This is a genomic window from Paenibacillus sp. NRS-1782 (genome assembly GCF_050467685.1).
Classification (GTDB): domain Bacteria; phylum Bacillota; class Bacilli; order Paenibacillales; family Paenibacillaceae; genus Paenibacillus; species Paenibacillus terrae_A.
The window spans coordinates 1-41,349 of record NZ_JBITPH010000062.1; the positions used below are offsets into that span (position 1 = coordinate 1).

41 protein-coding genes and 1 other RNA gene are annotated in these 41,349 nt (G+C 45.8%); 36 read left to right on the forward strand and 6 right to left on the reverse strand.

What is annotated here, in order from left to right:
• Positions 1-1,496, forward strand: a 1,496-nt coding sequence (locus tag ACIFQM_RS22575; protein WP_430066160.1) for an SbcC/MukB-like Walker B domain-containing protein, incomplete at its 5' end; no start/stop codon positions are given.
• Positions 1,497-1,760: 264 nt separating this feature from the next.
• Positions 1,761-2,153 (forward strand): hypothetical protein, encoded by a 393-nt coding sequence (locus tag ACIFQM_RS22580; RefSeq protein WP_342414922.1) that lies wholly within the window; start codon positions 1,761-1,763, stop codon positions 2,151-2,153.
• A 152-nt stretch (positions 2,154-2,305) separates the two neighbouring features.
• Here ACIFQM_RS22580 and ACIFQM_RS22585 read toward each other — a convergent pair whose 3' ends face one another.
• The gene (locus ACIFQM_RS22585) at positions 2,306-3,253 is read right to left on the reverse strand and encodes a DMT family transporter (protein ID WP_430041237.1); all 948 of its coding nucleotides are present in this window, start codon (positions 3,251-3,253) and stop codon (positions 2,306-2,308) included.
• A 217-nt stretch (positions 3,254-3,470) separates the two neighbouring features.
• On the opposite strand from ACIFQM_RS22585, the gene ACIFQM_RS22590 reads away from it, so the two are divergent.
• From ACIFQM_RS22590 to rnpB, 25 genes are all read left to right on the forward strand, one after another.
• Positions 3,471-4,826, forward strand: a complete 1,356-nt coding sequence (locus ACIFQM_RS22590) for a PLP-dependent aminotransferase family protein (RefSeq protein WP_430066162.1) — start codon at positions 3,471-3,473, stop codon at positions 4,824-4,826.
• A gap of 161 nt (positions 4,827-4,987) precedes the next feature.
• Entirely contained in the window at positions 4,988-5,347 is a 360-nt protein-coding gene (locus ACIFQM_RS22595; RefSeq protein WP_014282498.1) for a histidine triad nucleotide-binding protein, read from the forward strand.
• A gap of 169 nt (positions 5,348-5,516) precedes the next feature.
• Positions 5,517-5,690 (forward strand): 30S ribosomal protein S21, encoded by a 174-nt coding sequence (rpsU, locus tag ACIFQM_RS22600; RefSeq protein WP_005547957.1) that lies wholly within the window; start codon positions 5,517-5,519, stop codon positions 5,688-5,690.
• A 16-nt stretch (positions 5,691-5,706) separates the two neighbouring features.
• Positions 5,707-6,150: a GatB/YqeY domain-containing protein gene (locus ACIFQM_RS22605; protein ID WP_013311146.1), complete on the forward strand. Its 444-nt coding sequence runs from the start codon at positions 5,707-5,709 to the stop codon at positions 6,148-6,150.
• Positions 6,151-6,417: 267 nt separating this feature from the next.
• Positions 6,418-7,785, forward strand: coding sequence for an NfeD family protein (locus tag ACIFQM_RS22610; RefSeq protein WP_430041239.1), 1,368 nt, complete (start codon positions 6,418-6,420; stop codon positions 7,783-7,785).
• Between the two features lie 45 nt (positions 7,786-7,830).
• Positions 7,831-8,832 (forward strand): flotillin-like protein FloA, encoded by a 1,002-nt coding sequence (floA, locus tag ACIFQM_RS22615; RefSeq protein WP_430041240.1) that lies wholly within the window; start codon positions 7,831-7,833, stop codon positions 8,830-8,832.
• Positions 8,833-8,876: 44 nt separating this feature from the next.
• Positions 8,877-9,467, forward strand: a complete 591-nt coding sequence (locus ACIFQM_RS22620) for a hypothetical protein (RefSeq protein ID WP_430041241.1) — start codon at positions 8,877-8,879, stop codon at positions 9,465-9,467.
• 613 nt (positions 9,468-10,080) lie between these two features.
• Positions 10,081-10,374 (forward strand): sporulation protein YqfC, encoded by a 294-nt coding sequence (yqfC, locus tag ACIFQM_RS22625; protein WP_430047611.1) that lies wholly within the window; start codon positions 10,081-10,083, stop codon positions 10,372-10,374.
• Positions 10,371-11,564: a sporulation protein YqfD gene (gene yqfD, locus ACIFQM_RS22630; RefSeq protein WP_430041243.1), complete on the forward strand. Its 1,194-nt coding sequence runs from the start codon at positions 10,371-10,373 to the stop codon at positions 11,562-11,564. The genes yqfC and yqfD overlap by 4 nt, the downstream gene beginning before the upstream one ends.
• Positions 11,565-11,570: 6 nt before the next feature.
• Complete coding sequence (locus tag ACIFQM_RS22635; protein ID WP_014282491.1) at positions 11,571-12,542, forward strand: PhoH family protein; 972 nt, start codon at positions 11,571-11,573, stop codon at positions 12,540-12,542.
• A 90-nt stretch (positions 12,543-12,632) separates the two neighbouring features.
• Complete coding sequence (locus ACIFQM_RS22640) at positions 12,633-14,879, forward strand: HD family phosphohydrolase (protein ID WP_430041244.1); 2,247 nt, start codon at positions 12,633-12,635, stop codon at positions 14,877-14,879.
• 58 nt (positions 14,880-14,937) lie between these two features.
• Positions 14,938-15,435, forward strand: coding sequence for an rRNA maturation RNase YbeY (gene ybeY, locus ACIFQM_RS22645; protein ID WP_430041245.1), 498 nt, complete (start codon positions 14,938-14,940; stop codon positions 15,433-15,435).
• The gene (locus ACIFQM_RS22650; RefSeq protein ID WP_430041246.1) at positions 15,435-15,809 is read left to right on the forward strand and encodes a diacylglycerol kinase family protein; all 375 of its coding nucleotides are present in this window, start codon (positions 15,435-15,437) and stop codon (positions 15,807-15,809) included. The genes ybeY and ACIFQM_RS22650 overlap by 1 nt, the downstream gene beginning before the upstream one ends.
• A gap of 60 nt (positions 15,810-15,869) precedes the next feature.
• Positions 15,870-16,772, forward strand: a complete 903-nt coding sequence (gene era / locus ACIFQM_RS22655) for a GTPase Era (protein ID WP_430041247.1) — start codon at positions 15,870-15,872, stop codon at positions 16,770-16,772.
• 352 nt (positions 16,773-17,124) lie between these two features.
• Entirely contained in the window at positions 17,125-17,262 is a 138-nt protein-coding gene (locus ACIFQM_RS22660; protein ID WP_430041249.1) for a YqzL family protein, read from the forward strand.
• 42 nt (positions 17,263-17,304) lie between these two features.
• Entirely contained in the window at positions 17,305-18,057 is a 753-nt protein-coding gene (gene recO, locus ACIFQM_RS22665; protein WP_430041250.1) for a DNA repair protein RecO, read from the forward strand.
• Positions 18,058-18,460: 403 nt separating this feature from the next.
• A complete protein-coding gene (gene glyQ, locus ACIFQM_RS22670) occupies positions 18,461-19,348 on the forward strand; it encodes a glycine--tRNA ligase subunit alpha (protein WP_430041251.1) in 888 nt (295 codons plus the stop codon).
• Complete coding sequence (gene glyS / locus ACIFQM_RS22675; protein ID WP_430066164.1) at positions 19,341-21,416, forward strand: glycine--tRNA ligase subunit beta; 2,076 nt, start codon at positions 19,341-19,343, stop codon at positions 21,414-21,416. The genes glyQ and glyS overlap by 8 nt, the downstream gene beginning before the upstream one ends.
• 114 nt (positions 21,417-21,530) lie before the next feature.
• Positions 21,531-22,013 carry a YaiI/YqxD family protein gene (locus tag ACIFQM_RS22680; protein WP_430041274.1) on the forward strand — a complete coding sequence of 161 codons (483 nt, stop codon included), beginning with the start codon at positions 21,531-21,533 and terminating at the stop codon, positions 22,011-22,013.
• Positions 22,006-23,880, forward strand: coding sequence for a DNA primase (dnaG, locus tag ACIFQM_RS22685; RefSeq protein ID WP_430041253.1), 1,875 nt, complete (start codon positions 22,006-22,008; stop codon positions 23,878-23,880). The genes ACIFQM_RS22680 and dnaG overlap by 8 nt, the downstream gene beginning before the upstream one ends.
• A gap of 43 nt (positions 23,881-23,923) precedes the next feature.
• Positions 23,924-25,057, forward strand: coding sequence for an RNA polymerase sigma factor RpoD (gene rpoD, locus ACIFQM_RS22690; protein WP_430041254.1), 1,134 nt, complete (start codon positions 23,924-23,926; stop codon positions 25,055-25,057).
• Between the two features lie 86 nt (positions 25,058-25,143).
• Positions 25,144-25,983 (forward strand): hypothetical protein, encoded by an 840-nt coding sequence (locus ACIFQM_RS22695; RefSeq protein ID WP_430047608.1) that lies wholly within the window; start codon positions 25,144-25,146, stop codon positions 25,981-25,983.
• Entirely contained in the window at positions 25,980-26,741 is a 762-nt protein-coding gene (locus tag ACIFQM_RS22700; protein ID WP_430041257.1) for a tRNA (adenine(22)-N(1))-methyltransferase, read from the forward strand. The genes ACIFQM_RS22695 and ACIFQM_RS22700 overlap by 4 nt, the downstream gene beginning before the upstream one ends.
• A complete protein-coding gene (locus ACIFQM_RS22705; RefSeq protein WP_430041258.1) occupies positions 26,717-27,832 on the forward strand; it encodes a Nif3-like dinuclear metal center hexameric protein in 1,116 nt (371 codons plus the stop codon). Before ACIFQM_RS22700 ends, ACIFQM_RS22705 begins: the two co-directional genes overlap by 25 nt.
• Before the next feature lie 246 nt (positions 27,833-28,078).
• An RNA gene (gene rnpB / locus ACIFQM_RS22710) (RNase P RNA component class A) lies at positions 28,079-28,477 on the forward strand.
• 261 nt (positions 28,478-28,738) lie between these two features.
• On the opposite strand, the gene ACIFQM_RS22715 is transcribed toward rnpB, so the two are convergent.
• The 4 genes from ACIFQM_RS22715 to ACIFQM_RS22730 form a co-directional block, all read right to left on the reverse strand.
• Complete coding sequence (locus tag ACIFQM_RS22715) at positions 28,739-29,959, reverse strand: PLP-dependent aminotransferase family protein (RefSeq protein ID WP_430041259.1); 1,221 nt, start codon at positions 29,957-29,959, stop codon at positions 28,739-28,741.
• Between the two features lie 332 nt (positions 29,960-30,291).
• Positions 30,292-32,142: an ABC transporter ATP-binding protein gene (locus ACIFQM_RS22720; protein ID WP_430041260.1), complete on the reverse strand. Its 1,851-nt coding sequence runs from the start codon at positions 32,140-32,142 to the stop codon at positions 30,292-30,294.
• Positions 32,135-33,898, reverse strand: coding sequence for an ABC transporter ATP-binding protein (locus ACIFQM_RS22725; RefSeq protein WP_430041261.1), 1,764 nt, complete (start codon positions 33,896-33,898; stop codon positions 32,135-32,137). The genes ACIFQM_RS22720 and ACIFQM_RS22725 overlap by 8 nt, the downstream gene beginning before the upstream one ends.
• Positions 33,899-33,956: 58 nt before the next feature.
• Entirely contained in the window at positions 33,957-34,367 is a 411-nt protein-coding gene (locus ACIFQM_RS22730) for a MarR family winged helix-turn-helix transcriptional regulator (protein ID WP_430041262.1), read from the reverse strand.
• 145 nt (positions 34,368-34,512) lie between these two features.
• Between ACIFQM_RS22730 and ACIFQM_RS22735 the strand changes: the two genes are divergently transcribed.
• Positions 34,513-34,650 (forward strand): hypothetical protein, encoded by a 138-nt coding sequence (locus ACIFQM_RS22735; RefSeq protein WP_430041263.1) that lies wholly within the window; start codon positions 34,513-34,515, stop codon positions 34,648-34,650.
• 87 nt (positions 34,651-34,737) lie between these two features.
• Complete coding sequence (locus ACIFQM_RS22740) at positions 34,738-34,980, forward strand: hypothetical protein (protein ID WP_430041264.1); 243 nt, start codon at positions 34,738-34,740, stop codon at positions 34,978-34,980.
• Between the two features lie 98 nt (positions 34,981-35,078).
• Here ACIFQM_RS22740 and ACIFQM_RS22745 read toward each other — a convergent pair whose 3' ends face one another.
• Positions 35,079-36,293: a tyrosine-type recombinase/integrase gene (locus ACIFQM_RS22745; RefSeq protein WP_430041265.1), complete on the reverse strand. Its 1,215-nt coding sequence runs from the start codon at positions 36,291-36,293 to the stop codon at positions 35,079-35,081.
• Positions 36,294-36,712: 419 nt separating this feature from the next.
• On the opposite strand from ACIFQM_RS22745, the gene ACIFQM_RS22750 reads away from it, so the two are divergent.
• The 7 genes from ACIFQM_RS22750 (at position 36,713) to ACIFQM_RS22780 (ending at position 40,946) form a co-directional block, all read left to right on the forward strand.
• On the forward strand, positions 36,713-36,970 hold the full coding sequence (locus tag ACIFQM_RS22750; RefSeq protein WP_430041267.1) for a hypothetical protein: 258 nt from the start codon (positions 36,713-36,715) through the stop codon (positions 36,968-36,970).
• Between the two features lie 633 nt (positions 36,971-37,603).
• The gene (locus ACIFQM_RS22755) at positions 37,604-37,828 is read left to right on the forward strand and encodes a hypothetical protein (RefSeq protein ID WP_430041268.1); all 225 of its coding nucleotides are present in this window, start codon (positions 37,604-37,606) and stop codon (positions 37,826-37,828) included.
• A gap of 494 nt (positions 37,829-38,322) precedes the next feature.
• Positions 38,323-38,793: a hypothetical protein gene (locus ACIFQM_RS22760; protein WP_430041269.1), complete on the forward strand. Its 471-nt coding sequence runs from the start codon at positions 38,323-38,325 to the stop codon at positions 38,791-38,793.
• Positions 38,794-39,010: 217 nt separating this feature from the next.
• Positions 39,011-39,586: a hypothetical protein gene (locus ACIFQM_RS22765; RefSeq protein WP_430041270.1), complete on the forward strand. Its 576-nt coding sequence runs from the start codon at positions 39,011-39,013 to the stop codon at positions 39,584-39,586.
• 69 nt (positions 39,587-39,655) lie between these two features.
• Entirely contained in the window at positions 39,656-40,081 is a 426-nt protein-coding gene (locus ACIFQM_RS22770) for a YrpD family protein (protein ID WP_430041272.1), read from the forward strand.
• Positions 40,082-40,100: 19 nt separating this feature from the next.
• The gene (locus ACIFQM_RS22775; RefSeq protein ID WP_430041273.1) at positions 40,101-40,553 is read left to right on the forward strand and encodes a copper amine oxidase N-terminal domain-containing protein; all 453 of its coding nucleotides are present in this window, start codon (positions 40,101-40,103) and stop codon (positions 40,551-40,553) included.
• Positions 40,554-40,643: 90 nt separating this feature from the next.
• A complete protein-coding gene (locus ACIFQM_RS22780) occupies positions 40,644-40,946 on the forward strand; it encodes a DUF3102 domain-containing protein (protein WP_430047605.1) in 303 nt (100 codons plus the stop codon).
• The last annotated feature ends 403 nt before the right edge of the window (positions 40,947-41,349 follow it).

Sequence of the window (41,349 nt, forward strand, 5' to 3'; positions counted from 1 at the left end):
CCGCCGAGCTGGCCGCCCGTGCGCGTGCGCTGCCTGCGGAGGCGCACGCGTTACGCGAGGCGGACGCCGCCGGACAGCAGCGGCGTATTCGCGCAGCCGCCGAGCAAGAGGCGGCTGTCGCAGCGCTGACGCAGGCGCGGAGCAAGCGCGAGGCATGCACCACGCGCAGCGGGGCATTGCGTGCCGAATGGGCGGCGCAGCTGCCGAACGTGGCGCCGGGCGAAGCCGCGGAGCTTTATCGCGCCATGCAGGAGCGCGATACGCGTGCGGAAGAGCTGCGGTCCCGGCTGGAGACGAGCGTGACCTTCCTCGAAGAGAAGGCGGCCCGTGTTCAGCAGATCCAGCAGAGCATCATCGAGGAAGACAAAATCATTATTGCCCGTCGTACCGGACTCCAGAATAAAGATGACTTGCTGCGCGAAAAAATGGTCCAGCTTCGCAAGTGGGTTGGAGAAGACCCTGCGGCTTCCTTGCTGGAAGAAGCGAACTCGCGCCTTCGAGGGCTGAGAAACGGAGCCGAAGCCGCCGCACGCCGCCGCGCTGAAGCGGAGGAACGCAAGCAGCAAGCCGTTCATGCTTCGCTGATTGCCCGGCAGGCATCCGATTCGGCAGAAGAAAGACGGCAGATATCGGAGTCCCGCTGGAGCAGTCGTCTGGAGGCCTCTCCTTTTGCTACCGAAGCAGAGGTCGTGGAATGCTGTCTCGGGCCGGAGGAAGCTGCACGTTATGAACGTGAAGTGAGCCTGCACCGGGAACGTGAAAAGGAGCTGTCCTCCCGTTTAAAGCATGTGGAAGAACAGCTGGATGGAGCAACAGTGACCGAGGAACAGTGGGAAACGGCCGCAGCCCAGCTGCGTGATTGCCGTACACGTGATGAAGAGTCGCTTCAGAATCGTGCCAAGGCTGAGCGTGATTTGGAGGATTTGCAGCATCGGCATGTCCGCTGGATGGAGCTGGAATCCAATCGAACACATTTGCGCAGCGAGGCAGAAAAGATGTCCAAGCTCCAGTCCGTTTTCCGGGGCAACGCTTTCGTGGAATACATTGCCGAGGAGCAGTTAATGCAGGTCAGTCAGTCGGCTTCACGCCGTTTACGTTTTCTGACCAAGCAACGCTACGCGCTAGAGGTAGACTCCAGCGGTGGCTTTGTCATTAGTGACGATGCCAACGGCGGGGTCAAGCGTCCAGTATCCACCTTGTCCGGCGGTGAAACGTTCCTGACCTCCTTGTCGCTCGCACTCGCGCTGTCGGCCCAGATTCAATTGCGCGGCCAATACCCGCTGCAATTTTTCTTTCTGGATGAAGGCTTTGGAACGCTGGACCCTGAACTGCTGGACACGGTGATCACCTCGCTGGAAAAGCTGCATCACGATCAACTGTCGGTCGGCGTGATCAGCCATGTGCCCGAGCTGCGGGCCCGTCTGCCGCGCAAGCTGGTCGTTCTTCCCGCAGAGCAGGCTGGAGGCGGCTCCCGTGTGGTTATGGAAACATTTTGAAGCAACGTGACACAGATCACAGATACAGTTTCAAAGTGTTGTTATAATACAGCTAAGCCGACAAGTTAATCATACAGTACCCCGGCGGACGTATGCTGCGGAAGGAAACTTCCCGTCATACGTCCGTTCAGAGGGGCTCTACCAAGAGCCTCCGGGGTGCTTCTTTTTTTGTTTGCAAGCCGGAATTCGCCCAATTTGATGTAGCACATAGCCCATTTTTGAATAACATACGGTATACATGCAAGAGCCTAGGAGGAAACAACCATGGAAAAAAGTATGACCAACGAAAAAGGGACTGCACCAGAAAAAATGGATGCTAAAATGCTATGTCAACAGCATATGCACCGCTACGTATGCGTATGGGTGAAGGATGGAACGATGTATGATGGAATTGTGGAGCATGTGGATGATGAGAAATTATATTTGGCAGTTCCCGTGGGTGAAGCAGAGAACGTAAATCTCCCTTATCCGCCTAACAATTGCGGCTGCGGTTCCCGTGCTTATGGTGGCTTTGCTTCCTACCCTCCATATCCGTACCCAGCCCCGGTACCCGGCATAGGCTACGGATATGGTTTCCCATATGGACGTCGGCGCTTTAACCGTCTGATCCTGCCGCTTGCTGCGCTGACCGCAATCAGCCTGCTCCCTTATTATTAAACCCCTGTTTTTTAATCGCCATAGTAGGGTCATCATGACACACTTAAGGCTGCTTCTTCCGCTAAGAAGAAACAGCCTCTTTTTTTCTACCTATAACATGCCCTCAGCTATCTCAACAATCTTTCTTTTCCAGCTCACTTCTCTATAAGCGACTATGTTTTAGTAGAGTCTGCACGAAGCGATACTGTCTTTTTCCGGCCCAAATAATTGGTTCCGATCACCCCGGCTATGATCAGTAACGAGCCAATCAGATGGTACACTGTTATTTCTTCGCCAATAAACAAAGCCCCGGCTGCGATAGACACGATGGTCGACAGATTGGTAAATACGCTCATTTTCGACGCTTCTATTTTGGACAAGGCATAATTTGCGGTCAGTGAAGTGATAAGCGAGGCCACCACGCCAAGATATATAATGGACAGTACGAAAGTGCCGTTGCCGGACAATGCGACAAACTGGCTCAGCGTTCCACCTTGAATATGTTTCGTGAGCGATACGACCAGAAATGTAATAAATCCGATGCTCATCATAAAATAACTGATTTCCGCCGGACTAAAATGCTTCGACAGAGAGCGTGCCAAAACGCTGTATCCGGCAAAAGCTACACACGTCAGGAAGAGCATGGAGAGCCCGCCCAAATTGGACAAGTTAAAGCTGCTCCCTTTCATGATAAAGATGAACACAACGCCGAACACAGATAAAAAGATCGACAGCTTCTGTAAAAGGGTCGTTGTTTCTTTTAAAAATAGGGAAGCGATGATCATCGTAACAACGGGTGTGAAGGCATACATAATACCTCCCTCAGCGGAGGTTGCGTGTTGTAATCCAAATGCTTGTAGCGTGAAAAATCCCAACGGGTACATCAAAGCCAGCAGCAGCGCTTTAAATATGGGTTTGCCCCGATAAGATAACTTGATCCACCCCAAGGCCACCGGAATCGACAGAACTATAAAAGAAGCCGCAAACCGATAAGTCAGCGTATCGATGGGATGGGCATGCACCAGGGCCATTTTAGTAAATAAAAACGAAAATCCAATAATTGCAGCATTCAGCACCGCAAAGAAATAAGCCAGTTTTAATCCTTTTGTTTGGGTGTCCATAAGTTGCCTACCTTTCTTTCATGCTTTGGGACCATGTTCGCTAACGTCCTCTCCGATGAACTAAAGGTACAACAATGGACGAGCCTGTGGGATATCAAATTATCATAACTGTATCGGTACAATTTTATAAAATGGGGCATCCTTGTTATTCATAAAGCATGTTAATATCAACCGTATAAAGAAGTAGGAAGTGAAATAAACAGGCAGGAGGATCATTGTGAAAAAATATATTTCAATTCTATCGGATATAGAGCTTAAAATCCGCGAGGGGCAATACAGCTCGGGTCAGAAGCTGTCTTCGATCCGAGATGCTTCAGAGTTGTACGGGTGCAGCAAAAGCACGATTTTGCGGGCATACGCCGAACTTGAAAAAAAACACGCCATCTATTCCATTCCGCAAAGCGGATATTATGTGGTGGAGAACTCCGGCGATTTGCGTCATAGCCGTAGCCAAGGTCATATTCAGGAAACGATTGATTTTGCTTCGGCCTCCCCGGATTTAAACGTATTTCCGTATCTGGACTTTCAGCACTGTCTGAATCAGGCCATTGATACGTACAAATATCATTTGTTCACCTATGGAGATTCGCAAGGACTGGAGACATTGCGTCATACGCTTGTTTCTCACTTGGCCGATAATCAGGTATTTGCAAAAATGGAGCGGATTATCGTCACTTCTGGTGTTCAGCAGGCACTGGAAATCCTTGCTAAAATGCCGTTTCCGAACGGCAAAAAGACGGTTTTGGTAGAACAGCCGAGCTACGATATTTATTTGCGTTTTTTGGAGGGAGAGAGCATACCCGTCAGCACCATCGCCCGAACAGCGGTAGGTATGGATTTGCAGGAATTGGAGCATCAATTTAAGAACGGTAGCATCAAGTTTTTTTACACCATGTCAAGATATCATAATCCCCTTGGAACCTCCTACAACACAGAGGAACGCAAGGCTATAGCCGCATTAGCTGCCAAATACGATGTGTACATCGTAGAGGATGATTACATGGCTGATTTGGGGATCGATCACCTGTTTGATCCTATATATGCGTACGATCAGACAGACCGTGTTATTTATTTAAAAAGCTTCTCGAAAATCATTTTCCCCGGCTTGCGCTTAGGCGTGGCGGTTTTGCCGGAAACCCTGTTAAAGACGTTCAGCGCATACAAAAGATACGTCGACACCTCCATTTTATCTCAAGCCGCACTTGATATTTATATTAAAAATGGAATGTATGAACGCCACAAGCACACGATATGCAGCCTGTATGCGGAACGCATTCGCATTTTAAATCAGGCGGTGGAGCGATACAATCAGGATCGGGTGATTGAAGTGTCGGCTGTTAGCTCGGGAGTGTATATGCAGTTGAAGCTGCCCCGGACAGTGAACATGGAGCGTTTGGTGCAGCGTCTTGCCGTGAGAAAGATAGAGGTGGTATCTGGTAAAGGATTTTACTTATCCGATTACAAGGAACACGAAAAGTTTTTACGCATCAGTATTTCGCGTGCTCAGCCAGATCAAATTGATGAAGGGGTGAAAGCTATTATAGAAGAAGCGGGAAGAGGGAACTGGTATTAAGCCCCTTTTTCCGTTATGATACATATAGAAACATAGGTATAACAAACCATAACTGTATATGTTTAATTCGGTTGTGGGAAATACATAACTTTGAATGCCGATAGCAAAGGTTCTGTACTTTCGAATCTGATGATCGGCTCACTGCCAAAGGAGGGTTTTGAATGGACGATTTGTTTTTGAAAATTGTGGATGGAACCATCCCCAGCAAAAAAGTGCTGGAAACCGACAATGTGCTTGCATTTCATGACATCCAGCCTGCGGCGCCAGTACATGTGCTCATTATTCCGAAGAAATATATTCCTTCAATGAATGCTGTGACGGAAGAGGATCTTCCTCTGATTGCGGAGATTCATCGTGTTGCGGTTGAGGTGGCGAAAAAACTGGGTATCGCTGAATCGGGTTACCGGTTGATTAACAACTGCGGTCCGGATAGCGGGCAAGCGGTTGGACATCTGCATTATCATCTGTTGGGCGGTGCCCCATTGGGTGCCTTGACGGGTATTTCGGACTCACATTCTTAAAAATGACAGTGCTTGTCTTTCAGTAATACGGACGTAATGGAGAAATATGTATCCTTTATTTATTCATTTTTTCTTATAGGTTGACACCCGGTTTCCGTTTCACCTATAATAAAATTTGATGAACCGTGTTATTGCTCTTGGACGGTCTGGTCGGAGGGAGGGAAAACTGGTGTCTGAAACTAAAGTTCGCAAAAACGAGACAATTGATGCTGCACTTCGTCGCTTTAAACGTTCCATTGCTAAGGATGGCGTATTGGCTGAGGTGAAGAAACGCAAGCATTATGAAAAGCCAAGCGTAAAGCGCAAGAAAAAGTCCGAGGCTGCTCGTAAGAGAAAGTTCTAGGAGGATCTAAGCAATCATGAATTTGAGCGAACGATTGAACGAAGATATGAAGCAAGCAATGAAGAGTAAGGACAAGTTCAAACTCTCCACCATTCGAATGGTTCGTTCTACGATTAAAAATCTTGAAATAGATTTGAAACGGGATTTGGACGACAACGAAGTGCTTGATATTCTGAGTCGTGAGATCAAACAGCGAAAAGATGCCCTCCATGAATTCGAAAAAGCCGGTCGTGATGAACTTGCGACAAGCACTAAAGCAGAAATAGAGATCATCGCTCAGTACCTTCCCGAACAACTTTCTGAAGAAGAAATTAAAGTTATTGTACAGCAGACCATCCAGGAAACCGGTGCTTCTTCGAAAGCCGAGATGGGGAAAGTAATGACGGCCTTGATGCCTAAGGTAAAAGGCCGCGCTGACGGTAAGCTCGTGAACCAAGCGGTTCAGCAATTTCTGCAATAAACCTGCGACAAACAGGAAAGCGCAGCACCCTCTGTTTACAGAGGGTGCTGCGCTGGTTTTAGGCTGCTGTTATTATAAATAGTTCTTTTTTTGTAAGCGTTATCTATAATCATTTGAAACGTGATGTCCATCGGGTGCGTAAAGTACATGACAGCCATCAGGATAGCAGCATACTCAAGAATTTCACAATAAATCCTGAAAATTGTATGGTTTACCTGACAAAATTTGATATGCTATAACATAGAAAGATCGAAAGGGGGGAGAGTAATGCATAGAGAACATCACCACTCCAGCCGCAAAATGATCTTTTGGAGCATGTGGATCATGATATCTGTTTTGCTGTTGCCATTATTTCATTCGGGATCAGCGGCGGCCGCTGTGAAAGGCGGTGCTGTGTTTGTTATACCGGTGGATCAGGAAATTGAACAGGGACTGGGCAGCTTTATGGAACGCGGCTTTGCAGAAGCGGCGGAGTCCAAAGCGGGCCTCATTGTGCTGGATGTTAATACGCCAGGCGGACGTGTAGATACGGCGGAAAAGCTGGGCAAGCTGATTAAGGACAGTACGATTCCGACGGTTGCCTATGTAAGAGGCGAAGCGGCCTCTGCGGGGAGCTATATTGCGTTAAGCGCAAACAAAATTGTTATGAAGCCGGGCAGCATCATTGGAGCAGCAGCACTGGTGGACGGCAAAGGGCAAGCTATCACTGACCCAAAAACGGTGGCTTGGTGGAAGAGCAGCATGGCATCTGCTGCAGAATCCGGCGGACGTAACCCGGATATTGCGAGAGGTATGGTAGACTCCAAAATTACTGTAGCTATACCGGAGCTGAACTTTAATAAAGAAAAAGGACAGATCATTTCTTTAACCAGCGAGGAAGCGCTTAAACTGGGCTATGCGGATCACATCGCATCTTCAGAACAAGAAGTTATCCAGTGGATGGGCTATAGCACGGATGATGTATTTCACGTGGAGCGAACATGGGCTGAAAAAGCAGCCGAGATATTGACCAACCCGATTGTACAGACATTGCTTTTATTTATCGGTATCGCAGGTGTTGTCATTGAACTACTCGTACCGGGCTTTGGAGTGCCGGGAATTTTAGGTGTGCTCGGATTTGGTTTGTACTTTTTCGGCAATTATATTGCTGGCTTTGCAGGCTCCGAGACGTGGCTGTTGTTTATCATCGGTCTGGCTTTGCTTATACTTGAAATGTTCATTCCAAGCTTTGGCATTCTGGGTATTTTGGGTTCCATCAGTCTTGTGGCCGGAGTTGTTCGCGCGGCCTACAACATGCAGCATGCTTTTATATCATTGGGTATAGCCTTTGCTGCTGCCGTTGCTGTGGTGGCGATCATAGGGATTGCTTTCAAGGATCGGGGAATATGGAACCGTTTTATACTTAAAGAAAGTTTGACGGCTGACCAAGGCTTTTCTTCAGTAGTGAATCGGGAATTGCTATTGGGACAAAGAGGTGTGAGTCTGACACCGCTTCGTCCAGCAGGAACCGTGCTTATCGCTGACGAACGTGTGGACGTCGTGACGAACGGCGAGTTTATCGCTACGGATATGCCCATTATCGTATCCAAAGTAGAAGGTGGACGCATTGTGGTCAAGACGGACACCAGCGTCTAAAACGCGAAAACAAACGAAGAATTAGATTAATGGAGGATGATGCGAGTGTTCGAATCGGGTATTGTCAGCGTTTTGCTGATTGCCGTTGTAGTGATTATTGTGTTAAGTGTATTTTTCAGTTTTTTCCCGGTGATGCTGTGGATTTCAGCGTTGGCGTCAGGGGTGCGGATTAGCATCATTACACTGGTAGCTATGCGGTTACGTCGTGTAACGCCAAGCCGGATTGTGAATCCGCTGATTAAGGCAACCAAGGCTGGTCTGGGCTTAAATATCAACCAACTGGAAAGTCATTTTCTGGCGGGTGGTAATGTAGACCGAGTGATCAATGCGCTGATTGCTGCGCAGCGGGCCAACATTCCGCTCGAATTTGAACGCGCAGCTGCGATTGACCTTGCGGGTCGGGATGTTCTGCAAGCGGTCCAGATGAGCGTTAATCCGCGTGTCATCGAGACACCTACTGTCGCTGCGGTAGCCAAGGATGGTATCGAAGTGAAGGTTAAGGCTCGTGTTACAGTGCGTGCCAACATTGATCGACTCGTCGGGGGTGCCGGAGAAGAAACGATTATTGCGCGGGTCGGTGAAGGGATCGTTACGACTGTCGGCTCCAGTAATTCGCATAAGGACGTGCTGGAGAACCCGGATTCCATTTCGAGAACGGTACTATCCAAAGGTTTGGATGCTGGGACGGCGTTTGAAATCTTGTCTATTGATATTGCAGACATTGATGTAGGTAAAAACATTGGCGCCTTCCTGCAGACCGAGCAGGCGGAAGCTGATAAACGGATTGCGCAGGCGAAAGCGGAAGAACGGCGTGCAATGGCGGTGGCGCAGGAGCAGGAAATGAAGGCGCGCGTCGTAGAGATGAGAGCGCGTGTGGTTCAATCCGAATCCGAAGTTCCGCTGGCAATGGCTGAGGCGCTGCGTGGCGGAAAGCTTGGCGTTATGGACTATATGAATTTGAAAAACATTGAGGCAGATACGCAAATGCGTGGCTCTTTGGGGAAACCGAATGAAAACTCGGGAAATGACAACAAAAACCGGGACTAACCATAGGATATAGCCGTTAAATTGCGGCAGCAAGGCGGTGAGTTATGAACTTTATCAGCTGGATTTTTGAGCATTTGTATATCCTGATTGTGATCGGCTTTGCGTTGGTGTCTTTTTTGGGCAAAAGCATGAAAAGCACAGAGAGAAAAGCGCCGCCGGGAAAGGGTATGCCTACGTTTGGTGGCGACCACGGCTCTCGCGGACCTTCGTCACCCTCGGGACCTTTCTCTACGGAACACAGGCAGGAGCAGCGCCAGCCGCAAAGACAGGATACTGTCGGAGAATTGCAGCGTCAGTTTCCTGATGAACGGCGTGTAGTTGTGGAAGCTCGGCATATGGATGAACCAATGAATAATTGGACGGAAACAGAGCGGCAGACGGATCGGGATTCCCTCGATAACGGTCCGACTCTGGAGGATCGAATCCGGGTCATGGAAGAAGAGCGTAGATCGGTTTTAGCCCGTCTCGACCGCATATCCAATGCAAGGGAGTCAGGAGAGATTACAGATGCCTCAGAGGGGGCTTCGCAGGAGCGTAGTACAGTAACTGCGGCTGACCTGCGGAGAGGCGTGATCTGGGCAGAAATATTGGGTCCACCGCGTTCCAAGCGTTATATGGGTGGAGGAAGACGTTAAAAAGACATGAGTTGGTATCGTTTTATTTAAGCAGTTTGCATGAATGGTTTAGTCTGCCCCGGCTCTAGCTGGTGCGGACTATTTTTTGTGCTAATACATAGGCTAGTTCAGAATAAAAATCAGTTTAGCGATAGATCCTCTTTTAACCTGATATAAGATGTGATGAACCCTGTAATAGCAAGGGTTTATCACATTTTTTTGTAAGCTGAAATCCTGTCATTATGTCTACCTTAATGATGAATTTTGCTTGTTCAGAAAAAAGAGCATTGATCAGCTGCTTGCTGCAACGCGGGGTGAAAAAGCACTTAAGCATCCAGACTCTTGCTATGCAAAATCAGGGCTACGATGAATTGTTAGTTTCGTTTCATAAATATGGCGGCTGGATCATAAAGTGTACAGTACAGATATCTGTGGCGCTGCTGTAACGACGCCCATATCTAAGCGGCATCGGCAATTTATAAAAAAGCATCGTAGTTGCCATGAAAACGACTAAGATTATGATCTACTGGATGAACATAACAGAAAATGAAAATCAGCAGCGTAGCTGCCATAAAAGCAATGATTAGCCGTTGGGTAACAATTGTTTTTATGACAGGAAAGGAGATTCCCTCGTATGAGCCGGATGAGCCGCAAACTGCGAAAGTGGGCCAGTGAGACGCTGGAACTTCCGCAGGACATTCTATTTGACCTGCCGAGGTTAACTCTCATTGGCAGCCGCCAGCTTTATGTGGAGAATCACCGGGGCGTCGTGGACTTCACGCCAGATCGGCTTGTACTTGCGCTTGCGCAGGGCAGGCTGCGGGTGATGGGGCATGGGCTTGTTATTACGTCTATTGTGCCTGAGCAGGTAAGTGTGGAAGGACACATTACGGATATCCAATTGGTAGGAACGGAGGAGGGCTCATGAAACATCCCGCTTTAACAAAGTTGCGTGGCACGGTTACCCTTGCTGTCAAGGGCGAGAGCGTGGAAGCTTTCATTAATCTGCTCACTGAGCATCAAATACCTGTTTGGAACGTGCGGCCGATGGGTACAAAACATGCAGAAATGAACCTTCTGCTCCCGCACGTCTTCCTGCTTCGTCCGCTTTTGAGAAGGACAGGCTGCAAGATGCATATTTTGAAGCGACAGGGAATTCCCTTTACCGTTGCGCGACTTGCCAAACGCAAATTTTTTCTGGTTGGACTGGCTGTATTCTGGGTAGGTCTGTTCCTGATGTCTTCGCTCATCTGGGACGTTGAAGTAAAGGGAAATGATAAGCTCTCAACAGAAGCTGTACTCAAGGCTGCCCGTCAGGAGGGGCTGTATCCTTTCCAATGGAGCTTCCGTGTTTCCAGTCAGGACAAGCTTTCGCGTGCGCTCATGCAGAAGCTCCCTGAGGCGTCCTGGATCGGTGTGGAGAAACAGGGCACCTCGGTGACGATTCAGGTCGTTGAGGCCTCACAGCCAACTCCTGAGCCGCTCTACAATCCACGTCATCTCATCAGCAAGGCAGATGCGGTAGTCACTGAAATTTTTGCCGAGCAGGGTCGTCCTGTCGTGCATAAAAATACACGTGTCAAAAAAGGAGCCATTCTTATCTCGGGAACGCTCGGAGATGAGGAGAATCAGCAGCAGGTTGTAGCCAAGGGGGAGATTAAGGGCCTCGTGTGGCATGAGTACGAAATCAGCAGTCCGACGGTGCGACGCAGCAGCACATATACTGGAAACCATCACGAACGCCTGTATCTGGTGCTGGGCAACCGCGCGGTGCAGCTATGGGGATATGGAAAAATCCCTTTTTCCACGCATAAAACCACAGTTGAGCATGACCCGCTGATGTGGCGCTCCTTCCGTCTTCCAGTCGGTTGGATGACCGAAAACGTGAGGGAGACAAAGATACATGAGGATAAGCTTACAGAAACGGAAGCCCAAAATAGGGGAATAGAAGGGGCGCGAGCCGATATTTTAGCCAAATACGGTAGAGGAACGAAAATAATGAGCCAAAAAATTTTGCATGAGAAGAGAGAGAATGGTAAAGTTTATATGAAAGTGCTTTTTGAAGTGGAACAGAATATTGCGGAAGAACTTCCGCTAGTTCATAACCAAGGAGAATGAGGCTATTTGGCAGAACAACAACGCAGCATACAAATTGCATTGAACAATGCGGGAGAAGGACAGGCGCTGTTCGGCCCGCAGGATTCCTTTTTAAAATTGATTGAAGCGGCTGTTCCTGCAAAAATGGATTCCCGTGAGGCGGAAATCAATATTTTTGGCAACGCCCATGAGGTGGAAGTACTCGAACAATTATTCGATGTACTACTTCAGTTAATTCGTAATGGATATATCCTGACCGAAAGAGACGTCCATTATGCGATTGAGTTGGCAAAAGATTTACGCGCCGATCAATTGCTTGATCTGTTCAAGGGAGAAATCACGACCACCTTCCGAGGCAAGCCGATCCGTGTCAAAACAATTGGACAAAAGCACTATGTAACCACGATAAAAAAACGTGATATCGTATTTGGAATTGGCCCGGCGGGTACGGGAAAAACGTATTTGGCCGTGGTACTGGCCGTAGCAGCCCTGAAGGAAGGTTCGGTCAAGCGTATTGTATTAACCCGTCCTGCGGTAGAAGCAGGCGAGAATCTAGGCTTTTTGCCAGGGGATTTGCAGGAAAAGGTTGATCCGTATCTGCGCCCGTTGTATGATGCGTTGTACGATGTTATGGGACCGGAGCAGACAGCAAAGGCACTGGAGCGCGGGTTGATTGAAATCGCGCCGCTGGCCTATATGCGGGGACGTACGCTGGATGATTCGTTCATTATTTTGGATGAAGCGCAAAACACCACGCCGGAGCAAATGAAAATGTTTTTGACCCGACTTGGCTTTGGCTCCAAAATGGTCATCACTGGTGATGTTACGCAAATTGATTTGCCTCGTGGCAAAAAATCCGGTCTGATTGAAGCAAATGCGATTTTACAGGGAATTGAGGAAATAGGCTTCGTACATTTTGCACAAGAGGATGTTGTCCGTCACTCCCTGGTTCAGAAAATCATCGTGGCTTACGACCAGGTTGCCGAAAATCAGGGATAAGCCTTCATATCACGGATGTGAAGCTATCAGAAGTATGAAAATAAGCAGCGTAGCTGTCTTGAAAAAGATGATGGAGAGGGATTGTTTCAGATGACCTCGAAGGAATTGTCTAAGGGCAAAACGTTCCAGCATAGAATGAGCGGATGGAAGTATAGCGTGGCAACACGCTATCTTCTGTTTTTATTTTTAGTGGTTCTTTTTTACATCGGTTTAGCCTCAAAGCTGCTTCCCGAGCGCTATGACATTCGGGTAAACCAGCCAAGTGAAAAGGAAATTGTTGCTCCGATGCAACTTCCCAACAGCAAAGCGACGTTAAAGGCTCAGGAAGAGTCTGCCGAACGGGTACAGCCCATGTATACGATTGTACCGATTCGCAACGATAACCTGATTACTGGTATTTTGGACCGAATTGAACGACTCAATCAGGATGACCAGGTTTCCAGATCTGATAAAATTTCCATTTACAAAGACGAGATTCCTCAGCGTGCGCGGGAATTTGTGCAAAATTTTGTGAACAATAGCCGTAATGCCGATGCCTATCCGGAAAAGCTATTGGACGAAGTGCTGAAAAAAACAAAAGAGCAAACTTACCGCATTCCGGAGGAAACCTTTATCAAAATTCCGCGTCTCACGTCTGAGGATATTGCAGAGATGCGGCCGGTTGCTCGTGAAATCGTGACCGGATTGATGAACGATCAGATTACAGATGCACAAACAGCCCGGGCCAAGGTGGCCGAGCGGGTCAGTACGAGTACGCTTACCAAGCGCACCTCTCGTGAAGTCGTTCAGGAGCTTGCAAGGCTTGTGATTACGGCCAACAAGTTTTATGATGATACAGCTACGAAGGACGCTAGGGTACAGGCCCGTGAAGATACACCGACAGTCTACATCAAACAGGGTGAAGTGCTCGTCAAGAAAGGCGAGATTATTACCCAGGAAATCTACACTTTACTGGATGAAAACGAGCTTCTAAAGGATAAGATCAACTATTGGCCGCAATTTGGCCTGTTGATGCTGTCTGCGATGCTGGCCTTGGGACTGTTTATGTATATTCGCCAGTTCCAATCACGAACACGCCGTTTCAAGTATAACAATGCACAGTTGCTCATGCTGGTGTTGATTTTTGTGATCACGGTAGGCGCAATGATGTTAACCGCCATATTGCAGGACAGTGAACGGTCTTATCTCGGCTATCTGGCGCCGATCGCGCTTGGAGCCATGCTCGTAACGTTGTTACTCGATATGTCGCTGGCCTTCGTTTGTGCCGTTATATTCAGTATATTGGCAAGTGTCATTTTGAATGTCCGACAAGGACAAATTTTTGATTTTAACTTCGGATTTTTTGCCCTTGTGGTTTGTCTTGCGTCGATTTTCTCGACGCATCGAGCCAGTCAGCGTTCAACGCTGTTCAAAGGAGCGATTATGGTATGCTTGTTCGGCGCCGTGTCGGTCTTCACTCTGGCTCTGATCGACCAAAGCAACTGGACTCAAACGACGACGCTCTATGCGGTAGCTTTTGCTTTTGCGGGCGGTTTGATTACAGCAGTACTTGTTATTGGTCTAATGCCATTTTTTGAGTCTACCTTTGGCATTTTGTCAGCGTTGAAGCTGGTTGAGCTGTCTAACCCGAATCATCCGCTTCTGCGCAAGCTGCTTACAGAGACGCCGGGTACGTATCACCACAGCGTAATGGTAGGTAATCTGTCAGAGGCAGCAGCGGAGGCTATAGGTGCTAACGGCTTGTTGTGCCGTGTCGGTTCGTATTATCATGACATCGGTAAAACAAAGCGGCCTTCATACTTCATTGAAAATCAGAACGGTATGGATAATCCGCATGATACGATAGAGCCGAAGCTAAGTAAGTCCATCATTATTGCCCATGCCCGTGATGGTGTGGAAATGCAATTGGATTACAAGCTACCCAAGCCGATTCGCGATATTGCCGAGCAGCATCACGGAACGACATTTCTGCACTATTTTTATCATAAGGCGCTGCGTGAGGCGGAAGAACAGGGCGTAGAGCCGGACTTTACCGAGGATGATTTTCGCTATCCTGGGCCAAAAGCCCAGTCTAAGGAGGCTGCTGTAATCGGGATTGCTGATAGTGTGGAAGCAGCCGTCCGTTCCCTGCGGAAACCAACAGTGGATCAGGTGGAGTCGATGATTGAAAAAATTATTAAAAGTCGTCTTGATGATCACCAATTCAACGATTGTGAGCTAACGATGCGGGAGCTTGATATTGTTGCTCGAACTCTTAAAGAAACCGTGATGGGAACTTTCCATTCCCGTATTGAGTATCCCGAAGAAAGACCAAAGCCTGAGAACGGGAAAGCGTAACATCATAGGCTTGTGCATGAAGTGTGGCGGAGCATTAGAATTAAAAGGAGCGGTTGGCATGAGCCTTCAATTAGCTTGGAATAATGAACAAAACGATATGGTAATCCATGAATCCTTGATTGCTTTGCTGAACACTCTATTGGAGGAAGCGGGCAAGGTGGAAGGGGTGACGGAAGGTGAGGTGGCCCTCACCTTCGTGAATGATGAGCAAATTCATGAATTAAACAGGGATTATCGGGGAATCGACCGTCCAACCGATGTGCTGTCATTTGCCATGAAGGAAACACTGGATGAAGAGCTTGAAATCATCTATGAGCCGGACGACGAAGGACCGCTGGAGGATGTGCCGGATGTGCTGGGGGATATTATTATTTCCGTGCAGACAGCTCAGGCTCAAAGTGAGGAGTACGGTCATTCCATTGAGCGTGAAATCGGATTTTTGTTTGTTCACGGCTTCTTGCATTTGTTGGGCTATGATCATCAGGATGAAGCCAGTGAGGCTGAAATGATGGGCAAGCAAGAGGCGGTACTGGCTCAAGTGGGGTTGACACGGTAATGAGACGGCAGTCTTGGAGAAAGACCTTTCGTTATGCCGCAGAAGGCGTGATGTATGCTCTGCGCACGCAATTAAATATGCGGATACATGTGGTCATGGCGTTTCTCGTCATCGCAGTAGGCTCAAGCCTGCGCATCTCCCGGCTCGACTGGTTATTTGTCTCTATGGCGATTGCCATGGTAATCGTAGCCGAGCTGATCAATACCGCTGTTGAAGCAGCGATCGATTTAATCTCGCCTGATATCCATCCGCTGGCCAAAGCGGCTAAAGACACCGCCGCCGGAGCTGTGCTCCTGGCAGCGGTTTTTGCTGTAATTATTGGTATATTTGTGTTTTACATGCCGTTGTTGTCCCTGATTAGTCAGCTTTTTTAATGGAAAAGACCTAACCCAAAAACCAAAAAATAGGCGCTTAATAGTGCTGGAGGAAACGAAATGGCTAAGAAACACTTTAAATCAGGCTTTGTTGCGATTGTCGGCAGACCCAATGTAGGAAAATCAACTCTGATGAACCATGTCATCGGCCAGAAAATCGCCATTATGTCGGACAAGCCCCAAACCACGCGTAACAAAATACACGGGGTATTTACTACAGAGGACACACAAATTGTATTTTTGGATACACCGGGCATTCATAAGCGTCAGTCTAAACTGGGTGACTACATGAATCAGACGGCCTTTAATACGTTGGGCGAGGTTGAGGCTGTACTTTTTCTTATTGATGCCGCTGAAGGATTAGGCGGAGGCGACCGTTTTATTGCCGAGCAGCTGAAACAGGTAAAAACGCCAGTTATTCTTGTTTTAAATAAAATTGACCGTATTGAGCCGGAAGCACTGCTGCCCCTGATTGAGCAATATCGCAAGCTGTACGACTTCGCAGAAATTGTGCCGATCTCGGCTAAAATGGGCAACAATGTGAACCGTTTGCTGGAGCAGGTACAAAAATACTTGCCTGAAGGCCCTCAGTATTACCCGGATGACCAAATTACCGACCATCCAGAGCAATTTGTTATTGCCGAGCTGGTACGGGAGAAGATTTTGCATATGACTCGTGAGGAAGTACCACATTCAATTGCAGTCATGATTGAAGACATGAAGGTACAGGACAACGGCGTAGTGCATATTATGGCTGTTATTTTTGTGGAACGGGATTCCCAGAAGGGTATTATTATCGGTAAGCAGGGAGCCCTGCTCAAGGAAGTGGGCAAACAGGCACGCATAGATATCCAAAACCTATTGGGTTCCAAAATTTTCCTGGAACTGTGGGTAAAGGTCAAAAAAGACTGGCGTAACCAGGATCGTGTACTGCGTGACCTCGGCTTCCACCGCGACGCTTAAAAACAAATAAGTTGAAACTAAATATGTTTGGTCTTTTAAGCACCAAAAAAGCCGTCCCGACTAACCTTACCTGATACATGAGAAGTGTAGTGTCTTCGGTATTCAAAAGCGCCGCGAATGTGCGGCGCTTAACTCTTGGTACTTCCCATACCCTCATTTCCAGCACTGAAAAAATGAATGCTTTTAAAAAAGGTTGTGTAACTGTATGTACGCTGTAGCGGAGCGTCTCAGCAGCGCCTCAGTAGCAGCCTTTTTAACAGCAACCCATTTATTTCATCGCATACTTCACCTCTCTTCGCATCATTCTAATTTTGAGATGCAAACGTCATTTCCGAAGAAAGGATGAATACGATTGCGAGATTTTTCGTGGAAGTATTTTGCGATGACTGGGGATGTCGGTGCGTATCTGTTATACAGGGAGAGCGCCGTGACATGGGAGCAAGACACGGATGAAGGAGAGTCGGACGAGCATGAAGAAGCCCGTGAATAGCGCGAGTCACTGGCTTCTTCGCGAATGTTTGGGGGAAGAGGCATGCTTTACAGGGTGGAAGGAATCGTCATCCGCAGCATGGATTACGGTGAGGGGAACAAAATTATTACGCTTTGCACCGAGAGCGGTGGTAAGACAGGCGTGCTGGTCAGAGGGGCCAAGAAGCCCAAAAGCCGTCATGCCGCTTTAACGCAGCCGTTTACGTATGGTGAATTTGTTTTTTTTCGAAATACCGGCTTAGGCACGTTGAATGCTGGTGAAATTATCCAATCCCACCATACACTGCGCGAGGATATTACCAAGGCCGCTTACGCCTCATATGCCTGTGAATTGCTCGACCGGGTACTACATGATGAAGAAACGGGCACCTTCTGGTTTAAGCATCTTAAAGCATGTCTGGAAGCGTTGGAGAGCGGCAAAGATCCGCTGATCGTCATGAGCATTTATGAATTTAAAATATTGCAGGCGGCCGGATATGCTCCCCAGCTTGATGCCTGTATTTCCAGCGGACAAGAGTGTGCTGATGAAGATATGTTTATTAGTCCAAGGCTGGGTGGAGTTTTGTGTCGAGGCTATAAGCATTTTGATCCGGCTGCATTGAGTGTCACACCGCGTACATTGAAGCTGTTACGTTTGTTTGCGAGAATGGATTTAAACCGGCTCGGCAACATTGATGTGAAGGACTCGACCAAGCTGGAAATCAAACATGTCATGCGACAGTTCATGGATATGCAGCTGGAGGTCAAGCTAAAATCCCGTCATTTTCTGGATCAGCTCGACAAGTATGATATGTGAAACCTCTTGCTCCCTTGACTATGCTGCTGAAAACGTGTAATATTCTACTATATATCTCCTTTGGGAGCAGAGGCATTGAACGAGAAAGTAGCGGAGTTTATTCTCTAGAGTAAGCGAGTCGGGGATGGTGCAAGCCTGGCGGGAAATCTTCGTGAATAAGGCACTCGGGAGCATCTGATTGGACACGGAAAAGAGGATTACGGTCTGGTTGGTGATGAAGGACTGCAATCAAGTAGGGTGGAACCGCGGGAGCCAGCTCTCGTCCCTACGTCTGTACAGGCGTAGAGGCGGGGCTTTTTGCTGTCTCTGGCGATGCTTGTTGGAAATTGGCGGCCCTGTACATAGAAGCTTTACGAAGAATGATCACCACCATTTGAGGTAATTTGGAAGGGAAGTGTGTACCATGAATTTTCAGCAGATGATTTTGACACTGCAACAATTTTGGGCTGAGCACAACTGTATTATTGTACAGCCGTATGACACGGAAAAAGGGGCAGGAACAATGAACCCGATGACGTATTTGCGTTCGATTGGACCTGAGCCGTGGAATGTAGCTTATGTCGAGCCGTCCCGCCGCCCCGCAGATGGACGTTATGGAGAGAACCCTAATCGTCTGTATCAGCATCACCAGTTTCAGGTTGTTTTGAAGCCATCCCCTGATAACATTCAGGAGTTGTATCTGGAGAGCTTGAGCCGCCTTGGTATTAATCCGCTGGAGCATGATATTCGCTTCGTTGAAGATAACTGGGAAGCGCCAACGCTGGGAGCATGGGGATTAGGCTGGGAAGTATGGCTGGATGGTATGGAAATTACCCAGTTCACGTATTTTCAGCAAGTGGGCGGTATTGATGCCAGTCCGGTTGCGGTTGAAATTACGTATGGTATGGAGCGTCTTGCTTCCTACATTCAGGACAAGGAGAACGTGTTCGATCTGGAGTGGGTGAACGGCATCACGTATGGTGATGTTTTTCACCAGCCTGAATTTGAGCATTCTAAATATACGTTTGAAGTATCTGATGTCAAAATGCTATTCACCCTTTTTAATATGTTTGAAGAAGAAGCGAATAAAGCCATGGCGCAGCACCTTGTATTTCCAGCCTATGATTATGTGCTGAAATGCTCTCATGCGTTTAACTTGCTGGATGCCCGCGGGGCAATCAGTGTAACGGAACGGACCGGATTTATTATGCGTGTGCGGAATTTGGCCCGTCAGGTGGCTGCAACTTATCTGGAGGAACGTGAGAAGCTGGGCTTCCCGTTGTTGAAGAAAGGAGGTGCGGCACATGTCTAAGGATTTGCTGTTTGAAATCGGTTTGGAAGAAGTGCCCGCCCGTTTTATCCCTGCTGCGATTCAGCAGTTGAAGGAGCGTATGACTGCATGGCTGGACAGCTCACGTATTGCTCATGGTGATGTAGAAGCTTATGCTACCCCTCGTCGTCTGACGGTGCTGGTTAAGGCGGTAGCCGACAAGCAGGAGGATATTAACGAAGAAGTGAAGGGTCCTTCCCGCAAAATCGCACTTGATGAAGCCGGCAATTGGAGCAAGGCAGCTCTCGGCTTTGCCCGTAGCCAAGGTGTTGATCCTGAACAGTTTACATTCAAGGAGCTTGGAGGCGTGGAGTATATTTACGCGACCAAGAGCAGTATAGGTGTACCGACAGCGGAAGTGCTGTCCGAAGGCTTATTGCATATTTTGCATGCCATGACCTTCCCTAAATTTATGCGTTGGGCCAGCTATGACTTTAAGTTTGTTCGCCCAATCCGCTGGTTGATCGCCTTGTTTGGTAACGATATTGTTAACTTGGAAATTGCCGGGGTACAATCCGGGAATGTGACAAGAGGACATCGTTTTCTCGGGCAGAATACCGTTGTGAAAAGTCCGGCAGACTATGTTGAGGCGCTTCGTAAACAGCATGTCATTGTGGATATTGCGGAACGCCAGTCCATTATTGTAAAGCAGATTGAAGCATTGGCAGCCGAAAAAGACTGGACGATCGCGGTTAAGGATGATCTGCTGGAAGAAGTGCTGTATCTGGTCGAAACGCCGACGGTACTGTTTGGAGGTTTTGATCCATCGTTCCTCAACATTCCGAAGGATGTGCTGATTACTTCCATGCGTGAGCATCAACGCTATTTCCCGGTGCTGGATCGTGCGGGAGAACTGCTGCCATACTTTGTTACTGTACGTAACGGTGGAAGTCAATCGCTGGATGTTATTTCCAAAGGGAACGAAAAAGTATTGCGCGCACGGCTATCTGATGCCAAATTCTTTTATGAAGAAGATCAGAGACTGGAAATCAAGGATGCGCTCTCCAAGCTGGAAAGCATCGTTTTCCACGAGGAATTGGGATCGGTTGGAGACAAGGTACGTCGGATTCGTCGTATTGCCGATGCTTTAGCTGAGAAGCTGCGGGTTTCCCCGGATACACTGGAGTCGGTTAGTCGGGCAGCAGATATTTGTAAGTTTGATCTGGTAACGCAAATGGTATATGAATTCCCGGAACTGCAAGGAGTTATGGGTGAGGATTATGCTCGTAAGGCTGGAGAGAAGGAAGAAGTGGCGAGAGCGGTATTTGAGCATTATCAGCCGCGTTTTGCCGGAGAAACGGTTCCTTCTACGAACGCTGGAGCTATTGTGAGTATTGCTGACAAAATAGATACGATCACCGGCTGTTTCTCCATCGGTATTATTCCGACAGGCTCACAGGACCCTTATGCGCTTCGTCGCCAGGCCGCAGGTATTGTGCAAATTTTGCTGGACCGTAATCTTTCAGCAACTTTGTCTGATGTGTTCAATATTGCACTTGACGTACACGACAACCTTGGAAATATGAAACGTTCTGCCGATGAAATTCGTAAAGAGTTACATGAATTCTTTGGTTTGCGGGTGAAAAAACTGTTGTCCGAGACGCTTCGTTATGACGTCGTAGACGCTGTGCTTGCTGCCGGATTTGATGATGTTGCTTCTGTCGTTGATCGCGGAGCAGCCCTGATGAATGCGGTACAAACGGGAGATACCTTTAAAGCAACGGTAGAGTCGTTTAACCGTGTAGGCAATTTGGCTGCAAAAGCTGTTCATGCATCAGTTAATACGGGTGAATTTACGGAACAGGGCGAAAAAACGCTCTATGAAACATGGTACGGCGTTTATGAATCTTATTATACAGCCTTGCAGGAAGGCGATGCTACGCGAGCTTTAGCACTTGCTTCGTCCATTACTCCTGCGGTGACGGCGTTCTTTGATTCCGTAATGGTTATGGCTGAGGATGATGCGATCCGTAATAACCGTTTGGCTTTGCTGGCCGCCATTGATAGAGAACTGAAGCGTTTTGCCGATTTTTCCAAACTTGTGGGTTAATCGCAGCTGTAATAGTATGAATAACTTGAAAAAATGGGTATAAATATACGGAACGGTGTAAGAGCGATCTTGCAGCCGTTCCGTATTTTACTCGAATCCGGATGGAGATGGGGGATGCTTGTGGGAATATCCGGAGGTTTATCGGATGTGCGGATCGTTGTTGACGGAGACGCTTGTCCTGTCAAAAGCGAAATTGCGGATACAGCTTCCCGTTTTCAGGTTCAGGTTATTATGGTATCTTCATATGATCATCTTATTCAGGGCAGCGGAGGCGTGACCATCGTAAAAGTGGACCGGAGCGACCAAAGCGCTGATCTCTATATTGCTAATCATATCCGTCGAGGGGATATTGTAACCACCAACGATTACGGTCTTGCGGCACTTGCTTTGGCCAAAGGCTGTGAGGTTATGTCCTTTCGCGGAACGATGTATCGAAACGATTCGATTGATTTTATGCTTGACCGCCGTCATACTTCTGCCAAGGAAAGGAAAAAAGGACGTTATGGAAAAGGTCCTAAACCGTTTACATCAGAGGATCGTGAAGTTTTTCAACATAAACTGACAAAACTTTTACTCTTCTTGCAGGAGAATGAATAACGGTATCGAATTATATTTACGTGCTAAAGAGATGAAGGTGGTTAACATGAGTGCTGGACAAGGCAACATACCGGACGATATCATTGAATCGGTTTTACAGCATCATGATATCGTAGATACGGTAAGCAAGTATGTGCATTTGACCAAGCAGGGGAAGTATATGAAAGGCCTCTGTCCTTTTCATTCTGAAAAAACCCCTTCATTCACCGTGACACCGGATCGTCAGATTTTTTACTGCTACGGCTGCGGCGCGGGAGGCAATGCCATCAAATTTATGATGGAAATCGAAGGACTATCCTTTCCCGAAGCTGTCAGAACAATGGCGGAAGAAAGTCATATCCCTCTCGGCGAATGGCAGGGACGTGAGTCAACGCATCAGCATCCTGAGTTGGACAGGTTGTTGCAAGCGTATGAGCTAACATCTAAGATGTACCATTTTCTCCTTAAGAATACGGAGCATGGCAAACCGGCGATGGAGTATTTGCGGTCACGGGGATTTACTGACAAGATCATTGATCAATTTCAAATTGGCTATGCACCTAACCGATGGGATACGATTGTCCAGTTTCTGGAAAAGCGTTCTTTCGATCCTGTTGAGATGGAAAAGGGCGGGCTTATCTCTCCCCGACATGAGGATGATGGGTATGTGGATCGGTTCAGGGATCGCATTATGTTTCCTATTTGGAACCGAAATGGCAAAGTAATTGCCTTTGCGGGCCGCATTCTTGGTGAAGGACAGCCCAAGTATTTGAATTCACCGGAAACCAAACTGTTCAACAAGAGCCGGACACTGTACAATCTCAACCATGCCAAGACTTCGATTCGCAAGCTTCGTCAGAGTGTCCTTTTTGAAGGATACGGCGATGTTATCTCAGCTTGGGAAGCAGGTGTGCAGAACGGGGTGGCCGCTATGGGCACAGCTTTGACGGAGCATCATGCTACGATGTTAAAGGGACTGTGCGACGAGGTCATTATTTGCTATGATGGTGACCGGGCAGGACAAGCTGCTGCGCTTAAGAATTTTCCGTTGTTGGAAAATGCGGGACTTCACGTTAAAGTAGCGCTGGTCAGCGACGGTATGGACCCGGATGATTTTATCCGGCAATACGGCGGGGAAAGGTTTCAGCGCCAAATTATCGAAAGTGCCGTTTCAACGGTGAAATTTAAGCTTATATATCTGAGAAAAAACCATATACTGCAAGAGGAAGAAGGAAGAATCGCGTATTCCCGCGAAGCATTAAATGTCATTGCACCTCTGTCATCCCCGACCGAGCGGGAAGTGTATTTGCGCGAAGTGTCAGCCGAAGTCAAGGTGGATTTTGAAACCTTAAAGCAAGAATGCAATTTACTCCGACAGTCCCTGCAAAAAAAACAGGACTTTGGGGATAATAACGAAAATCGGTGGAATAATGGTAGGCATAAAAAAGGGCAGGTCGTTACACCGAATTTGCTGCCGGCTTACCATGTGGCGGAACGCAGATTGCTTCACTGGATGATGCAGGATTTAGAAGCTGCACAGTATGTAGAACAGCATCTGGGGGACGCCTTTAATATTGAGGATCATGCAGCAATTGCTGCTTATCTATACGCCTATTACGCACAAGGAAAGTTACCAGATACAAGCCGATTTATTTCATCCTTGCAAGATGATCGGCTGGAGAAAAACGTAAGCTCGATCATGATGATGGATGCTCCAGGCGTATGGGCACCGCACATTTTGGACGATTATATTCATCAGGTGCGCAAATTTCCATTGCAGGAGCAACTGGATTTGAAGAGGGAAGAGATGAGAGCCGCTGAGCGCTTAGGTGAATTTTTGCGTGCAGCACAAATTGCAAGTGAGATTATAGCCCTAGAGAGACAATGAACACACAGAGGTCGGATGTTTCTAGGGAGGAGGGAGTCGAAAGATGGCGAATGATCAGCATACTGAACTGGAGACGGAACTGACACTGGATCAGGTTAAGGATCAATTGATTGAGTTGGGTAAAAAAAGTTCCTCTCTGAACTACAAAGATATCATGGAAAAACTATCGTCGTTTGATCAAGACCCCGAGCAAATGGATGAGTTTTATGAGCAACTGGGTGACTTGGGGATTGAGGTTGTAAACGATAACGACGAAGAAGTTACCAGATTGCGTCAAAACGATGACCCGGAAAACAACGACGGGGATGACTTTAACTACGATGACGATCTGAGCCTGCCTCCCGGTATTAAAATCAATGATCCGGTCCGGATGTACTTGAAGGAAATCGGCCGTGTACCGCTTCTTTCTGCTGATGATGAGGTGGGGCTGGCGAAACGGATCAACAATGGTGATGAAGAAGCCAAACGTCGACTCGCAGAAGCGAATTTGCGTCTGGTTGTAAGTATTGCCAAGCGTTATGTTGGTCGTGGAATGCTTTTCCTGGATCTGATTCAGGAAGGTAACATGGGTCTAATTAAGGCAGTAGAAAAATTTGATTACGAAAAAGGATTTAAATTCAGTACGTATGCAACCTGGTGGATTCGTCAGGCCATTACGCGCGCTATAGCTGATCAGGCAAGAACAATCCGTATTCCTGTGCACATGGTGGAAACGATCAATAAGTTGATTCGGGTATCTCGTCAACTGTTGCAAGAGCTGGGGCGTGAACCTACGCCGGAAGAAGTGGCTGCGGAGATGGAGCTGAGCGTGGAGAAAGTACGGGAAATTATGAAAATTGCCCAAGAACCGGTTTCATTGGAAACGCCAATTGGTGAAGAAGATGATTCACATTTGGGGGATTTCATTGAGGATCAGGAAGCGCTGGCGCCTGCGGATGCGGCTGCGTATGAACTTTTGAAGGAACAGCTTGAGGATGTGCTGGATACGTTGACCGAACGGGAAGAGAACGTCTTGCGTCTCCGTTTTGGTTTGGACGATGGTAGAACCAGAACCCTTGAAGAAGTGGGTAAAGTATTCGGTGTTACACGCGAACGTATTCGTCAGATTGAGGCTAAAGCGCTGCGTAAGCTGCGCCATCCAAGCCGCAGTAAGCGACTGAAGGATTTCCTCGAATAGAAGCGTAACATTGCGGACCTTCTGCGGCTTGGAGCGCGCAGAAGGTCTTTTTTTATCCCATGGCAGCCTTGGTGGAGGGGAAAAGCTTGGACCAGGAGAAAAAACGGGCAATACTGTTACATGAAATTGAGCATTGGCGGCGAAGTCGGCTGCTCCCTGAGCAATATTGTGATTTTTTGTCTAACCTTTATCGAGAGGACGAAAATCCATCACAGAGCCGAAGTCGCACTGGGACTGGTCTGCTTACATATCTTCGAAACGGACATGGAATCGTCTGGCTTCTTGGTTTTGTCATTATTTCCTGCATTTGTTTGATCGGTTTTTATTTTACCGCTTTTCCGTTGGCAATGCAAATATTCTCGGCATGTGCAGTAATCGCGAGCTGCTATGGAGTAGCCGCTGTTTGGCGTTCTTCAAAGCAGAGCATGAGCGCCATGCTGAGTACCTTGGGCAGTGTGATTATGCTGGGTTCAGGTGTGTGGATTATTCAGCTTCACCAAGGTGAGTCTAAATTTTGGTTTCTTGTTCTGGTCGGTCTGTGCGGACTGGTATGGTGTCTTGTGGGCTTAACCCTGCGTATCAGCTTGCTTCACTATTGTGGCTCTATTGCGCTGCTTTTGGTGTACGCAGTACTTATAGGCCGCTACTGGCCAACGGCTTCTCACGTGATGCTGGAGGGATTTTGGATTTTACATGTAGCATTGCTGGTATGGTTAAGCTGGTGGGTACATCGTCGCTTTTCACGGCTGGCTTCGGTCTATTTTGCTATCGGAATGACACTGGTTTTCATGCCTGAAGCAGACATGATCGTGCTGCGCCATCAAGCGCCGGGAGATGTTGTATTGTACGCCTTATTGAAGTTGGCTATTGTTGTAGGAATTTTATTTTGGACTCGAAAAAAATGGATTACGTGGGTGACGTCATGAAGCTTTCTCAACGATTACAATATATTATGGAACAAATTCCTTCCGGGAGCAGATTAGCGGATATTGGCTCTGACCATGGACTTTTGCCTGTGGCTGCGGTGCGCAGTGGTCGGGTAACGCAAGCTGTGGCGGGCGAAGTCAATGATGGGCCGTTGCGAGCGGCTCAAAAGCAGGTCGCCGAAGCAGGTCTTACTGACCGCATAACCGTTAGAAAAGGCGACGGCTTGGCCGTTATTACAGCCGACGAGGTTGATGTTATTACGATAGCTGGTATGGGCGGTGCCTTAATCGCTTCCATTTTGGAGCAGGGGAAAGACAAGTTGGATTCAGTGAAGAGGCTTATTTTACAGCCAAACGTAGGCGAGGATATTTTGCGCCGATGGCTGATTGAGCATCAATGGGTATTGACAGGCGAGCATATTATGGAAGAAGACGGAAAGATATATGAAGTATTGACGGCTGTACCCGTGTTGGATAGTCCTGTGAAGCAGGAAAAGCTATACCGACCGTTAGCCCTTACCGGTAGCTCGCTAGTATTGACGCAGAATTGGCTGGAACAGCTTGGACCGTTGCTGGTCAGAGAGCCCAACGAAGTCTTTTTCCGTAAATGGAATTTGGAAATTCATAAGCTCCAAAATGTGCTTGCGCAGTTGGCGCGATCAGAGCAGGAATCGGCGCAGCAAAAGCAGGAACAATTACGCAAGCAAATTGAACAGCTAGAGGAGGTACTTGCATGTTTGCCAAAGGACAAACGGTAATTAGCTATATGGAACAGCTGGCTCCAAAATATTTGGCAGTTCCGGACGACAGAATCGGGCTTCAGCTTGGCAGCCTGAAAAAGGAAATCAAAAACATACTGGTAGCTCTGGATGTCAATGATGAGGTTGTTGAAGAGGCGATCCGCGTAAAGGCCGACCTCATTATCGCCCATCATGCTATCATATTCCGTCCACTTAAAGCATTGAATACGGATCAGCCTGCAGGCAAATTGTATGAAAAGCTGATTAAGAACGATATAGCGGTCTACATCAGTCATACGAATCTGGATACAGCAGAGGATGGTATGAACGACTGGATGGCGGAAGCATTGGGCATTCAAAGTGAAGGTACGCTGGAGGATGTCCACACGGAGCAATTGTTCAAGCTTGTCGTTTTCGTACCGAAAACACATCATCAACGGGTGTTGGATGCCGTACTGGATGCGGGAGCCGGACATATCGGCAATTACAGCCATTGCAGCTTTAACATTGATGGCTACGGAACTTTCGTGCCGGGTGAAGGCACACAGCCGTTTTTGGGTGAGCCAGGTAAAATGGAACGCAGCGAAGAGGTACGCATAGAAACGGTAGTGCCACAGGGTGTGCGCAACAAAGTCGTTCAGGCGATGCTCAAAGCTCATCCTTATGAAGAGGTGGCCTATGACCTGTACCATATGGATTTGCAGGGCCGCTCATTTGGCCTAGGACGGGTGGGTAAGCTCAAGGAAGCCCGCACGTTACGCGAGTTTGTCAATGATGTGAAAGAAGGCTTCAACGTCGAGCATGTACGTGTAGTGGGCGACTTGGACCGTACAATTAAAAAAGCAGCCGTGCTCGGAGGCTCTGGCAGCCGCTATGTAAACAAGTCGATTTTTAAAGGGGCTGACGTCTTAGTTACGGGTGATATCGACTATCACACGGCTCAGGATGCCCTTATGGCTGGCATTGCCATCATTGACCCTGGTCATAACGCAGAGAAGATTATGAAGCCTAAAACCGCAGAATGGATGCGCAAACGGTTGGGAGAAGCCCGATACTCTACGGAAGTACATGTATCCCAGGTGAACACAGAGCCTTTTCATTTTTTGTAAAATTAACTTTTATGGGAAAATGAAATCGGAATGGATTCAGGCTGTAGGTACCTTTAGCGGTAGAGATATAGATAAGCTTCATATTCCGTTATACGTGGGTCACTCTACTTATTTTGTGGCAGATGATACGTTACAAAAGAGGGTACACCCGTTTTATTTGAACAAATAAAGGAAGCTTGCTAATTTACAATATTTTCAGGGTTGTGTCGAGCGTGCGTTCCCTGTATACTATGTAATGTTGTTCGGAAAGTTTAACAGACAATCGCTGGCGGTGTGAACCGCGAGAGGAAAGTCCGGGCTCCATAGGGCAGGATGCTGGATAACGTCCAGTCAGCGCGAGTTGAAGGATAGTGCCACAGAAATGGACCGCCGATGGCCGCATGCGGCACAGGCAAGGATGGAACCGAGGTGTAAGAGACCCCGAGGAACGCTGGTGACTTCGTTCCTGGTAAACCCCATCTGGAGCAAGACCTAATGGGACACAGCTTCTTCGCGAAGTAGCCTTAGCCCGAGGCGTGTCTAGGTTGGTCGCTGGAGCTGGATAGCAATATTCGGCCTAGATAGATGATTGTCGCTTGTAGTGGGAGGGTAGTTCCCGTCTGAACCACGAATAGCACAGAACCCGGCTTACGGAAAACTTTCCACACTGCAACACCTTAAAATGTATGATGTTAACCTTTTAAATGACTATTACTTGGAATCCAAATGTATGTAATGAATTACAAAAAAGGTTCAAGCTATATTCCTTTGGGAATCAGGCTTGAACCTTTTTTGTATACCGTATTTTACGCAGCGCACATGTATGCTTAGGTCTATTTCATTCTTTTTTTTATCTACTCATTCCCTCTATCGTAAAAACGTCCGGGGATGAGGCAGTAGTCAGCGTAGGTGCCCTGCCAACCTTCATCAGCGCACGCTTTTTTCCAATCTTTCCTCTGTATACATCTTCAATGCTCGATCCAAACGGTTAACCGCTTCAGGAAGCAGTGAAGGATCGGTATGCGTAAAGTTGATCCGCATATGGTTACTGCCGCTCAGATCAGCATAAAATACTTGTCCTGGCACAAATGCGACGCCTTCCTGAATGGCCAGTTCCAGCAAGCGATCGGAACGGAAGCCTTCGGGTAAAGTGACCCACATAAACATGCCGCCAAGTGCATCATTCCATGTAATGCCTTCCCATTGACGTTCTTTCATCAGCGTTGTGAGGCGTAACATACGAGAGTGATATTCGCTGGATACGGTACGAATATGTCCATCCAAATCAAAAAAGTCCAAGAGCTCATTTAAAGCACGTTGATCGATACTGCTGGAGTGCAGATCAGCAGATTGTTTGGCCTTCGAGACTTTATTGACAATCGCTTGATCAGCAACCAGCCATCCAGAACGAACACCAGGTGCAACGGTTTTGGAGAACGTAGAGGTGTACATGACATGACTATCGCCACCTTGCTGCTGGTCAATGGATAAAAGGGTAGGGAAGTTAAGGTTTTCGTCAAATTTGAGACGTCCGTAAGGATCATCCTCAAAAATCAAAGTTCCGTATTTACGGCATAGCTCAACAACGCCTACTCTGCGGTCCATACTCCACACACTCCCCGCCGGGTTGGAGAAAGTTGGGATGACATACACGAATTTAGGCTGATATTCCTTGAGCTTGGCTTCAAGATCATCTAATTGCATACCGTTGGTGTCTGTATTTACACTTACAATGTTGGCACCATAGGACTTAAACACCTGAAGAGCTGCCAAATAAGTAGGGGACTCTACCAATACAGTATTCTGCGGATCAAGCAGCACACGCGAAACCAGATCGATAGTCTGCTGTGAGCCCGTCGTCATGATGATGTTATCTCTGGTGACGGAGATGCCTTGGGATGCCATTATGGTTGTAAGGCGTTCCCGTAGAGGAATAAATCCATCGGTTAGACCATATTGAAGCGCGGTAGTACCGCCGAGACGGAATACCCGCTCATAGGCTTGAGCAACGGCTTCGATGGGAAAAAAGGCATCGGCCGGAAGACCACCTGCCAGGGATAACACTTCTGTTCCCTGTGTCAGCTTCAAAATGTCCCTAACGATGGACGAGCCCTGAGTACGAGCCATACCTGAAAATTTGTATTCCAATGCAATCATCTCCTGTGTTCTATACTGTACTATGAAATTTATTGTATTATAACAATAACGAAGTATAACAGTAAACGTCTGAATATAACAGTTGATTGATCTATTGGAAAGCCGAAAAATCCTGATCCCAAGAAAAAATTCGACCATTCAAATCACTTTCACGTAAATCTTGCAATTATTCAGCGCAAGCTTGAAATGCTTGACAGCTTTTGAGCACACCAAAAACGTGTCTGGATCGCCCTTTGCAGCGATTATCCAGACACGTCTCTCTTTTACCTTGATATGCTATTAGTGGCTACTATCCTGTTTATTCAAACAGGGACTGGTTATTTTTAGGATGCATTTTCAAACTGACTGTTGTATAGATCGGCATAGAAGCCGCCTTTAGCCAGCAATTCCTCATGGTTACCCGTTTCGATAATGTCACCGTCCTTCATGACCAGAATCATATCGGCGTTCTTGATCGTCGAGAGGCGGTGGGCAATCACAAAGGAGGTTTTCCCTACAGTAAGCTGGTCCATCGCTTGTTGAATTAGCAATTCCGTACGCGTATCGACTGAGCTTGTGGCCTCATCTAGAATAAGCATGGGCGCATCTTCAATCATGGCTCTTGCAATGGTAATCAATTGTTTTTGACCGGCAGAGAGATTGGCTTTGTCGTCCAGCACCGTATCATAGCCCTGTGGCAGTGTTTTAAGGAAGCTGTGCAGCCCCACCGCTTTACATGCGGCTTCTACCTGTTCATGGGTAACATGCTCTTTGGAAAAGGCGATATTCTCACGGATTGTTCCTTCAAACAGCCAGGTATCCTGCAGTACCATACAGAATAAGTCGTGAATATTCTCTCGTGTTAATTGGCTAATTGGGGTTCCGTCAATATAGATTTCCCCGCCGTTCAGCTCATAGAATCGCATGAGCAAATTCACGAGTGTCGTCTTACCGGCGCCTGTCGGACCAACAATGGCAATTTTCTGGCCAGCTTCAGCTTTCATGGAGAAGTCTCTGATAATCATACGGTCTTCGTTATAACCGAAACGGACATGTTTGAATTCGACATCCCCTTTGGCGTTGTTCAGCTTCTTGGTCTTGTTGCTCTCATCCGCCAATTCCTTTTCACCTAGAAATTCGAATACACGTTCACTGGCGGCAGCCGCCGATTGCAGATTGGTTGCGGCCTGTGCCAACTGTGACAAGGGCTGTGTAAACAGACGAATATATACCATGAAGGCCACAATAGTTCCGATCGTTATAGCATGTTGGTTCACCAGCAAAGCGCCCACGACACAGACCGCTACATAACCAAAATTCCCGATGAACATCATAACCGGCATCATCAGGCCAGACATGAACTGGGACTTCCAGGCATTTGTATATAAGCGGTTGTTAATGCCATGGAACTCTTTCTTGGCTGCTTTTTCTCCGTTATATACCTTGACTACGTTATGACCGGCATAGGTTTCTTCGATATGACCGTTGATCTGGCCAAGCTCTGCTTGCTGTGCTACAAAATATTTCTGTGAATGCTTCATAATCACGGTCATCAGGGAAAAACCAATCAGCGTAGCTAAAATCCCGGTAACGGTCATGATCCAGTTTGTATACAGCATCATAATCAAGGCGCCCACGAAGGTTGCCAGCGCGCTGACAAGCGTGCCGATACTGTTGTTTAATGTTTGTCCGATGGTATCGACATCGTTGGTCACACGGCTGAGCACATTACCGTAGCTCGTAGCATCAAAATACTTCAAAGGCATATGATTGATTTTTCTGGAGAGCTCTGTTCGCATCTTCTTTGTAAGACGCTGTGACACGGTCGCCGTAATGAAGCCTTGGAAATAGTTAAAGATAAGACCAAGACCATACAAAAGCACCAAAACAAGAACAATTTTCTGGACAGCACTCACATCAACCCCTGCTACGATTCCTTTCTGGATCAGGTTGGCAATATCGCTGAGCTTACCCGGACCAATGACGTTGAAGGCGGAACCGACCAGAGCCAACACCATAGAGAGTATAATCATGGGCACATAGGCCTTGATGTAGGATAAAAGCTGGCTGATGGTCTTTTTAAAATCATTCGCTTTTTCACCAGCACCCATGCCCCCCGCAGGACCTCCACCCATGGGACCTCGCTGTTTCGTTTTCATATGCTGGCTGTCAACGGTGTGTTCATTCTTATCCATGTACGAGTTCCTCCTTCGAAAGCTGCGAATAAGCGATTTCCTGATAGGTGCTGCAGTTCGCCATCAGCTCTTCATGTGTGCCGTTCCCTACAACCTCACCCTGGTCCAGTACGATAATCTGGTCAGCGTCCTTAATGGTGCCTATGCGCTGAGCAACAATGAGTGTGGTAGCATGGTCAGTTTCTTTTTTGAGAGCTGAGCGCAGAATCCGGTCTGTTTTGTAGTCCAGTGCTGAAAAGGAATCATCGAAGATATAAATCTCCGGCTGACGGTAGATGGCACGCGCAATGGACAGACGCTGCTTTTGACCACCGGACACGTTCGCTCCACCTTGTGAAATCCGTCCCTGATACTGACCGTCCATTTTTTCGACAAACTCCGTGCTTTGGGCAATTCCTACGGCTGCTTTAACGAGTTTTTCCGAAGCTCCTTCTTTTCCGTTATCGCCATACGAAACGTTGGATGCCACCGTACCGCTGAAAAGCACGGCTCTCTGAGGGACATACCCAATTTTGTTATGGAGTGTCTGCTGCTTATAGTTTCTGACATTCACACCATCCACGAGCACCTCTCCCTCGGTCACATCGTAGAAACGGGGAATCAGATTGATCACGCTGGTTTTTCCGCTGCCTGTTGCGCCAATAAAGGCAACCGTCTCGCCTCGTTTCGCCGTAAAGCTAATGTTGCGAAGCACAGGCTCCTCCGCGTCTGGATATTTGAAGCTGACCTTACGGAATTCAACTTGACCCATAACGCCCTCTTCTCCGGCCGTCTCATGCCCGTTCATGATGCTGGATTTGGTGTTCAATACCTCCATAATCCGTTTGGCAGAAATCGAAGCGCGAGGCAGCAAGAAGAAAATCATACTAACCATCATAAAGGCCATGACCACTTGCATCGCATAAGACGAGAACACGACCATATTGGAGAACAGTGCAATGCGGTCCGGCACGGCCGTCCCGTTAATCAGGTAAGCACCGATCCAATAGATAGCGACACTCAGACCCGACATAATAAAGGTCATACCCGGGCCAATCATCGCCATTAACCGGTTCGCAAACAGGTTTGTATTCGTCAATTCGACGTTGGCCTGTTCGAACTTCTGCTCCTGATACTGATCTGCATTATAAGCGCGCACTACTCGAAGTCCGGTCAAATGCTCACGTGTTACCCTGTTCAGATTATCGGTGAGACGCTGGATTCGCTGGAAACTGGGGAGAGCGAAAATAACAATAACACTTAGCATCAGGATCAGAACAGCCACGGCCGCTCCTGTAGAGGCGGTCCACTGCCAGTTTTTATCCGCAATCTTCACAATAGCCCACACGGCCAAAATTGGTGCCTTGATGATCACCTGGAGTCCTAACGCAACGATCGTTTGAATCTGGGTAACATCGTTTGTGGTGCGAGTGATGAGGCTTGCCGTCGAAAAGCTATTCATCTCTTCCATCGAAAAGGATAAGGTCTTATCAAAGACCATCGCACGCAGACGCATCGCCAGACCTGCCGCCACCTTCGCCGCGAAATAGCCGACAATAATAGATGCAATCATACTGCCGACGGCACACAACAGCATGTAACTGCCGGGAATCAGCAGTTCCGACATAGGCGTTCCTTCCTTTTGCAGCTTGGTCGTAATTTCCGCCATATAATCAGGCAGCTTCAGATCAAGCCAGACCTGCACAACAATGAAAGCCAGGCTGAAAAGCACGAGCATCCATTCATTTTTCTTGAGATATTTGAATATCTTCAGCATTCTGTCGCTCTCCTTTTATCTGAAAATCTTAGGTGTTTGGTGCAATTTACATATGAATTCAACTTTTAGAGACAATAAGCTTAATGAGTCGGATAAATTCTCTGGCATCCTGCTCGTCCAGCTTGCGAAGAATACTCTCGGTCCATGCGATTCCTTCATTATACTTGTCAATCATAAATTGCTTGCCTGAATCCGTAATGAATACAATCACCTTCCGTTTGTCGGTGACATCGGTATGGCGTACAACCATACCTTTCTTCTCCAGGCTCTTCAGCGCCGTTGCTACTCGTCCCGTACTGACGGACAAGTATTCGCTCAAGTGGCCCGAGGTAACCCCGTCCTGATTGATATTCAGACAGATGAGAATCCCCATTTCACCACGTGAGAAGTGTCCTCGTTCCTCTAATTCCGGTTTGCGCGATTTGACAACATACTCGAACAGTTCTTTCGCTAATGTCTTATAATCCAATGGTCACAGCACCTTCTAGCTTTTATCTTATACTATAAGATAATAATGATGTCCGGATAAAAAGTCAATTGGAGAAAATATGGAATAAATGAAGCATCCATAACTAGCAGTTCACCTGAGCGAGCGTGGAATCCGTGCAGGTGGTATGGAAAGTAATCATATTCGTATTTCCTTTTCATACACGGCCAAGGATACACTCGAAGCAGGATTGCGCAAGTTATGCCGCTTGCTGGGAGAACTGTTTGACCGCTCGGTCATCATGGAACGAAGGCCTATTTTATAAGGATATTTGCAATAGGGGGTAATCATCCAATCACAGGGAGCTCCTTCGTAATATGCTGTACTAATTCACCGAAAGGAGTTGCACATTATGAGTCATTGCCCTAACGAACCGATCGTGTGCCCGCCGATCCAATTTGTAAATCATCAATTTTTCCCACAAGTGGTGCCTGTTATTCATCCGATTGAAATTATTAACCAAACGCACATTATCCCAGTACCACACCACGTATTCCCAGTGACTGTAAAAGACCCTTCTGATCCTTGCTGTCATACCCGCAGTCATACTCGCAGTAATGGCAAGCGTCAGGTACGTAGCAGCTCTAAGCGCTAAGGGATTACAAAAAAGCAGCCATGGAGCGTACATGGCTGCTTTTTTTGAAGTCTACTCAAAAATTCCTTATGTATCAATGGTTTTGCTTACACTTTTTTCTAAACTTCAACTGGTTGGTCACACTTCTGGTCACGCAATTCTTGTTCAATTTCTAGTGGTTCAGTTTCTTCTTTTTTACTCAACAAACTGCTCAATCCTTGTGTTGCATCTGATTGCATATTCATTAACAAATGTGAATAAGTGTCTAGTGTGATGGATACGCTACTATGTCCAAGTATCTCTGAAACAACTTTTGGATGAACACCAATGGATAGCATTAGTGAAGCTGCTGTATGTCTAAGATCATGAAAACGAATATGTGGTAATTCCAATTCTTTTATAGTTCGTTGCATTAGCCTTGTGAGAGTTGTAGGAAATATAGGCTTTCCCAAGTTAGTGCAGCATACCAAGTCGTTGTCTACATACATATCTCCAGCCAATAGTTTGTCATTGTTGACTACCTCATGACGTTGCCTTAGCACTTCTATTATTTCATCCGATACACCAATTGAGCGAACGCCTGATGTCGTCTTTGCGCCTTGTTTGATTCTTTTACCATCATGCTCTAGTGTTTGGGTGATCATAATTCTTTTATTTATGAAATCGATATTCCTCCAAGGTAGGCCCAAAATTTCTCCCTGTCGCATTCCAGTGTGTATTGCTAGAAAGAAGATGATGTAATGCTTGTTATCTTTTAAGGAACCCAAAAACTTTTGTATTTGTTCGATACTCCATATTGATAATTTCTTTTTTGTTCTTCTTGGTCTATCTAATTTTTTTGCTGGATTATCTCTTATTAATTCACTTTTGATAGCGTAGTTTAGAGAATATGCCGTAATATCAAATATGCGTTGAACATATGAGTCTGCATACCCTTCATCATCATCTAATTTCTTACTCTTTACATGCTTTACAAACTTTTTAATGTCCGAAGAATTCAATTCTCCTAACGTTGTATCTTTAAAGAAAGGAGCCATGTGAGCAACAATACAAGATCGATAATTTTTAGCTGTAAGCCTAGTTATGAGTTTATTTTGTACCTTCTCCACTATCCACACATCCAACATATAATCCGTAAACTTTATCTTGCTTGGTTCGATGTAGTCACCTTTGTTCACCTGATTCAACAGGTCGGTCAATGCGTCCTGAGCATCTTTCTTTTTTTTGAATCCTCGCTCCTTTTTCTGTTTTCTGGGTTCTCCTTTTTTCCCAACGTCTACAACGTAATAATACAATCCAGTTTTCTTATCAAGTTTTACAGATCCTTGTGCCATAAACAGCCTCCTAATATTTTCTTTATTTTACTGTGTGCAATAATTAAAAGTATCATATTTAATTAGATGTGTAAATAGTTTGTTTTTGATATGAGAATATTGAATGATTAACAGAGGAGAATGGCTGTTTGACTGTTCAAGCATCCCACATAGCACCCCACATAGCACCCCACATAGCACCCTTAACAAGCTTGAGAGCGTCTCAGGTGTATATGGATTATCCATCCCTCCATATAAAACACTAATTTTACCATCCAGTTACTCCCATATTGACGGTGACTGGATTTTTTTGTATCCACATCATCCGACATCGGACGGTTTGCTGCAAGTCGTCAAATTGACGTTTCGCCAAAACATGCCACATTGGGAGATGCGATGTCGCAACCGCCAACTTTGGCGTATGAAGCTAATTATATAGCTTGGTGCAACATGAAGATTCATCGACATCGGAGAAAATTGAACGCCTAGAATGGGCTAGAGAGCTTGAACAATTGGAAAGATTGAAGGCAAAGGAACGTCAAGGAACTCGTACAGACAATGATAACAACATTGGACAAAATTTTGCCCGAAGTAATGATGTTGTAGCCGATCAAACTGGTTTTGGTAACAAAGAGACCTATATACAAGCTAAATACATAGCTGATAACGCCGATCCAGAAACTATATATGAGGGGTAAGGAAAATTTTCCTGAGGGTGAGATAGTAACGTTAGCCAAGATTTTGGCAAGGTTATATAAAAATCTCTAGTCACAGATTACTCAAAACACTGATTAATCTATTGATGTAAAATTATTTGGTGGCTGGTTAATGGGAAGGGTAGGGTCAGGGTGAATCAGGTTTGAATCATTGATTAAATAATACAAAAATAAAGGAGCAAATGATATGTATAAATCGGGACGGTTAATTAAAGGAAGACTGTACGTGAAAACGTGGAATGATGAATGGATCACCCTCAAAGCATTAGTTCAAGCCAACAGAAAGGCTGTGTAACACGGACATGGACTGGCTTGACCAATGTATAGGCAGTTGGTTAAAGAGGCAGCAGGGAAGGATACAGAGCTTGAGAGAAGGGTGGAGATTAGGAAGCAACTGACTATGATTCGACGCATGAAGAAGAAGGCCAAGGAAGAGAGGATGTGTATATAGGTCGGGGGGATGTCAAATTGTCACCCCTTGAATATGTAACTAAGCGCCTAGGGATAGGTGCTTTTTTGTTAGCAATATTATATATTCATTGATGATAAAATGATAATGATGTATAATTAAACATAAATAGATATTTTTACAATACCATCAAAGGAGCTGAATTAATGAACAGAAGAGCAGCAGGAGTTTCATTTTGTTTTATAGCAACTATACTCTATGTATCTAGGTATTTTATTGTAACAAGTGGTGTATTAAACTATGCAGATGCACCATTGTATATAGCATTGAATAGGTTAAATGGACATGATGTTCTGCTTGTACTCAGCATAATAGCTTTAATTATAGGAGTAACTTACATCATTATTGAGGAAGTTAGAAAAGGAAAGTAAGTGCTCAATTGTCAAGTAGACAGTAGAAATCTGAGCTATGATCCCTTAAATTTCCGGCCAACTAATCGTCTTAGAAAATCAATGATTAGTCCTGTCAGAAAGAAAGAGGTGAAATGGATGATATAGGCGGGAAACTGAACTTTAATAGTTACACTGTCGATTGCTAATTTTGCACTATCAAAGTCAAAAATCCAGTGTCGAAATGGCTCATATATACAATAGAATTTAGAAGTGGATTCAATCCAATAAGGAGGATATTTTTATCATCATTTCCCAAATAGCTATTCAAGCATATTAAAATGCTTATTACTGAAAACCAAAACGTTGCTTTCTTATAAGGCACAAGCAACACCTCCCCCATTATTTTCTTTTTTTATTGTATCATATCCCTTTGAGTGATTTCATTTTACATAAAACAGCAACAAAGTACATTATAGAAGAATATATAATAATAACTTTCGTCTTATTAGCATATTGAAGAGGATGATATAAAAATGAATCTAAATCAGCATCACACAATGACTTACACACTAAACAGCGGTATCAAAGGAACTGTCAATCTATCCACCATACAAATACAGGACTGGATAGAATCATATCGTGTAGGAAGTAAATATGTAACTACTGTGGGTAGAGAACATTTTGGTTTAAATCCTGAGCTTGTAGCAGATTTTAAGGTACATAATGAATTTTCTGAGCAGAGGGAACATATAACAGCTATTCAACCTACAGCAGCAAGCAAGGCCAGTGAACAGTTGGCAGACGCATACAGTCAGCATAAGACATTGATTCAAGTAGAATGTAAATGTGGAGCTTCCTATATAGAAGAGTCAGCATACAAAAGGAGTAAATGGGGATGTAAAGAATGCGGTGAGATTGTGTTTCTGGATAGTAAAAAGGGTACGGTTGATACTGCGGAAGGGAAAGCTTGGTATATGACAAATAGGTATTTCGTTGAGAGATGAGCAACTGATATATTGTCGGTTGCTTTTTTGTATTAACCCAAATAAAGAAAGAACGATTAAGAAAGATTAAATAAAAATAAAGTGTGTATATATGTCTATTTATCCTCAAATTAGCATTTAATGTTTTAAATAGATTTTTATGTTTACAAATAGGGAAAAAGTGGTAGTATTATCTCGTGTAATATTTTCAAAAATTTTCTATTTGGAGGAAGCAAAAATGAAAAAGAAAATGGTATTACCAATTCTAGCCGCTACTTCTTTATTTTTTTCTCCGTTTGCTGGGCATATTGCAAGCGCAGAAAGTGCAGACAAAACTTTGGAGGGGACTAATGGTAGGGAAATTGTAATACATAAACCAGATGACATATCTAGTGCTAAAATTAATGAACTTGTAAACCGTTTTAAGAAGGGAATCGAAGAGGACAGAGCTAGCAACCAAAAGATAAGTATGAATAAAAATGTGTCGGAAAGTGTTTATGATAATGCAATTTATGACTACACTATTATAGGTGAAGATTATGTGTACAAATATGAAGAGGTTCCCAATAAGGCTCCAGAACTTACTATTGAGAAGCCAGATGTTAAATATTTAACTGAAGGTCAAAACGACCGAATCACCACTTCTGCTTATAATATTGGGGATGGTATTGGAGGTAGACAGAACATAGTCAAAAATGGAAGCTACCTATCTACTTTGTTAAGACTTCCACTTGATTCGCAAGTTGTCCAAGAGACAGGGCATATAACTATTCTGGTTTCACTTCGGGGGCTTATGAAGCAGATATGGGGTTAGTCTATGATTCTACTGTTGGCCCTGGTTCTTTTGAAAAAGGTTGGAAACCAACAATGGTTGTAAAAAGAAATGGAGTGGAAAGTCATTCTGGCTTTGTTACAGGCTATTCAAAATGTACAATCTGCTAATGCCTATTTATCTAATTCCGATGTTGTTTTGTACGTATGGTATAATAACAATGGAAAAGCAAGAATGAAAATTAGCGGCACAGCAACATGTAGGGATATTGGTTGTTCAGATGGAACAAACACCAGTTTAATTTCTATTATGGAAACCGATAATAGTCTTAATATTAGTACTGTCGATCAATGGAAACTTTTGTCAACCGTTGTTTCTACAGGTGACAAAGGTAGAAATAGGGGGACTTACTCAAGTATAAAAGTAAATGATGTGGCGGTTCCGAGTAGTGCTTTTAGTGCTCCCCTTACAGATCATGCTTCCATTACAAGGGATGGTAATAATACAGTTACAATAATAGCTGATCAAAATTTGTGATAAGAAGAGAGCGAGTATTGTGAAAAAGAATATGTTTTTTTTGGTGGTTGTTCTTTTAATCACCTCTATTTTCTCAACAAGTATTTACGCTGCCGGAGAAGCACAAAGGGCTAACATATATGTTAATAATGAAAAACTGGATTTTAATGCACTTATAGCCTATTCAGGGGTAGCGATGGTTCCTTTTCGTGAAATATTTGAGCAATATGATATGAAAGTTAGTTGGGATAATACTAGTAAAACAGTTACTGCAAGCAGTCAGGATGGTTCGACAGTCATAAAATTAAGCCAAGATAATAAGACAGCATATGTAAATGGAAAATCATATTCTTTATCGCAAACGCCTTTCTTGGGTGAAGATATTTTATATGTGGATCTTAGGTTCATTAGTGAATCAATAGGTGCGAAAGTGAATTATGATAAACCATCACTTTCTATACACATAACTCTTCCTAAAGCTGCAAAAGAATAGAGACTTTGCCCCGGACTATTCCGGGGTTGTTTTTTTGCTTTGAACTAATTTTAAGGGATCAACAGTTACAAGCAAATAGCTGGACAGTCGGTGTTTGAGATTGGACGACGATTGAAGCATGTGAAAGAGAATGACTTGGTGCATGGTGAGTGGTATGAGTGGTTGAAGACTATTGATATTGTACCTCAAACAGCTACACGAATGATTCAGGCTTACGAACAATTTGGAAACCATCCGACGTCGTACGATTTGCCAGTTAGTAAAATATTTGAAATGCTCTCTCTACCCGAATCTGTTGATCGTTTGGAGTTTGTTGAACAGGAACACACTGTTCCTTCAACTGGTGAACAGAAGACGGTGGGTGAAATGACTGTGAAGGAATTGCGTATATGATTCGAGCTTGAGACAAATTGTATTAGGGTATATATAAATACACTCTTATTGATAATATCAAAATGACAATTATAACTCTTCCTTTCCGCGATTCTTGTTGCGATTGACGATACGTCTGTGGTGTTTTCAAAAACATAGATGAATAAAGGAAATTCCGATTTTAAGTTTCACGCAATTTAATTTATAAAAATACAATAATCCTTTGATGCATCAATCTTTTCTGAACATTTTTCTCCGATACGTACGATTGAAACCACGATACAAAGCAATTTTTCTCAAATCCCTTTGTTTATCTACCTTTTAGCTATTTTCTCGATACAGCAACGATGTAAATATAGTCAGGCACAATTTTGTTTCACTATGTCTCATAAAGCTATATGGAATCACGTCTGTTGATTAACCA

What these genes read in the sequence shown, in the direction of transcription:
- ACIFQM_RS22580 (WP_342414922.1), top strand. Translation starts at nt 1,761, where the DNA reads ATGGAAAAAAGTATGACCAACGAAAAAGGGACTGCACCAGAAAAAATG.
- ACIFQM_RS22585 (WP_430041237.1), bottom strand. Translation starts at nt 3,253, where the DNA reads ATGGACACCCAAACAAAAGGATTAAAACTGGCTTATTTCTTTGCGGTG.
- ACIFQM_RS22595 (WP_014282498.1), top strand. Translation starts at nt 4,988, where the DNA reads ATGGACGATTTGTTTTTGAAAATTGTGGATGGAACCATCCCCAGCAAA.
- ACIFQM_RS22605 (WP_013311146.1), top strand. Translation starts at nt 5,707, where the DNA reads ATGAATTTGAGCGAACGATTGAACGAAGATATGAAGCAAGCAATGAAG.
- ACIFQM_RS22610 (WP_430041239.1), top strand. Translation starts at nt 6,418, where the DNA reads ATGCATAGAGAACATCACCACTCCAGCCGCAAAATGATCTTTTGGAGC.
- ACIFQM_RS22620 (WP_430041241.1), top strand. Translation starts at nt 8,877, where the DNA reads ATGAACTTTATCAGCTGGATTTTTGAGCATTTGTATATCCTGATTGTG.
- yqfC (WP_430047611.1), top strand. Translation starts at nt 10,081, where the DNA reads ATGAGCCGGATGAGCCGCAAACTGCGAAAGTGGGCCAGTGAGACGCTG.
- yqfD (WP_430041243.1), top strand. Translation starts at nt 10,371, where the DNA reads ATGAAACATCCCGCTTTAACAAAGTTGCGTGGCACGGTTACCCTTGCT.
- ACIFQM_RS22640 (WP_430041244.1), top strand. Translation starts at nt 12,633, where the DNA reads ATGACCTCGAAGGAATTGTCTAAGGGCAAAACGTTCCAGCATAGAATG.
- ybeY (WP_430041245.1), top strand. Translation starts at nt 14,938, where the DNA reads ATGAGCCTTCAATTAGCTTGGAATAATGAACAAAACGATATGGTAATC.
- ACIFQM_RS22650 (WP_430041246.1), top strand. Translation starts at nt 15,435, where the DNA reads ATGAGACGGCAGTCTTGGAGAAAGACCTTTCGTTATGCCGCAGAAGGC.
- era (WP_430041247.1), top strand. Translation starts at nt 15,870, where the DNA reads ATGGCTAAGAAACACTTTAAATCAGGCTTTGTTGCGATTGTCGGCAGA.
- recO (WP_430041250.1), top strand. Translation starts at nt 17,305, where the DNA reads ATGCTTTACAGGGTGGAAGGAATCGTCATCCGCAGCATGGATTACGGT.
- glyQ (WP_430041251.1), top strand. Translation starts at nt 18,461, where the DNA reads ATGAATTTTCAGCAGATGATTTTGACACTGCAACAATTTTGGGCTGAG.
- glyS (WP_430066164.1), top strand. Translation starts at nt 19,341, where the DNA reads ATGTCTAAGGATTTGCTGTTTGAAATCGGTTTGGAAGAAGTGCCCGCC.
- ACIFQM_RS22680 (WP_430041274.1), top strand. Translation starts at nt 21,531, where the DNA reads ATGCTTGTGGGAATATCCGGAGGTTTATCGGATGTGCGGATCGTTGTT.
- dnaG (WP_430041253.1), top strand. Translation starts at nt 22,006, where the DNA reads ATGAATAACGGTATCGAATTATATTTACGTGCTAAAGAGATGAAGGTG.
- rpoD (WP_430041254.1), top strand. Translation starts at nt 23,924, where the DNA reads ATGGCGAATGATCAGCATACTGAACTGGAGACGGAACTGACACTGGAT.
- ACIFQM_RS22700 (WP_430041257.1), top strand. Translation starts at nt 25,980, where the DNA reads ATGAAGCTTTCTCAACGATTACAATATATTATGGAACAAATTCCTTCC.
- ACIFQM_RS22705 (WP_430041258.1), top strand. Translation starts at nt 26,717, where the DNA reads ATGTTTGCCAAAGGACAAACGGTAATTAGCTATATGGAACAGCTGGCT.
- ACIFQM_RS22720 (WP_430041260.1), bottom strand. Translation starts at nt 32,142, where the DNA reads ATGGATAAGAATGAACACACCGTTGACAGCCAGCATATGAAAACGAAA.
- ACIFQM_RS22725 (WP_430041261.1), bottom strand. Translation starts at nt 33,898, where the DNA reads ATGCTGAAGATATTCAAATATCTCAAGAAAAATGAATGGATGCTCGTG.
- ACIFQM_RS22735 (WP_430041263.1), top strand. Translation starts at nt 34,513, where the DNA reads ATGGAAAGTAATCATATTCGTATTTCCTTTTCATACACGGCCAAGGAT.
- ACIFQM_RS22740 (WP_430041264.1), top strand. Translation starts at nt 34,738, where the DNA reads ATGAGTCATTGCCCTAACGAACCGATCGTGTGCCCGCCGATCCAATTT.
- ACIFQM_RS22745 (WP_430041265.1), bottom strand. Translation starts at nt 36,293, where the DNA reads ATGGCACAAGGATCTGTAAAACTTGATAAGAAAACTGGATTGTATTAT.
- ACIFQM_RS22755 (WP_430041268.1), top strand. Translation starts at nt 37,604, where the DNA reads ATGAACAGAAGAGCAGCAGGAGTTTCATTTTGTTTTATAGCAACTATA.
- ACIFQM_RS22760 (WP_430041269.1), top strand. Translation starts at nt 38,323, where the DNA reads ATGAATCTAAATCAGCATCACACAATGACTTACACACTAAACAGCGGT.
- ACIFQM_RS22765 (WP_430041270.1), top strand. Translation starts at nt 39,011, where the DNA reads ATGAAAAAGAAAATGGTATTACCAATTCTAGCCGCTACTTCTTTATTT.
- ACIFQM_RS22770 (WP_430041272.1), top strand. Translation starts at nt 39,656, where the DNA reads ATGGAGTGGAAAGTCATTCTGGCTTTGTTACAGGCTATTCAAAATGTA.